Annotated in this window: 46 protein-coding genes, 3 tRNA genes and 3 pseudogenes; 24 read left to right on the forward strand and 28 right to left on the reverse strand. The window is 35.6% G+C overall.

Translation table 11 applies throughout. The annotated features are described in order from the left end of the window. Positions 1–9: 9 nt before the first annotated feature. Positions 10–939, reverse strand: a complete 930-nt coding sequence (locus tag D9R05_RS06780; RefSeq protein ID WP_121666457.1) for an FKBP-type peptidyl-prolyl cis-trans isomerase — start codon at positions 937–939, stop codon at positions 10–12. A gap of 78 nt (positions 940–1,017) precedes the next feature. On the opposite strand from D9R05_RS06780, the gene D9R05_RS06785 reads away from it, so the two are divergent. Together D9R05_RS06785 and D9R05_RS06790 are read left to right on the forward strand one after the other, a co-directional pair. After that, positions 1,018–1,401 carry an RNA-binding S4 domain-containing protein gene (locus tag D9R05_RS06785; RefSeq protein ID WP_121666458.1) on the forward strand — a complete coding sequence of 128 codons (384 nt, stop codon included), beginning with the start codon at positions 1,018–1,020 and terminating at the stop codon, positions 1,399–1,401. A gap of 20 nt (positions 1,402–1,421) precedes the next feature. Next, the gene (locus D9R05_RS06790) at positions 1,422–1,925 is read left to right on the forward strand and encodes a phosphoribosyltransferase family protein (RefSeq protein WP_121666459.1); all 504 of its coding nucleotides are present in this window, start codon (positions 1,422–1,424) and stop codon (positions 1,923–1,925) included. Here the strand turns inward: D9R05_RS06790 and D9R05_RS06795 are convergent. Beyond that, complete coding sequence (locus D9R05_RS06795) at positions 1,917–2,438, reverse strand: shikimate kinase (protein ID WP_121666460.1); 522 nt, start codon at positions 2,436–2,438, stop codon at positions 1,917–1,919. The two genes, D9R05_RS06790 and D9R05_RS06795, sit on opposite strands and share 9 nt — an antisense overlap. A 123-nt stretch (positions 2,439–2,561) precedes the next feature. Here D9R05_RS06795 and D9R05_RS06800 point away from each other — a divergent pair. The 6 genes and pseudogenes from D9R05_RS06800 to D9R05_RS15790 form a co-directional block, all read left to right on the forward strand. Then, a tRNA-Lys gene (locus tag D9R05_RS06800) sits at positions 2,562–2,634 on the forward strand. Positions 2,635–2,665: 31 nt separating this feature from the next. Next, positions 2,666–2,738, forward strand: a tRNA-Lys gene (locus tag D9R05_RS06805). A gap of 33 nt (positions 2,739–2,771) precedes the next feature. Beyond that, positions 2,772–2,855 (forward strand) — tRNA-Leu (locus D9R05_RS06810). A 603-nt stretch (positions 2,856–3,458) separates the two neighbouring features. Beyond that, positions 3,459–4,491: pseudogene (locus tag D9R05_RS15780) on the forward strand (IS256 family transposase); the annotation flags it as partial. A 303-nt stretch (positions 4,492–4,794) separates the two neighbouring features. After that, complete coding sequence (locus D9R05_RS15785; RefSeq protein WP_449405553.1) at positions 4,795–5,166, forward strand: transposase; 372 nt, start codon at positions 4,795–4,797, stop codon at positions 5,164–5,166. A gap of 172 nt (positions 5,167–5,338) precedes the next feature. After that, positions 5,339–6,133 (forward strand): annotated as a pseudogene (locus tag D9R05_RS15790) (transposase); the annotation flags it as partial. A 148-nt stretch (positions 6,134–6,281) separates the two neighbouring features. Here D9R05_RS15790 and D9R05_RS06825 read toward each other — a convergent pair. Together D9R05_RS06825 and D9R05_RS06830 are read right to left on the reverse strand one after the other, a co-directional pair. Further along, positions 6,282–9,668: a T9SS type A sorting domain-containing protein gene (locus D9R05_RS06825; protein WP_121666461.1), complete on the reverse strand. Its 3,387-nt coding sequence runs from the start codon at positions 9,666–9,668 to the stop codon at positions 6,282–6,284. A 195-nt stretch (positions 9,669–9,863) separates the two neighbouring features. Beyond that, positions 9,864–11,786: a M1 family metallopeptidase gene (locus D9R05_RS06830; protein WP_121666462.1), complete on the reverse strand. Its 1,923-nt coding sequence runs from the start codon at positions 11,784–11,786 to the stop codon at positions 9,864–9,866. A 368-nt stretch (positions 11,787–12,154) separates the two neighbouring features. On the opposite strand from D9R05_RS06830, the gene D9R05_RS06835 reads away from it, so the two are divergent. Beyond that, positions 12,155–13,447: an OmpA family protein gene (locus D9R05_RS06835; protein WP_121666463.1), complete on the forward strand. Its 1,293-nt coding sequence runs from the start codon at positions 12,155–12,157 to the stop codon at positions 13,445–13,447. Between the two features lie 122 nt (positions 13,448–13,569). On the opposite strand, the gene wecB is transcribed toward D9R05_RS06835, so the two are convergent. The 4 genes from wecB to D9R05_RS06855 form a co-directional block, all read right to left on the reverse strand. Further along, positions 13,570–14,646, reverse strand: coding sequence for a non-hydrolyzing UDP-N-acetylglucosamine 2-epimerase (gene wecB, locus D9R05_RS06840; protein WP_240462989.1), 1,077 nt, complete (start codon positions 14,644–14,646; stop codon positions 13,570–13,572). A gap of 83 nt (positions 14,647–14,729) precedes the next feature. After that, positions 14,730–15,074: a phosphomannose isomerase type II C-terminal cupin domain gene (locus D9R05_RS06845; protein WP_121666465.1), complete on the reverse strand. Its 345-nt coding sequence runs from the start codon at positions 15,072–15,074 to the stop codon at positions 14,730–14,732. Between the two features lie 3 nt (positions 15,075–15,077). Continuing rightward, the gene (gene wecC, locus D9R05_RS06850; RefSeq protein WP_121666466.1) at positions 15,078–16,322 is read right to left on the reverse strand and encodes a UDP-N-acetyl-D-mannosamine dehydrogenase; all 1,245 of its coding nucleotides are present in this window, start codon (positions 16,320–16,322) and stop codon (positions 15,078–15,080) included. Positions 16,323–16,440: 118 nt separating this feature from the next. Next, on the reverse strand, positions 16,441–16,809 hold the full coding sequence (locus D9R05_RS06855) for a response regulator (protein ID WP_262696566.1): 369 nt from the start codon (positions 16,807–16,809) through the stop codon (positions 16,441–16,443). 69 nt (positions 16,810–16,878) lie between these two features. Here D9R05_RS06855 and D9R05_RS06860 point away from each other — a divergent pair. Continuing rightward, positions 16,879–18,038 (forward strand): annotated as a pseudogene (locus D9R05_RS06860) (IS3 family transposase). Here D9R05_RS06860 and D9R05_RS06865 read toward each other — a convergent pair. The 5 genes from D9R05_RS06865 to D9R05_RS06885 all read right to left on the reverse strand — a co-directional run bounded on the left by D9R05_RS06865 (position 18,017) and on the right by D9R05_RS06885 (position 23,230). Then, positions 18,017–18,346 carry a hypothetical protein gene (locus D9R05_RS06865; protein ID WP_121666468.1) on the reverse strand — a complete coding sequence of 110 codons (330 nt, stop codon included), beginning with the start codon at positions 18,344–18,346 and terminating at the stop codon, positions 18,017–18,019. The pseudogene D9R05_RS06860 and the gene D9R05_RS06865 sit on opposite strands and share 22 nt — an antisense overlap. Positions 18,347–18,582: 236 nt before the next feature. Then, the gene (locus tag D9R05_RS06870) at positions 18,583–20,973 is read right to left on the reverse strand and encodes a GumC family protein (protein ID WP_121666469.1); all 2,391 of its coding nucleotides are present in this window, start codon (positions 20,971–20,973) and stop codon (positions 18,583–18,585) included. 5 nt (positions 20,974–20,978) lie between these two features. Then, complete coding sequence (locus tag D9R05_RS06875) at positions 20,979–21,740, reverse strand: polysaccharide biosynthesis/export family protein (protein WP_121666470.1); 762 nt, start codon at positions 21,738–21,740, stop codon at positions 20,979–20,981. A 77-nt stretch (positions 21,741–21,817) separates the two neighbouring features. Further along, positions 21,818–22,558, reverse strand: coding sequence for a tyrosine-protein phosphatase (locus tag D9R05_RS06880; protein ID WP_121666471.1), 741 nt, complete (start codon positions 22,556–22,558; stop codon positions 21,818–21,820). A gap of 45 nt (positions 22,559–22,603) precedes the next feature. After that, on the reverse strand, positions 22,604–23,230 hold the full coding sequence (locus tag D9R05_RS06885; protein WP_121666472.1) for a hypothetical protein: 627 nt from the start codon (positions 23,228–23,230) through the stop codon (positions 22,604–22,606). A gap of 339 nt (positions 23,231–23,569) precedes the next feature. Between D9R05_RS06885 and D9R05_RS06890 the strand changes: the two genes are divergently transcribed. Continuing rightward, on the forward strand, positions 23,570–25,516 hold the full coding sequence (locus tag D9R05_RS06890; RefSeq protein ID WP_121666473.1) for a UDP-N-acetylglucosamine 4,6-dehydratase family protein: 1,947 nt from the start codon (positions 23,570–23,572) through the stop codon (positions 25,514–25,516). 4 nt (positions 25,517–25,520) lie between these two features. Here D9R05_RS06890 and D9R05_RS06895 read toward each other — a convergent pair whose 3' ends face one another. From D9R05_RS06895 to D9R05_RS06905, 3 genes are all read right to left on the reverse strand, one after another. Further along, positions 25,521–26,423 carry a TIGR01777 family oxidoreductase gene (locus D9R05_RS06895; RefSeq protein ID WP_121666474.1) on the reverse strand — a complete coding sequence of 301 codons (903 nt, stop codon included), beginning with the start codon at positions 26,421–26,423 and terminating at the stop codon, positions 25,521–25,523. Between the two features lie 89 nt (positions 26,424–26,512). Continuing rightward, positions 26,513–27,184 (reverse strand): tRNA (5-methylaminomethyl-2-thiouridine)(34)-methyltransferase MnmD, encoded by a 672-nt coding sequence (gene mnmD, locus D9R05_RS06900; protein WP_121666475.1) that lies wholly within the window; start codon positions 27,182–27,184, stop codon positions 26,513–26,515. A 37-nt stretch (positions 27,185–27,221) separates the two neighbouring features. Beyond that, positions 27,222–27,758 carry a DUF4920 domain-containing protein gene (locus tag D9R05_RS06905; protein ID WP_121666476.1) on the reverse strand — a complete coding sequence of 179 codons (537 nt, stop codon included), beginning with the start codon at positions 27,756–27,758 and terminating at the stop codon, positions 27,222–27,224. Between the two features lie 106 nt (positions 27,759–27,864). Here D9R05_RS06905 and D9R05_RS06910 point away from each other — a divergent pair, with 106 nt between their 5' ends. Then, the gene (locus D9R05_RS06910; RefSeq protein ID WP_121666477.1) at positions 27,865–28,935 is read left to right on the forward strand and encodes a branched-chain amino acid aminotransferase; all 1,071 of its coding nucleotides are present in this window, start codon (positions 27,865–27,867) and stop codon (positions 28,933–28,935) included. A 37-nt stretch (positions 28,936–28,972) separates the two neighbouring features. Here D9R05_RS06910 and D9R05_RS06915 read toward each other — a convergent pair whose 3' ends face one another. Beyond that, complete coding sequence (locus D9R05_RS06915) at positions 28,973–29,359, reverse strand: pyrophosphohydrolase domain-containing protein (protein ID WP_121666478.1); 387 nt, start codon at positions 29,357–29,359, stop codon at positions 28,973–28,975. A gap of 36 nt (positions 29,360–29,395) precedes the next feature. Here D9R05_RS06915 and D9R05_RS06920 point away from each other — a divergent pair, with 36 nt between their 5' ends. The 6 genes from D9R05_RS06920 (at position 29,396) to D9R05_RS06945 (ending at position 33,574) form a co-directional block, all read left to right on the forward strand. Further along, positions 29,396–29,581 carry a hypothetical protein gene (locus tag D9R05_RS06920; RefSeq protein WP_121666479.1) on the forward strand — a complete coding sequence of 62 codons (186 nt, stop codon included), beginning with the start codon at positions 29,396–29,398 and terminating at the stop codon, positions 29,579–29,581. Positions 29,582–29,648: 67 nt separating this feature from the next. Beyond that, the gene (locus D9R05_RS06925; protein ID WP_121666480.1) at positions 29,649–30,401 is read left to right on the forward strand and encodes a cyclase family protein; all 753 of its coding nucleotides are present in this window, start codon (positions 29,649–29,651) and stop codon (positions 30,399–30,401) included. Then, positions 30,398–30,748 carry a DUF4260 domain-containing protein gene (locus tag D9R05_RS06930; protein ID WP_121666481.1) on the forward strand — a complete coding sequence of 117 codons (351 nt, stop codon included), beginning with the start codon at positions 30,398–30,400 and terminating at the stop codon, positions 30,746–30,748. The genes D9R05_RS06925 and D9R05_RS06930 overlap by 4 nt, the downstream gene beginning before the upstream one ends. A gap of 5 nt (positions 30,749–30,753) precedes the next feature. Further along, positions 30,754–31,395 (forward strand): DUF4230 domain-containing protein, encoded by a 642-nt coding sequence (locus D9R05_RS06935; RefSeq protein ID WP_121666482.1) that lies wholly within the window; start codon positions 30,754–30,756, stop codon positions 31,393–31,395. Between the two features lies 1 nt (position 31,396). Continuing rightward, positions 31,397–31,768, forward strand: coding sequence for an MmcQ/YjbR family DNA-binding protein (locus D9R05_RS06940; RefSeq protein ID WP_121666483.1), 372 nt, complete (start codon positions 31,397–31,399; stop codon positions 31,766–31,768). Positions 31,769–31,798: 30 nt separating this feature from the next. Further along, the gene (locus tag D9R05_RS06945) at positions 31,799–33,574 is read left to right on the forward strand and encodes a MutS-related protein (protein WP_121666484.1); all 1,776 of its coding nucleotides are present in this window, start codon (positions 31,799–31,801) and stop codon (positions 33,572–33,574) included. Between the two features lie 2 nt (positions 33,575–33,576). Here D9R05_RS06945 and D9R05_RS06950 read toward each other — a convergent pair whose 3' ends face one another. Then, the gene (locus tag D9R05_RS06950; protein ID WP_121666485.1) at positions 33,577–34,584 is read right to left on the reverse strand and encodes a GLPGLI family protein; all 1,008 of its coding nucleotides are present in this window, start codon (positions 34,582–34,584) and stop codon (positions 33,577–33,579) included. A gap of 228 nt (positions 34,585–34,812) precedes the next feature. On the opposite strand from D9R05_RS06950, the gene mptB reads away from it, so the two are divergent. Continuing rightward, a complete protein-coding gene (gene mptB / locus D9R05_RS06955; protein ID WP_240462963.1) occupies positions 34,813–35,979 on the forward strand; it encodes a polyprenol phosphomannose-dependent alpha 1,6 mannosyltransferase MptB in 1,167 nt (388 codons plus the stop codon). Between the two features lie 44 nt (positions 35,980–36,023). On the opposite strand, the gene D9R05_RS06960 is transcribed toward mptB, so the two are convergent. The 9 genes from D9R05_RS06960 to D9R05_RS07000 form a co-directional block, all read right to left on the reverse strand. After that, complete coding sequence (locus D9R05_RS06960; protein ID WP_121666486.1) at positions 36,024–36,659, reverse strand: lipid-A-disaccharide synthase N-terminal domain-containing protein; 636 nt, start codon at positions 36,657–36,659, stop codon at positions 36,024–36,026. A gap of 63 nt (positions 36,660–36,722) precedes the next feature. Beyond that, positions 36,723–38,252 carry a carbon-nitrogen hydrolase family protein gene (locus D9R05_RS06965; RefSeq protein ID WP_121666487.1) on the reverse strand — a complete coding sequence of 510 codons (1,530 nt, stop codon included), beginning with the start codon at positions 38,250–38,252 and terminating at the stop codon, positions 36,723–36,725. 337 nt (positions 38,253–38,589) lie between these two features. Further along, entirely contained in the window at positions 38,590–39,561 is a 972-nt protein-coding gene (locus D9R05_RS06970; RefSeq protein WP_121666488.1) for a deoxyhypusine synthase family protein, read from the reverse strand. Positions 39,562–39,695: 134 nt separating this feature from the next. Then, positions 39,696–40,571, reverse strand: coding sequence for an agmatinase (gene speB, locus D9R05_RS06975; protein ID WP_121666489.1), 876 nt, complete (start codon positions 40,569–40,571; stop codon positions 39,696–39,698). Beyond that, entirely contained in the window at positions 40,561–41,961 is a 1,401-nt protein-coding gene (locus D9R05_RS06980; protein ID WP_121666490.1) for a type III PLP-dependent enzyme domain-containing protein, read from the reverse strand. Before D9R05_RS06980 ends, speB begins: the two co-directional genes overlap by 11 nt. A 453-nt stretch (positions 41,962–42,414) precedes the next feature. Then, positions 42,415–43,245: a pseudouridine synthase gene (locus D9R05_RS06985; RefSeq protein ID WP_121666491.1), complete on the reverse strand. Its 831-nt coding sequence runs from the start codon at positions 43,243–43,245 to the stop codon at positions 42,415–42,417. Positions 43,246–43,339: 94 nt separating this feature from the next. Then, complete coding sequence (locus tag D9R05_RS06990) at positions 43,340–44,248, reverse strand: geranylgeranylglycerol-phosphate geranylgeranyltransferase (RefSeq protein WP_121666492.1); 909 nt, start codon at positions 44,246–44,248, stop codon at positions 43,340–43,342. Between the two features lie 21 nt (positions 44,249–44,269). After that, a complete protein-coding gene (locus D9R05_RS06995; RefSeq protein ID WP_121666493.1) occupies positions 44,270–45,208 on the reverse strand; it encodes a mevalonate kinase family protein in 939 nt (312 codons plus the stop codon). 10 nt (positions 45,209–45,218) lie between these two features. Beyond that, complete coding sequence (locus D9R05_RS07000; RefSeq protein ID WP_121666494.1) at positions 45,219–46,313, reverse strand: diphosphomevalonate/mevalonate 3,5-bisphosphate decarboxylase family protein; 1,095 nt, start codon at positions 46,311–46,313, stop codon at positions 45,219–45,221. Positions 46,314–46,410: 97 nt separating this feature from the next. Here D9R05_RS07000 and D9R05_RS07005 point away from each other — a divergent pair, with 97 nt between their 5' ends. Together D9R05_RS07005 and D9R05_RS07010 are read left to right on the forward strand one after the other, a co-directional pair. Continuing rightward, complete coding sequence (locus D9R05_RS07005; protein WP_121666495.1) at positions 46,411–46,890, forward strand: TspO/MBR family protein; 480 nt, start codon at positions 46,411–46,413, stop codon at positions 46,888–46,890. 44 nt (positions 46,891–46,934) lie between these two features. Then, the gene (locus D9R05_RS07010) at positions 46,935–47,456 is read left to right on the forward strand and encodes a DUF421 domain-containing protein (RefSeq protein WP_121666496.1); all 522 of its coding nucleotides are present in this window, start codon (positions 46,935–46,937) and stop codon (positions 47,454–47,456) included. 20 nt (positions 47,457–47,476) lie between these two features. Here the strand turns inward: D9R05_RS07010 and D9R05_RS07015 are convergent, their stop codons facing one another. After that, positions 47,477–48,697: a BaiN/RdsA family NAD(P)/FAD-dependent oxidoreductase gene (locus D9R05_RS07015; protein ID WP_121666497.1), complete on the reverse strand. Its 1,221-nt coding sequence runs from the start codon at positions 48,695–48,697 to the stop codon at positions 47,477–47,479. A 934-nt stretch (positions 48,698–49,631) separates the two neighbouring features. On the opposite strand from D9R05_RS07015, the gene D9R05_RS07020 reads away from it, so the two are divergent. The 3 genes from D9R05_RS07020 (at position 49,632) to D9R05_RS07030 (ending at position 56,637) form a co-directional block, all read left to right on the forward strand. Continuing rightward, entirely contained in the window at positions 49,632–51,290 is a 1,659-nt protein-coding gene (locus D9R05_RS07020; RefSeq protein WP_121666498.1) for a tetratricopeptide repeat protein, read from the forward strand. A gap of 391 nt (positions 51,291–51,681) precedes the next feature. Beyond that, the gene (locus D9R05_RS07025; protein ID WP_121666499.1) at positions 51,682–55,626 is read left to right on the forward strand and encodes a choice-of-anchor L domain-containing protein; all 3,945 of its coding nucleotides are present in this window, start codon (positions 51,682–51,684) and stop codon (positions 55,624–55,626) included. A 105-nt stretch (positions 55,627–55,731) separates the two neighbouring features. Next, the gene (locus D9R05_RS07030; RefSeq protein ID WP_121666500.1) at positions 55,732–56,637 is read left to right on the forward strand and encodes a PorP/SprF family type IX secretion system membrane protein; all 906 of its coding nucleotides are present in this window, start codon (positions 55,732–55,734) and stop codon (positions 56,635–56,637) included. Positions 56,638–56,662: the final 25 nt, after the last annotated feature.

Consider the following 56,662-nt stretch of genomic DNA (forward strand, 5'->3'; position numbering starts at 1 on the left):
CTTACGTAACTAATTAACGTCTGGATCTAAATAATCTGGCGTCCCATCATTATTATAGTCTAGAAATGTGATTTCATCAATAGTAATAATTCCATCGCCATTAGCATCATTCACTTCAATCTCTTCAGAAGTTGGAGTTCCATCGCCATCGTCATCAGGATCGCGAAAATCTAATAAATCGTCTCTATTAGAATTATCTTCTGAATTAAAAACCTGATCCCCGTTTAAATCTTCGTAATACGAAGGAATTCCATCTCCATCATGGTCTGCTAAAATACCCTTATATAATTGAAAAGAAAAAATTATCGGCTCATAAGGAGCTATTTGAGTAAGACTTGGTGGTTCTGCAAAATAAGCCAAGCCAGAAGGAATAAAAACAGCTCCCAAACCATAGTCTTCTGAGTAAGTTAAGGTACCATCCTCATTTTCAGTAACGCTTGAAGCTCCTCTAAACTCCATTAAACTTTGTACAAAACCTTTTATTATTCCATCGGAAGGAAAATCAAATTTCACTGGATTAATCGCTTGATCAAATAAAGTTTGATCTAATAATTCTCCTCGATAAGTTAATACTACTTCATCTGCAAAAGTTGGTTGATATTCTGTTGGTGCACCTTCATCTACTTGTAAGTAATATAAAGTATACTCTATCTCATTTTGAGTAATAGTTTTAGATTTTAAAAACTCTGAATCTATAAGCGGCACTACGTCATCCGGAGAATCCTCGGTAATATCTCTAAATTCTATACGATCATAATTTGCATTTCCCACATTAGGAACAACCACATAATAATGTGTTTGCAAGTAATCTAAAATTTCGGCTTGATTTTCTTGATAGACTTCTGCTTCATCTCTAAGACTAACTCCATTGTCATCATCATCTGAACAAGAAAAGAAAATAAAGACACTAAATAAAAAGATTAATTTTGTTAATTTCATTATTGCATATTTTTGAGGGTGCAAGATACAATTTTCTTATATTTTTGTTGAAGCGAATCTATATTAAATAACTAGCTTATGAGAGTTGATAAATTTTTGTGGTGTGTGCGCTATTTCAAAACAAGGAGCATAGCTACAAAAGCTTGCAAGAAAGGACAGGTTAGAATTGCAGATGAAGTAGTAAAACCTTCGCGAGAGGTTTATCCTACTGATGTGATTAAAGTTAGGAAAAACCAGATTAATTATGTGATTGAAGTGTTAGATTTACCCGAGTCTCGTGTCGGCGCCAAATTGGTAAATCTTTATTTAACAGATATTACCCCAAAAGAAAACTTAGAAAAATTAGATTTATTAAAATATTCTAAAGATTATTACCGAAAAAAAGGTACCGGAAGACCAACCAAAAAAGACCGTCGAGATTTAGATGATTGGTTTGAAAATGGACCTGAGGACGAGAAATAAAAACTTTACAAAGAAAAGAAATGAAGAAACCTGAAGCTACATTGATTTTAAACGATCATCAAATTCAACAAAAAATAAGAAGAATTGCTTATCAAATTTACGAGAATAATATTGATGAAAAGGAAATTATAATTGCCGGAATTGCAAAAAATGGTTTCATCCTTGCCGAAAAATTGAAAACATCATTAGAGACAATTTCTCCCATAAAAATAATTTTATGTGAAGTATTAGTGGATAAAAAAAATCCACTATCGCCTATAACAACCTCTATTTCACCAACAGTCTATCAAGATAAATCTATTGTATTGGTAGATGATGTATTAAATTCAGGTACAACACTTATTTATGGAGTTAAGCATTTTTTGGACGTCCCTTTGAAAAAATTTCAAACAGCTGTTTTAGTGGATAGAAGTCACAAAAAATATCCGGTTAAAGCCGACTTTAAGGGAATTTCTCTATCTACCTCTTTAAGTGAAATGGTAGAAGTAAGTTTTAAAAATCCAAACCAAGTAATTTTACAATAGTTTTTTTTCTATTTGCTGGGCAATTTCCTCAACACTTAATAAAGAACTATCTACAATAAGATCACTTTGCATATAATAAAATTGACGTTCAAATAGATGCTTCCTTATATAATCTTCTAAATCATCTATGCTGTTAATATTTTTCAGCAAAGGTCTATTTTCTTGTTCTTTACTCAACCGATTTGTCAACGTGTGTAAATCTACTTTTAAGTAAATTAAATACACTTCTTCGTCATTTTTTAATTGTTCTAAGTTATCTGCATAACATGGAGTACCGCCTCCTAGACTTATCACAACTTTGTTTTTGGACTCTAAAACTGATTTTAACACCTCATTTTCCTTTTTTCTAAAATAAATTTCACTTTTTTCAGAAAAAATTTTCGGAATAGATTTTCCTTCAACAGCTTCAATTTTTTTATCTAGATCTATAAAATCATATCTTAACTTATTGGCTAACAACTCCCCCACATTAGATTTTCCACTTCCCATATAACCGCATAAAACTATTTTCATCAATCTTCTATTTTAGAAATTTCAACTTTTTTTAATCTTTTACAAATTTATAGCATTTTAGACTTGATAAATTAATAATAGATGTTATATTTGCACCCGCATTCGCAAAACGAATGTTGAAGAGATCTGGTAGCTCAGTTGGTAGAGCATCTCCCTTTTAAGGAGAGGGTCCTGGGTTCGAGCCCCAGCCAGATCACTTTTTATTGTTCATTAATATTCTACAAAAAGATCTGGTAGCTCAGTTGGTAGAGCATCTCCCTTTTAAGGAGAGGGTCCTGGGTTCGAGCCCCAGCCAGATCACTTTTCTTTCACATTATTTCCACATAGAACCTAGCCCAGGTGCTGGAACTGGTAGACAGGCATGGTTGAGGGCCATGTGTCCGTTAGGGCGTATGGGTTCGACTCCCATCCTGGGCACTTTTTAGAGGCTTACTATCCTACTCGGAGCTATTCAAAAAACCTTTTATTTTTACTTTCACAAAGAAGCATTAGCTAATAAACAAATACTAATAGATTTATTAACTCTTATTTTAAGAATTAATTTCTTAACGGGTTATGTTATAAAATTGAAACTTTAAAAAATACTATCTAAATGTCTATTATAGAAGTAAAATAATAAAGAATCACCTTATTAAACCAGCAACTTTTCAACCAATAACGATTTATAGGTATCTGATTACATTAAAAAGAACTAAACACCCGCAAAAGGTAAGCTCGCGTATTTCAGAACATTTTATGAATATAAGTTTAGTGTTCTGATGTAATTTATTTTCCAAAAATCTTAAAACAATTTCCAATTTGTGGAAGAGGAATTTATAGACTTATCAGTATTTTTAAAAATCAGTTTGGGTATATGTATATTTAACTCTATTATATATGTAAAGCTGAACCATTAAGCTATTTAAAATATGTTTTTTAATGTAGTGTAATTTATAGTTCATGGCTGTCTCATAAACCATGTAAAATAGAAAATAATAGGGATCGCGACCACTATTATCTTATTGACTAATTTCAAATTTTATACATTATGGAAAAGAAGATTTATTTGGTGATGAATTCTTGAAATAATTCAAAAGTGGTGATAAGCTCAATGGATTTTTAAAGCAACTGCAGAAACGTTGCATTGAGAAAATGCTAGAAGCGGTATTGGATGATCATCTAGGCTACAACAAGAGCCAAAAGTCCGACAATCTCAACACCCGTAATGGTTTTGGTCAAAAAAAGTCCGCACCTTCTTTGAAGAATCCCACATCTAGGTTCCCATGGACCGAAACGCTTCCTTTAACCCAATGATTGTTCCTAAACAGGAAGGGTGTAGAGAAAGTCATTATATCGCTCTAAGCTAAAGAAATGAGCAATAGTGATATCGAAGAACGGATCAGAGAAGTTTATAATTTTGAAGTTCTCATTTATACCATTTTTAGGATTACCGAAAAGGTTACTAGAAAATATCACGGCCTGACAGAACCGTCCATTAGAACGGGTGTATCTTATTCTGTGGATGGACTAGATCATATTCAAAGAACGGAAGAATTCCAAGGTGATCAACAAACAGTCGGGCTTCGTAAGGACGGAAAGAAAGAAGTGTCGGAACTTTGGCAGGATAAAAATGAATCTGTAACCTTTTGTATAAGTGTTCTTACCGATATAAATCCAGAGAGACCGAGAATAACCTGAACGATTTTACGTATACCATCAGAAACATGTTCCAGAAATATAAAACCTAATCTGTGTAATACATCAAATACGTTATGTTTGCAGATATCTAGTGGAAGGTAAAAGAGACTTTTAAGACAGATCTGAAACATACCTACAACACTCCTTGGTAAGCTGTCAAAGCTGCCCTGGATGATTTTGAAGAGCTATGGGAAGGTGAGCATTCTTTTGCCTTAAAAAACTAAAAGGAAAACTGGGAAGATCTGAAAGTATTATTTGAATTCCCTCCGGAATTAAGAAAAACCATTTATACCACGAATCTTATCGAAAAACTCAATGGAAAAAACAGAAAGTACACTAAAAATAAATTATCTTTCCTACAGATGAAGCAGTAATTTAGCTACTAAAAAGTGATCAATACAAATCAGAAACTGGGCTTTATTTTAAATCAGTTCCTTATTATCTATTAAAAACTTAAAAAAGTCCAGCCCTTGTTATTTTAACTTTCCATACTTTGTGAGGTAGTGCCTTTAATTATTTCTCTTGAATTCTGAAATTGATAAGAATCATCTAAGTACAAAAAAAAGAGATTGTCTGAAAAGGCAGCCTCTTGCTATTGGACTATTTTGAGTTTTTTAGTATTTTCTTGTAATGAAAGCTAAAGTCGTAGTTAAGTCTTTTACCTCCAAGTTATGATGATTTGGTGCCTGTAAATCATCCTGTTAGAATCGTCAATACGATTATTGATCAAATCGACATCGCTGACCTGGAGCGAAGTTACAAAGGCGATGGTACTTCCAGTTACCATCCTCGGATGCTGCTCAAGGTGACCATCTATGCCTTCAGAGGCAAACCCTTAAAAGGGAAGTTTAAAAATATCTTCAATCAGGTGGTTCTTTTACTGGTCGACCAGGGCGTATTATCCCTAAAGGAACTTTTTGTGGATGGCACTAAGGTAGAGGCCAATGCCAATCGTTTTACTTTTGTATGGGGCAAATCCATCAAGAACAGTAAAGAGCGTATTAAAGAAACAGCTGCGAGAACTATGGTCTTATATGGAAGAGGCTTATGACCAAGAACAACTGCTTCCCAATGAACCTGATTTTAAGGCTATCGATCTAGATGAAGTAGCCAAAACCATTAATACCATTAATGACGCATTAAAAGATAAGGAGAGCGATAAAAAAGTAAAACAAAAGCTCAACTATGCCAGGAAGAACTGGCCCGGGAACCTGAAGAAATACCAAAAGCAGGAGGCTATACTGGGCAAACGCAACAGCTATAGTAAGACAGACCCCGATGCTATATTTATGCGGATGAAAGATGATTACATGCAAAATGGGCAGTTAAAACCCGGGGATAACCTGCAGGCCTCCACTAATAACCAGTTCATCACCAATTACACCTTAGCCCAAACCACCGCAGATACCACTAGCTTAAAAGACCACTTGCAAGATCATATAGACTCCTACGAACAAGCTCCTCAAAGCCTTACCGCAGATGCCGGCTATGGCAGTGAAGAAAATTATACCGATTTGGAAGAAAAAGAAATTACTACTTATGTGAAATACAACTACTTCCATAAGGAGCAACGCGATAAAAAGCACCAAGAAAACCCATTTCATCCAGACAATCTTTTTTATAACAAGGAAACCGGTACGTATTATTACCCGATGGATCAGGCCATGAAGAAATTAAGAAGTTATGAGAGTGAAACCACTACTGGCTTTAAGCAGCAAATCCATCGGTATCAGACCGCCAACTGCAAGGGATACCCTTTGCGAAAAGCCAAAGGGAACAGGGCTATCGAGCGTAATCACAATCTGATTCGTCTCAAGGAAAAGGCCAGGACTCTACTACTAAGTGAAGAGGGAATAGCGCATCGCAAAAGAAGATGCTGGGATGTAGAAGCCGTCTTTGGAAACATCAAGCAAAACATAGGTTTTAAGCGGTTTATGTTACGGGGAATGGATAAAGTAACTACTGAAATAGGATTAATAGCTATGGAGCACAACTTAAGAAAATTTAGTATTGCATAAAAAGGGGGACTCTTTGCCTTTTTTTATCAGAATGAAGATTCACAAAAAAAAATAAGCGCTTCTTCTTAAAAAACATCTATCAATAAAAAAAGGCCATCTAAATACTTTTTAGACAGCCTTTTTTTAATATAAAATTACTACAGAAATATTATTCAATAATTAATTTATGTGTAGTTGTTGATTGACTTGAAGTCAAACTTAAAATATACATGCCGTTTGCTAATCCGCTTAAGCTGATTTCTTTTTTAGTCTGATTCATTTGTTCTTCAAACACTACTTGTCCGTTTAAAGAAACTACTTTCAATTCAACATCTTCTGCCGAATTCATTCCGGTGTCTATTGTAAATCTACCTTGTGAAGGGTTGGGATAGACTTTCACGCTAGTGATAGAAGTTTCATCATTTACCCCTAATACTCCTCCACGCTCAAAAGCTCCGATATCTCGTGTTCCATCTAGGGTAAAATTACGTTGATCGTTAAAAGTATCATTCGGATTTCCGGAATCGATTCCGTCACTTCCATCCATTAGTTCTATGGTAAAGGTTTCTCCTCCGTTATCTTGTAAAGTCCCTAACATCGGGGTCACACCTACAATATCATTGGCAGACGCTGTAAATACACTCGCATCATCATTACCAACCAAGTTATAATCGCCTGAACTTACAGTTCCAAAAATATCCTGACCAGATACGGCTGTATTTTCCGCTACCAAAGTATTGGTCATCTGGAAATCAGTCATACTTGAAATACCACCCCCGTTAACAGTAGCCGTATTATTTGCAATAGTGACAGCGTTTAAGGTCATTTGATCATTGTTAAAAATGGCACCACCATCGGTAGTTGACGTATTTCCGGCGAAGGTACTTCTTAGCACTGTAGTTGTCCCGGAATCGTTTAACAACCCACCTCCGGTCATGGTAGAAGCTTGATTATTTGAAACGGTTGACGTTTCTATATAAAGGTCTCCGCCATTATTATAAAGTCCACCTCCGCCATTTCCGGCTGCTAAATTATCGTCTACAGTGGTCATTATCACATTCATCATAGAACCGGATTGGTTCCAAAGTGCTCCCCCTTCGGCAGCTGCTTCATTACCCGTAAAAGTAGCTTCGTTAATCGTCACGGTTGTATTCATCCCGGTTACGTGAATAGCTCCACCATTACCGGGTGCCGCAGTTCCTGCAGTTCCGTTTACATCATTATCGGTCATGGTCGAGGTAGTAATCATTAACGTTCCGTCGATTACTTCAATAGCACCACCGGCTCTGTTCGCTGAATTTAAATCAAAATCAGTATCGGTTATCGTTACCATACCATCGGTAGATAATAATCCACCTCCGGATCCGGAAGCTCCTGTGGCCAAGTTACTTGAAATCATTGTTCCATTGATAACATTCAGAGTTCCGCCATTATTAAAAATAGCACCTCCACCATTATCGGCAGCAGCTCCACTTGCCGTATTACTTTCTAATTGCATTCCGTCTACGGTCATTTCGCCAACACTATTCCAAAGCGCTCCGCCTTCTGCAGCAGCCGTATTATTCATAGCCATACCTCCGGTAATCATCGCATCACCATTTCCGGTAATATGCAGCGCACCACCGTTACCCGGCGCAGCACTGGCTGAATTTCCTAAGAAATCCACATTGCTAATCGTAAGCATACTGCCATCAACTGCATTTTCCTCTATAGCACCTCCGGCACGAACCGCAGTATTACTATTAAATTCCACATCACTAACACTAAGGCTTCCCATATCATTAAGGATTCCACCACCGGAACCGGCTGCTCCATCTGCTGTATTATTAGAAATTACAGCAGAATTTTGAACGGTCAACATTCCTTCTGCGTTAAAAATACCGCCGCCGCCTTCATTGGCCATTGCACCACTTGCCGTATTCGCGTCAATTGTGGTTCCGTCAACGGTCATGCTCCCGCTTCCGTTCCAAAGACCACCGCCTTCTAAACTGGCAGTATTTCCACTTACAGTTCCTCCGGTTATCATACTGTCTCCGGGACCGCTGATATGAAGACCACCACCGTTTCCTGGATTTGCAGATACGTCATTATCTAATAAGTCAACATTCGTCATCGTAAGCATACTGCCACTTACCGAATTTTCTTCAATTCCTCCACCGGCGCGCACAGCTGTGTTTCCGCTGATTTCAGAATCATTTATTGTTAGACTTCCTTGGTTATTAAGGATTCCTCCTCCGGAACCTGAAGTTCCGTCTACTATATTATTCGAAATTACAGCAGAGTTTTCAATACTTAATGTTCCCATTTCGTTAAAAATTCCGCCACCGCCTTGATCGGCCATTGCACCACTTGCCGTGTTCGCATCAATGGTGGTCCCATCTACCGTCATGCTTCCGCTTCCATTCCAAAGTCCACCGCCTTCAGCGCTGGCAGTATTTCCACTTACCGTTCCTCCGGTTATCATACTGTCTCCGGGACCGCTGATATGGAGTCCCCCTCCGTTTCCGGGGTTTGCTGCCGCATCATTATCCATTAAATCAACATTCGTCATCGTAAGCATACTACCGCTTACTGAGTTTTCTTCGATTCCGCCGCCGGCACGAACAGCTGTATTTCCGCTAATTTCAGTATCAGTTACGGTTAAACTCCCTTGATTATTTAGGATTCCTCCACCGGAACCTGAAGTTCCATCAGCAATATTATTAGAAATTACAGCAGAATTTTCAATATTCAATGTCCCCATTTCATTAAAAATTCCTCCACCACCTTGAGCTGCCATTGCACCACTTGCAGTGTTTCCGTCAATCGTAGTTCCATCAACCGTCATGCTTCCGCTTCCGTTCCATAAACCACCGCCTTCTGCAGCAGCTACATTATTATTTACGGTTCCACCCGTAATTTCAGCATCTCCGGCTCCGGTAATATGCAAACCACCTCCGTTCCCCGGAGCGGCAGTAGCCGGAGCAACTCCAGCGTTATTGTTGTCTAAGTTCACATTATTTAGTGTAATATTTAATCCGGCACCTGAATTGTCTTCAATTCCGCCTCCTGCTCGATTCGCTACATTGTTAGAAATCTCCGAATCATTTACCAGCAAAGTTCCACCGGCGTCTACATAAATAGCACCACCCGATCCTGAAGCTCCATTAGCCGTATTATCCATTAAATTACTATCACTGATGGTAAGGGTACTGTTTGCTAACTTTATAGCACCGCCATCATCGGCTACTCCATTGATTATATCAACATTATTCATCGTAACCGTACCCGATGTGATGTTAAAAGCTCTTCCGTTACTGTCGGCATCGATAACAATATTAACAAGTGTCCCTCCGTCTATTGTAATTGATTTATCAATTATGAGTTCACTGTTTAAGGTTACTGTAGTAACTAAAGCTCCAAATGTAATCGTTCCACCAGATGGGGTGTCCGTAATTTCTTGTCTCAAGGTTCCGTCAGAACCATCATCTAAGCCACTCGTCACCGTTTGTGCTGTGACGGGCATAAAAAACAACATTGCTAAACTTGTCGCAATGAGATAGGTAAATTTTTTCATAGGTAAATTTTTATTGGTTTATAATCTTGTAGAAAATTACGCAGGCTACCGAACTGTGGTTTTAGATTTAACGGTATTTAACGTCAAATTAACTTGATAATCAGTTTTTTAACAACTCTTAAGAAATTGAATCTATAAATAAAAAAGTCTCTTGTAAATAAGAGACTTTTTAAACTTTATCTTATCAATGAACGATTATTTTTGCTCCCAAGTGTCATTATCAGCCTGTATATCGGGAACTTGTTGTTGTGCATCAAACTGCACTTTTTCCACTTCTTTATCCGTTTTTAAAAGATAATCCCAAGTATCCCCTCGTTGCCATATTTCCACAGGTAATCGCTGGTTTTCGGTACTCCCGTCCGCATAAGTAATTGTCAGATTAACCGGCACAGGGATTTCAGCATTGTTTGCCACGCTAATCACATAACCCTCTTCGTGAGTTACTACCTCTTCTACGGCAATATCGATATTTCCATTCCCATAAAACCATCCTTTCCAAAACCACGCTAAGTTTTCGCCGGCAACATTTTCCATATGATTAAAAAAATCGGTTGGTTGCGGGTGTTTAAACGCCCAAGTATCAATATAAGAAGCAAATGCACGATCAAAACGTTCCTCGCCGATAATGTATTCACGCAACAAAATAAGACCGGTAGCCGGTTTATAATAAGCAGTATAGCCTAAATTTCTTAGATTGGTCACATCGGGATAATTATCTATTCCTTCACGACTTTCTTTTTGCAAATAATCAGTTAAACGGCGCGTCTTATCTAACCGACTAGGGTATTCTCCTTCATTAAAAGCCAAGGTACTGTAATGATTAATAAACGTATTAAAGCCTTCGTCCATCCAAGCGTAACGACGTTCGTTACTTCCTACAATCATCGGAAACCAATTATGACCGAATTCATGGTCAGTAACCCCCCAAAGCGAACTCCCTTTACTTTTCCAGCTGCAAAAGCTTAAACCCGGGTATTCCATTCCACCGATATCGGCAGCTACATTCACTGCACTCTTATACGGGTAAGGAAAATAACGACTCGCATAAAATTCTATTGAAGCTTTGGTATATTCAGTTGAACGTGTCCAAGCTTCTTCCCCATCACTTTCTTTTGGATAAGCCGATTGTGCAATTGCCTTTTCCCCATTCGGAAGGTCTATTTGTGCCGCATCCCAAATAAAAGCCTTGGATGAACCAAAAGCCACATCACGCGAATTTTCCATTTTAAAGTGCCATGTTAAATTCCCTTCTTGTACCGGTCGATTACTTCTTTTCCCTATTTCGTTAGGTCGTACTATATAAACGGTCTCATCGCTTTGTTTAGCTTTTTTTAAACGAGCTTGCTGCTTGTTAGTTAAGACTTCTTCCGGATTTTGCAGCACTCCGGACCCCACTACAATATGATCGTAAGGAACAGTTACTTTATAATCATAGTCACCATAATCCAGGTAAAACTCTCCGGCGCCTAAATAAGGCTCTATATTCCATCCGACTACATCATCGTAAACGGCCATCCTTGGAAACCATTGTGCCATAGCATAAATAGTCCCGTCTTTAACATTTAAGCGTCCCATTCTATCCATGCCTTCCACAGGAACTTTATAACTGAAATTCATGGCTACTTCTACAGCTTCCCCACTCTCCAAACTTTCGGCTAACATAACTTGCATACGGGTATCGGTTATTGTGTACTGTACCTTTTCTCCTTCTACTGTTAATTCAGCTATGGTATAGCCGCCTTCAACATCACCATTGTAGCGATTTCCTTTGATTGGAGTAGTTAAACTTCCTCTGGAATTTTCCGCAAACCGATTTTGTTCCAAGTAAAGCCATAAATAATTTAAAGCTTGCGGACTATTATTAGTATATGTAATATGAATGCTTCCGTTAACAACATGGGTTTCCTCGTTCAGCTTAACTTCAATCGTATAGTCAGCAGCGTTTTGCCAATAGTCTGGTCCGGGCCTACCATCGGCGGTCCGGTATGTATTACCGCGACGATACATGGAATCATCAAATAAGGACTGGTTGTTTTCTTGAACCTTTGGCGTTTGCGCTGCCAAAACCATTGGAAAAAGCGCTAAAAAGACGCTTATACTTTTGCTAAGGAATCTCATATAATCGAATTGTTTTTAATTTTTCCAAAAATAACAAAATGAACTAAAGCAAGAAATGCAGATGTTTAAAATTTCTCGTTTTTAAAAAAATGATTTCACCACAATTCTTTGCGATAAACTTAGAATGCACTTAACAGAAACACAATCAATTCATTAAGATTTTTTATAACAAAAATATAACAGTAAAGCCCGCGTTTTCGCCCTTATCAGTGATTTGTGTCCTATTTGATGTTAATTCATATTAAAAATATCATAAATAAATTATAAATAGTAAAGCACATGGCTTGCTCCGCTTTTAAAAACCGTTATATTTGTCCAATAGATTATTAAGAAAATCAATCAATCTTTATTAGAAAATCTTAGACATTATGAATTTGAAGAAAATTACACTCTTAGCAGCCTGCACCTTATTGGGTGTTTCTGCTGTTTCTGCCCAAGATACGATGGACGATCAAGGGATGGATAACCAGAATGATTTTAACCGCTGGTCGATAGAATTGGAAGCAGGGGTACATAAACCTACAAGAGCTTTTGCTCCTGGATACTACACTAATTCACCAAGCTTTGGACAGGGTGGACTTGGAGTACGTTATATGATTACCAACCGCTTTGGTTTAAAACTGGACGGAGGTTATCAAAGTATTGAAAGTGATGATGAGTCACTTGAGTTCAAGAGCCGTATCATTAGAACTTCTTTACAAGGGGTTGTAAATGCAGGAGACATCATGAACTTTAGAGAGTGGACTAATACCATCAACGTGTTATTTCACGGGGGACTTGGTTATTCAATACTAAAAGCTGAAGAGCCATTTGAGCAAGGAAATGATGAAATGCTTAACCTTATGGCCGGTATTACGCCACAAGTTAAATTAAGCGATCATTTTGTACTTACCGGAGATATCTCTGCAATCGGAAACATTAGACAGTCGTATACCTATGATGGTACTATGCGAAATAATATTCCTGGTGTAGATGGTTTTATGGTGAATGCATCGCTGGGACTTACGGTTTATTTAGGTAGTGCTGAAAAACACGCTGACTGGTACAACCAAGAGAGTAAGCTTGAAGAAGAAGTTGAAACTTTGCAAAATCGTTTAGATGAAATGGAAAACGATATGCAAGATACGGATAAAGATGGAGTACCTAATTACTTAGATCGTGAGCCAAATACGATGAATGGTGTAGCGGTTGACAGTAAAGGTGTTGCAGTGGACAAAAACGGAAACGGTGTACCGGATGAGATTGAAGACTCACTAGATAAGCGCTATGCAAAATCAGGTTCTAACAACACGGTTAAAGGAGCTGATTCAGGAACAATCAGAAAATTAATCGATGAAGGTTATGTGAATGTTTACTTTAAGTTTAACAGTACTGAACCGGAAGCATATTCATTACAATCGGTAAACTACCTTGTGAAGTATATGATGGAGAACGAAAGTGCTGAAGCAGAACTAATCGGTTATGCTGATGAAATCGGTGATCCTACTTACAATAAGAACTTATCGGAGCGTCGTGCTAAAAAGGTACACGATATCTTAATTGCTGCGGGCGTTGACGAAAGTAGATTGAGCTACACCGGAAGCGGAGAAGACAATTCTGTAGATAAGTCATCTAACGGTGCTCGACAGTTAGTAAGAAGAGTAACGTTTAAATTAAAATAATTTAATCTAGATTAAATTATTTTGAAATAAAAAAAAACCGCTTGAGAATTCAAGCGGTTTTTTTATAGCTTATATTTAAATCAACAGAAAACAAGACTTAATGTAAAGTGGTTACTTGCTTACTATGACTGAAGAACATGCTGCTGGATGGCATTTACGATCCGCTCACAAGCTTGCCCGTCACCATAAGGATTATGACGTTTACTCATCTTCTCAAAAGCTTTCGGGTTGGTTAACAAATTCAAACTTTCTCGCACGATGGCCTTACTATCGGTACCGACGAGTAGAACAGTTCCGGCTTCTACCGCCTCCGGCCGTTCCGTCGTATCCCGCATTACCAAGACCGGCTTTCCTAAACTAGGCGCTTCTTCTTGAACCCCTCCACTATCCGTAATAATTAAGGCAGAACGATTCATTAACCAAATAAAATCTTGATAAGCTAAAGGCTCAATAAGTTGTATATTTGGAACTTCACCCAATATACGGTTCACCGGCTCTTGCACCTTAGGGTTTAAGTGTACCGGATAGACAATCATAAGTTCCGGTTTTGTTTGAGCGATAGTTTTCAAGGCTTTACAAATACGTTCAAAACCTTCGCCATGATTTTCGCGTCGATGCCCCGTAACTAAAACCAATTGACGATCATCTAATTCCGATTCAAAATTCGCCGCCCATGCACTGGGTTGCTCATTTATTTTTTTTACACTGCCTAATAACGCATCGATAACCGTATTTCCCGTTACAATAATTGTTTCCTCGGGAATATGTTCTAGCAATAAATTAGCTTTTGCGGTTGTTGTGGGTGCAAAATGAAGATCTGCTATTCGCCCGGTCAACTGTCGGTTCATTTCTTCCGGAAATGGGGAACGCTTATCAAAAGTACGTAAACCCGCTTCTATATGGCAGACTTTTGCACCGGTATAAAAAGCTGCTAAACTTGCCGCCATGCTAGTGGTTGTATCCCCATGAACATACACATAATCCGGCTTAAACTCTTCCAAAACCTCTTTTAACTGCACAATTATTTCAGCTGTTAATCGATGTAAATTTTGATTAGGTTTCATCAAATCCAAGTCAAAATCCGGGGAAATCTCAAAGAATTGCAATACCTGATCTAACATTTCTCGATGTTGTGCCGTTACGCAAACCTTCGTTTCAAAATTTACTGTTTCTGTAAACTTTTTCACCAAGGGCGCCATTTTTATGGCTTCCGGACGTGTTCCAAATATAATAAGGTGCTTTGTTTTCAAAAAAATAAGAGATTATAATTCATACTGCATCATTAATCACGACTGTAATCATCTTGAAGTCGAACAATATCATCTTCCCCAAAATAAGTACCTAATTGCACTTCTATAAACGTACATAACCCGGACTCTTTCGGGTTTTGAATACGGTGTTTTGCTCCTTGTGGAATCTTCACCACCTCTCCAACATGATAATCGGTCACTTCCCCATTAATGGTTACGCGCCCTACTCCCTCGACAATCGTCCATATTTCGGAACGCTTATTATGATACTGATACGATAAACGTTGTTGAGGATTGACCTCTACCCGTTTTACCTTATACGATTTTTCATCTTCTAATACCCAGTATTGACCCCAAGGTCTTTTATCGTGTTCCATATACTAGTTTTTTTTATGTTGATCAATCCCACAAAAATCAAGCAATTTTTGATGCGGTTGCAGACTTAGGGATTTAAATTCATCGTGTGCCACCAAAAAAGCTATAATATCTGCTTGTTCCGCAGCATCTTTATAATGGGTTAATTTAAAGACTTGATGCTCTTCAATATTTGGCTCTACTATATAATACACCTCTTCTTTTGCATCTTGCAAGACTTTCTGTACAATATATTTTGCGGGAGATTCCCGTAAATCATCTATATTAGGTTTAAATGCCAAGCCCATTAAAGCGATTCGTGGACTTTTTCCATAGCTTAATTTAAAGTCATGCTTGGCCTTTTTAATTTGTTCGGCACACCAAAAGGATTTATAATTATTGATTTCTCGTGCTTTTCCAATCAATCGTGATTCCATCGGAAACTCCGAGGTAATAAAATAAGGGTCAACCGCAATGCAATGCCCTCCAACTCCACTTCCGGGCTGTAAGATGTTTACCCGCGGATGCTTGTTCGCTAAACGAATTAACTCCCATACATCAATATCGGCCTTATCGCAAATCAAGGATAATTCATTCGCAAACGCGATTTGAACATCACGCGAAGAATTTTCAGTCAATTTACACATTTCTGCGGTACGTGCATTGGTATCATGCAAGGCACCTTTTACAAATTGTCGATAAAAGGAGATCGCTTTTTGGGTACTTTTTTCATCAACTCCTCCTATCACACGATCATTATGCACCAATTCGTACATCACATTTCCGGGCAACACCCGTTCCGGACAATACGCCGCATGAATTTTTCCTTGAAGCTCCGGACGTTCTTGATAAATAAGCGCCATCATCTTTTCTGTGGTTCCCACGGGAGAAGTAGATTCAATAATATATAAATCATCGGCTTTTAAAAGCGGAATAATGGCTTTTGTAGCCGATTCTACATACGAAATATCCGGCTCATGATTTCCTTTAAAAGGTGTAGGAACCACCACGACATAAGTATTTGCGACTACCGGTTGAAGCGCCGCTTTTAAATAACCTTCGTTCACTGCCGTAGCCACCACTTCATCTAAAGCAGGTTCAACAATATGAATATTACCTTGATTTATGGTATTCACTACAGTTTCATTAACATCGACTCCTAAAACTGTTGTTTTATTTTGAGCGATTAATGCAGAAGTCGGTAAACCGATATAGCCTAAGCCGATACATACTACTTCCGGGTTGCGTTCTTTGATTTCTTGTGCTGCCATATTGAGCGCAAAGATAGGAAGTTTGAATTTTATACTGAGAATCTTTTCTAGAGAAAGTATTCTTTTTTATAGATCATAAAACAAAATTAAAATTTCAGACAGGGGTTCTAATCTATTCTTAAGCCTCCTTATATATTGACTTAACCTTCTCTAAGTCATCTATAGATAGGGGCTTGTGAAATAAGCCAACCACATGATTGTACTTTTTTGCCCGTTCTTCATAAGCCTTTAAGCCATAAGAAGTCACGATAACAATGGAAACTTTATCCAAATTTTCATCTTTACACGCTTCTATAAACTGCCATCCATCCATGACGGGCATATGAAGATCTAATAAAACTAGAAATGTTTCTTGCTCATGATAAACAGCCCTGATATGTTCTAAAGCCTGCCTCCCTTGATAACAAATAACAGGATGTTGATCAATGCGACAACGCTGCAACAGTTTTTTATGCATGAGTGTCACAATAGGCGAATCTTCTACTATTTGGACTTGCTACCTTTACTCGGACATAAAATTTAAGACCGTTTGTTAGAAAACAAATATCTTAGAAACATGAAAAAACGATATTACAGTCCGGAATTAAAGGAACAAGCAGTTCGGTTAAGCTACCAGCGTTCGAACATAAAGTAATTGGCAGACGAACTGGGCATAGAAGTCCAAAGGATATACAAATGGCGCAAAGCAGCCAAAATAGCTAGATTGCCTAAGCCTGAAAAACCAATACCCGATGATATCCTAGAGCTTAAAAGGTTACGCAAAGCCCTTAAAGAAAAGGAGCTTGAACTTGAGATATTAAAAAAGGCCGTGCACATCTTCTCCAAGAGCGATGGGAAGTCTATGGGTTTATAGCCAGCTACAAACATTTATACCCCATCGAGAGGATGTGCAAAGTTTTTAAAGTAAGTAGGAGCAGTTTTTACAGGTGGTACACCGGTGGCCCATCAAAACGGGCCTTGGAATATAGCCTGTTTACAGATTTAATAAAAAAGGAATTTGAACTGAGCAAACAGCGTTATGGCTCCACAAGAATAGCGGAACAACTAAAGCGCAAAGGTTACTGTATATCCAGACGCAGATTGGCTAAAATTATGAAAGCGAACAATTGGATAAGCAAACATAAAAGGAAGTTTAAGGCTACCACAGATTCCAATCACAAATACCCTGTTTTTAGAAATTTACTCAACAGAAACTTTACCCCAGACAGGTTAAATAAAGTTTGGGTTAGCGATATCACTTACATCCACACCAATCAGGGCTGGTTGTATTTGACAACTATTATTGATTTATTTGACAGGCAAGTAATCGGTTGGTCATTAAGTACAAGCCTGCACACCAAGCAAACCATTATTCCTGCATGGAAAATGGCTGTAAGTAAACGTAAGATAAACAGGGGTTTAATATTTCACTCGGATCGAGGAATACAATACGCCTCAAAGGCATTTAGAACATTTATAAAATCTAACCTTCTGGTAACACAATCCATGAGCAGGAAAGGTAATTGTTGGGATAACTCTGTAGCTGAATCCTTCTTTAAAACCTTGAAAATAGAACTTGTTTATGATGAGGATTTTAAAACTATAGAGCAGGCTAAAACCGCTATCTTTGAGTACATAGAAATATGGTACAACAGGAAACGGTTACACTCCTTTTTGGGATATAAAACCCCTTACGAAGTAGAATTAGAATTTTATCAATTTAAAAATGTAGCATAGGTCTCAGAAAAAAGTGTCCGACTTTTTGTTGCAAGTCCACCCTGCGCATCAGACAGCTCCAGTACAAAGCTATTATCGTTAGCAAAAACACCTTGCACCTGATAACTCGCTTGATACGAATTAAAATTGGATGTCGCACAAGCATAAGCTGCGTTTAATGACAAATTGGTAATGCTTTGCGCATAAACCTGCACACCCAACCCATACCAAAAAACCAAGCCCACTAAAACACTGTAGTAAGCAAATGATAGTGTTCTTCGTTCAGTTTGCTGCCTCCTGTAAAAAAAGCATCTATAAAATTCCCCCATACCGATACTTTAAACTTATGTTAACTTATTTTGGTTAAAGTTATTAAAATATCGTTAAAATGCACAATAAATTCGATTAAATGCACGTTACGCTTTCGTTATGACATATAAACAATTGACTTTAAAACACTTACATGAGTACAAACTCAACAGCAAGTCAAAAAACACCATCGCTTAGCAAACAAAAAAAGCTCCGTTTACAACGGAGCTTTTTTTGTACTGATAAAAAACTTTCTTTAAGATTTCCAGAATTTCCATCGGCTTGTCGGTTGCGCTTCCGAATAGCCGTAGCCATAGCCGTAATTATACCCATAGCCGCCTTTTTCTTCCACCCCATTCACCACCAAGGCAATATTTTTTAATTTTTGATGCTCATGCATTTCTTTTACGTGCTCCATCAATTTGACATCGGTATAATTGGCACGGGTTACATACACCGTCATATCCGCAAGTTGGGAGATCAACAAGGTATCGGTGACCAAAATAGTGGGTGCGGTATCCACAATTACATAATCATATTGTGCTTTTACCGCCGCAATTAATTCTTCAAAGCGACCGTTTAATAACAATTCTGCCGGATTAGGCGGGATATTTCCGGATAAAATCATATCCAAGCATTTTACCCCCATCACCTCTTTTAACAGCATATCATCAACTTGAATCTTCGCATCATATAAAAAAGAACTGACGCCGGGTGTATTTTTTCCTTTATTGATATAGGTATGCAACTGCGGATTTCGCAAATCACAGCCTAACAACAAGACCTTCTTATTGGTCGCGGCCAAGGTATTGGCAAGGTTTAAGGAAGTAAAGGTTTTTCCTTCCCCCTTGGTCGAAGAAGTCACATAAATGACTTGTCCTTCATCGCTTTTATGGTCCGGCGACTTAAAATAGGATAAGTTAGTTCGTAAAATACGGAAAGCTTCGGCGACAACCGAGCGATCGGAAGCTTTTAACACACTGGCATGCTGCCGCTCTATCATTGGAATCTCTGCGACCACCGGTATATTTTTCACCAAGCGCTTTACATGATCTTTATTGATGAGCTTGGTATCCAATAAAAACTTTAGGTACAACACCCCAAACGGAAGTAAGAGGCCTAAAATTAAGGCGGCCAACATAATAATCGCCTTTTTGGGGGCTACCGGTTCCGGTTGGGTATAGGCATAATCTACCATTTTTACCGTAGGTGCCGTCGTGGCATACTGCAAGGCAGCTTCTTCTCGCTTTTGTAATAAAAACAAGTAAAGCTTTTCCTTGATATCGCGCTGGCGGATAATGGTGCGAATTTCTTTTTCCTTTTTCGGCAAGGTACTCAACTGACCCGAAGAGGTATTCTCCCGCTCCTGCATATTTTTTAGGGAAATCTCCAGGCTGTTGATGTAGGCATCTACACTGTTTAAAATATTGACCTTAATCCGCTCTAATTTTTCTTCCAAATTAACCACCAGCGGATTTTGCTGCGTGGACGAAATTAAGAATTGATCCCGTTGCAAGACCGTCTCGTTATACGATTCCGTCAAGTTATTTACACTCTCATTTTCAATCCCCAAATTAGCCGGCAACAAGGTAAATTCATCCCCTTTTGTCAAGACCTCTTTAAAATCTTCTGCCACGGCCTTTTGCGTTTCCAATTCAAAGCGACGTGCTTCGGCTTCTCCTTCTTTGGTAAATAATTGGGTGGCATTCGCCTGAATGTCTACCAAATTATTTTCTTCCTTGTAATCTACAATCCCGCTTTCTACCGTATCCAGTTCTTGAAAAAGAAACTCCAAACGTTCGTCGATAAACTCTCCCGTGCGTTCGGAAATTAAGCGCTTATCGTGAATCCCATCCTGATTAAACTGGTAGGTTAAGCGATTGAGAATGGCCTCACTTTTGGCCGGCGTCTGCCCTTGCAAAGACAGGTTTAATATTTCACTCTTTTCCCCCACGGGTGATATTTGAATACTTTTGGAAAGCCCGTCGATTACCTTATTGGTTTCGGTAAAGCTAAACAAATAGGTCGCTTCTTGCAGTGCTGCTTGGTGATTTCCGCTAAAGTCTTCATTAAACTTCAGCTCAAAAGCATAGCCGGCCACCGAGACCCGTTCATTAAAACGGGCCTGTGCTTGCGCCTCGCTCTCCGTTTTAGTAACTTGAAAAGTATCGCCCGCTCCAAAACTAATTTTAAAAAGCTTTGGTTCTGCTTTATGCACCAAAGAGTCCGGCAGATGCCAAAGCACTTTAAAAGGCACCTCCTTCTTCCAAAGTTCGGCATCTTTGATATTCCCTTCTTTATAATAGCGGGTTTGCAGTGATAAATCATTCACCACCGTGCCTAAAATACGGCGGGAGTTGAGGATCTGAATTTCATTTTCCAGATTTACCTTACTCATATCAAACAGCGGACTCGCCCCTTGTAAGCCGGTTAAGTCTAAACCGCTCTCATTTTCCTTTAAGATCTTAATCTCAGTATTGGTGGTATATACTTTCGAAGCATAGCGCAAGTATAAAAAAGCGATGACCAAGGCCAAAAAGACCGTCCCTACAAACCAGGGCCAATACTTCAGGTACTTAAAAATCAACTGTTTTAAATCTTCGCCTTGCTCTTCTCCGGCTTGATAACTCTCCTGTTGCTCTACCATATTCTTTATCTAAAAATTAGGACTGCTGCGCTCAGCATGATGGATGCCAATGACAATAAGGAGCCTAAACTCCCCACAAAACCTGCGGAACGCACTTTCGGGTTGTTCGGTTCTACATAGACAATATCATTCGGCTTTAAGTAATAAAACTCGGTATTCAGCCAATCGGACTGCGTTAAATCGATTCGACGCGTTTCTTGTTTGCCTTCGGTTTGCCGAATAATCAAGACCGTCTCCCGTTTTCCGTTAATGGTGAGGTCGCCCGCCATGCCCAAAGCTTGCGGTAAAGACACCACTTCTTCGGTGGTTGTATAGGTTCCGGGAGCTTTTACCTCCCCCATGATCGTAAATTTATTATTTACCAAACGTACCCGTACTGACGGGTCTTTGATATAAGCTTCTAATTTTTGCTGCAGCAAGTCCTGTACTTCTTGGGTGTTCTTTCCCAACACCTGGACTTTCCCGAGTTGCGGATACGTAATGCTGCCGTCTTTCCCAACCAAATAGCCTTCCAGTTTTAAAATATCAATCTGTCGAGTAGTTGCCTGCGTTTGCATTTTATCGAACTTAAAGGGCAAGGTGGTTTCTTCTTCCAACGCAGAAACATCGATTTTTAAAATATCGTTGACTTGAATATCTGGGTGCTGGTATAAGGAATCTACCGCGGCTAATTGAGCCTCATCGATATCCTGAAAATAAAGCACTTCTTTTTTGGTTGCACAGCTGGCTAAACTGGCAATTAGAATGAGTAGTAATATCTTTTTCATAGGTTTGCAAATATAAACAAGTTTTTTAGGATCGCGCGGCTTTTTTATTTTTTTACCACAAGCGCTAAACCGTTGATTTACACCCCGAAAACTTCTTTATTTTCTTGAAACAAGGGGCGTAATAAACGACTGTATTTTTCTTTTAGAGTTATTTTACCTATTTTTTCTAAGTGTTTTACATGATGGGCATCGGTTCCTACAAAACGATAGCTCCCGTCTTTTAATAAGCGAAAAGCTTTTTGCTGTACGTGCGCTCCATAATGTTGACTCAAAGACAACAAATTTAATTGAAATTGACAGCCCAAGTCCAACAGGTTTTTAAAAGCACCGGGCTCCTTGATAAAGTTATAGCGTTCGGGGTGGGCCAAGACCGGCGTATAGCCCTTATGCTTTACCTGAAAAATAAGCTGTTCCAAATTCAAAGGCGCTTGTAAATAGGACATTTCCACCAAGAGGTGTTTATGATCTAAGCTGCATAAAATATCTTGCTGTACCAAGCGTTCAAATTGCTGTTCTAACATATACTCTGCTCCGGCTCCAATAAGCTGCACTTCCAATCCTTCCTGTTGTATTGCTTTTTGGACTTTCGCCAGTGCTTCCGCTATGGTCTTGGGCGTATTGGGGTAGTTTCCTTCCATGACATGCGGGCTCGCAATGACCTGCCGTATTCCCAAGTGCTGATAGGCTTTGAGCATGGCGATACTTTCTTCTAGGCTCTTCGCCCCATCATCGATGCCCGGCAACAGGTGATTATGCATATCAACCATTCCCGGCAGGAGTTCACTTAATTCGCTTTTGGACGAAAATAAAAAATTCATGCACTGTTTTTTTTTACAAAACTAGGCTAAAAAGTTGATATTCCCTTAATACCAATCGGCATGATGGTACTCTTTACCCAAATAGATTTGAATCCCGATACTCGCACTGAGCATCCCACCGGTTTCGCCGGATTCTCCGGCTTGCAAAGAAAGGCCGTTATATCCGTAATGTTGCTTAAAATTGGTCGTAAAGCTAAGGTCCCCGACCAAACTAAACCGATTGCTTAATTTTATTTGTGGCGTTAAACCGACAAGAAAGTTACCGATATGCTCTACAGAACCTCCTTGAAGCGGTGTTGCCGTACCGGCTCCTATTCCGCTATGCACCAATAAGCCGATGCTTTTACGCCATTGATGCGGAAAGCCTACTACATTTCCTAAATTGACGACCGCTTCCAGCCCCAAGCGATGCATACTCAGCCCCGCCGTTTGATCCCCAAAACGATCATACCCGTAGCCTCCGCGTAATCCGAAATTTCGATTCAACATATAACGCGCACCCAAACCTACTTGCGGCAAGCCTACAAACTCACTTTTATCGACCGTTGCCGGACGCAAGGGCAAGGTTCCCCCTAGATTCACTTCTACTGAAAATTGATTGTATTTTTTTTCTTGTGCCGTAAGCGTCTGTACCAACACCACACAAAGGAAAAAGGATAAAATACATCCCAACCTGCTTTTTTTCGATAAAGAGCAATAATTCAAGATAAAAGGTTTTAAAGTTCGTGACCAAAGATAGGATATTCCCTTTAGCTGTTAAAATAATTATAAAAAAAGGAAGCCCTATCCATGGAAACTTGTATTCATTTTCCGCTATAGAACAACTATAGCCTCCAAATCCCCTTTGCTTTCAAAGATTTAGTCCTGCATATAAGAACATATCCCCCAAAACTTAAAAAAACGCAAAAGCGAGGAATTTTTAAAGTATGGGAATTATTATTTTAAAAAAACTAGTATCTTTGCGGTGTACCCCCGTATATAATAAATTACCTGAATTCTTATAGAACGCGTATGTCATTTAAGAAAAAGAAGCTTGGTAGTTTGCTGATTAACCTTGCCAAACCACTTGTTAAAAACTATGTTCCCAGGAAATATATTTTCCTGATCGATTTGGTGCTTAGTTTTCTCGCCGCCCAATGCGCCTTTTTTTTAATCTCCAGTACCGAAGGGAATTACCAACTCCTTGATCTTTCCAGCGGAATGTGGCTGATGGTTTTGGTACAGGCCTGCTGCTTTTTACTCTTTAAATCCTATTCCGGCTTGGTCCGCTACTCCAGTTTCCGCGATGCAATTAAACAACTTCGGGTGACTATGGTTTCCGTCTTCAGTTTACTGCTTATTAACCGGATCTACTTCTGGATTAGCGGCGAAAAATTGATTGCAGAAGCCGGGATTGTCATTTTTGGCTTTATTGCCTTTTCGTTTTTATTCTTCTTTCGGGTAGTCATTAAGAAGACCTATCAGGTGATGAACCGAAAAGAGCAACGGCAAACCGCCTATATTCTGGGGATAGAACGGGAGGATATTGCTATGGCAGAAGGGATCATTTCAGAGAACGCAAGTAATTATAAGGTGATCGGTTTTATTTGTAATGATGCAAAAAGTCACCAAACCCGTATTTTTAATTTACCTATTTATAATACCCAACAACTCCAAAAAAGTTCCACCATCGGAGATGCGGTTATTGTCAGTGATAGCAGACTGCAGTATTTACGCGAGCATCGACCTCAACTCCTCAGTAAACTCTTAGATCTGCAACTAAAGATTTACAAACTCCCTAATTTAGAAGACTGGGAAGGACAAAACAGTGCCGCGAATTTACAAGCCATTAAAATTGAAGACCTTTTACAGCGTTCCCCCATTCAATTGGATCGCAATAAATTACACGATCGCTACCATAACAAAACCATATTGGTTACCGGGGCTGCCGGATCAATCGGAAGTGAAATTGTTCGACAATTAATTCCTTTTACCCCCAAGTCTATTTTATTGTTAGATCAAGCAGAAACCCCTTTGCACGAATTGGTGGTAGAACTTGACAAAGAGCACCCTCAACTTCGCTATGAAAAGATCATTTGTAATGTTCGGAGTAAGAAACGCCTGCGACAAGTTTTTAATCATTTTCAACCGCAAGTCGTATTTCACGGTGCAGCCTATAAGCATGTGCCGATGATGGAATCGAATCCCTTGGAAGCCTTAAGTGTTAATTTTCAAGGTACGCGAAATGTAGCCGATTTAGCCTTGGAGTTTAGCATTGAACGTTTTGTGTTTGTCTCTACCGATAAGGCGGTTAATCCCACGAATATTATGGGAGCTTCTAAACGCTCTGCCGAACTGTATATACAGTCGCTGGTGCACAGCAAACAACATCAAACCAGTTTTATCACCACCCGTTTTGGAAATGTATTGGGTTCGAACGGTTCGGTGATCCCGCATTTTAAAAAGCAAATTGCCCAAGGCGGTCCTTTAACAGTGACTCACCCCGAAATTACACGTTATTTTATGACCATTGACGAAGCTTGTCAACTGGTATTGGAAGCCGGCGCGATGGGGAATGGCGGTGAAATCTACGTGTTCGATATGGGCTCCCCGATAAAAATTATTGATTTAGCGAAACACATGATCCGTTTAAGCGGGCTGGTTCCTAATAAAGACATCGCCATCGAGTTTAGCGGATTACGCCCGGGAGAAAAACTATATGAAGAGCTACTCGCTGATAAGGAATCGACTCTACCGACCCACCACGAAAAAATTATGATTGCCCAAGCCACCCATAATTTTAATACCACACAAATCGTGTTACTGTCAAATTTACTAAAGAGCGTTAAAACTTACGAAGCCAAAGACGCGGTATTGAGCTTAAAAAAGCTGGTCCCCGAGTTTCAACCGGCTGACTTAGCCACTCAACTCGCCAATAGCAATACCCCTTCCGATAAAAAAACGAAGCGTGTTTCTTAAGCTGTTATAGTAAGTTCTCTAGTGCCAAATTCACATGAGTAAATCGGAACATAAAGCCAGTGGTTTCTATTTTTTTATTACTTACCAATTGGCTATCAAGTACAATTTTAGACATTTTACCTAACAATATTTTTAAAATAAAACTTGGTACATTTGGTAAAAATAAGGGTCTCTCTAATTTTTCTGCAATTATTTTTGTCATTTTTTCATTTGACACCGGATTAGCCGCCACTGCATTGTAGGTTCCTTCTAAATCGTTTTGCAATGTGTGAAGAAATATCCCCGCTAAATCTTCTATATGAATCCAAGACTGCCATTGCTTACCACTTCCCAATGGGGAGCCAATGTAATTTTTTATCGGTTTGGTTAATTTAGGGAGTGCTCCTCCTTTTTCTGAAAGTACTATACCAATTCGGATTTTGGTAACATCGATTCCTAAATCTGAAAATTTATTAGCTTGTTTTTCCCATTTGGATACAACTTCTCCTAAAAAATTATCTGCTATTTCTTGACTATCCTCATCATATAATTTTTGTAGTGAACTCGGGTAGACCCCAATTGCACTTGCAGAAATTAATTGTGTAATCTGGTGATCTTTTTTTTCAAGTAGATTGAATAAAGTTTGAAGTGAATCAATCCTGCTATTCAAAATTTTTCTTTTGTTTTTTTGAGTCCAACGCTGAGCTATACTTGCCCCGGCTAAATTAATTATCTTATCAACTCCGCTTAAGCAAGTTTCATCAATTTCACCATTATTCGGATTCCAATAAAAACCCTTATGTTTTTTATCGGTTGTAATTTTTGATTTATTTCTTGTTAGGTAATGAACTTCTACTCCTTCCTCTTCGCATTGTTTTACAATTTCTGAACCAACCAACCCAGTAGCACCGGTAATTAAAACCTTCATCTTTTTTTATTTAAATTAAGCATTAAAAAGAATAGGCTAATAAGGTTTAATACAGGTTTAACAAGCTTTTCAGAAGAAATGTTAACAGATTACTTTTGAGCTCTCAACATTTCACGTTTTCCTGGCGGACCGGGTAGTTTTTCAACTAGAAAACCAACTGTTTTCATTGCTCTTTTTACACTTCCTTTTGCAGAATATGTCACTAAAATACCATTCGGTTTTAAGGCTTCATACATTTTTCGGAAAATCTCTACCGTCCATAAATCTGGTTGAACGCGTGCGCCAAAAGCATCAAAATAAATTAGGTTAAATGAGTTCTTTTTTTGGATATCTTCAAAAAAAGCACATTCTTTTTTTAAGGTAAAGTTACTTGAGATTTCTATAATATTTTCCCAAGAAACTGTGTGTATTTTTTGAAAAAGTCCTTGTGAAGAAGCTTCAGAAAACTGAGAAGTATAATTCAGTTTTTGTAACTCCTCTAACGAAACAGGATAAGCTTCTATGCCAGTATATTGAATTGCTAAACTCTTTTTTTCGGCTTCTAAAGCAGTAATTAACGCATTTAAACCCGTACCAAAACCGATTTCTAAAATCGATACAGAACGGGTTTTGTATTGTTCAATAAAATAGTGTAATCCGGTTTTTATAAAAACGTGTTGAGCTTCTTGAATAGCACCATGTTTTGAATGATATTGCTCATCCCACTCCGGAATATGAATTGTTGAAGAACCATCTGCTGTTGTAATAATTTCGCGTTTCATGGCATCAGGTTAGAGTTTTAATTCTTCAACAAGAAAATTATTTCTCTTCAGGCGTTTCCATTAATACTCCTTCAGCCATAAATGCATATTCTATTTTTGGCTCTGTAATTGCCGCAATTTCTTCTTCACTTTTTCCGGCATCTTTTGCAAAATGTTTCAACTCGTCAACTGGAGTTTCACTTAAATATGCTTTTCCTTTTACGATAGCTTCTCTATTTTCTGAATCTAAAGGCATAAAAAAGCTGTAATCTTTAAACTTTACAAAAGAACGGATTGAATCATCTAATTTTAGCGTCATCCAGCATCCTTTTTTCTTACAAACTTTATCTACTTCAGATTTAAACTTAACCGAGATTGTATCGCCAAGTTTCATATTCTCGAATTCTGCTTTCATCTCTGATGCAGATAACATATTTTTTTTATCGATTTTTTCACCTAGACTTTCAAATCCTTCAACTTGATTCATAGCTACTTCTGGGCTATTTTCTTCATCGGGGGTACTTTTCTCGGTTTTTTCGTTATTTTTACAAGCACATAATGCTAGTACTGAAAGTATGATTAGTATTTTTTTCATCTTATTTTAATCTTAAATTTGGACGTAATATTACAAAATTAAAAAATACATTAATCATTCAACTATAATTATTTTAATACTTTTGTAAAAATTTAAATAATCACGAATGAATCCTGAAAATACAAGCTTAGAGATTACTAAAGCAACTTCATCGGCTATTGGCGAAGTTGATTTTGATAATTTGACTTTTGGAAAATATTATGCTGACCATATGATGGTTTGCGATTACAAAGACGGAAAATGGCAAACTCCTAAAATAATGCCTTATGGTCCTATGGAAATGCAACCTTCAGCAAAAGTTTTTCATTACGGACAAGCTGTTTTTGAAGGAATGAAAGCTTTTAAAGACGATGACGGGAAAGTTTGGTTATTTAGACCTGAGCAAAACTTTGAACGTATTAATAAATCTTCAAAAAGAATGGCTATTCCAGAATTTCCGAAGGAATATTTTTTTGAGGCACTTAAAACACTTTTAAAATTTGACAGTAAATGGATTAAAAGTGGCGACGGAAATTCACTTTACATTAGACCTTTTGTGATTGCTACAGAAGCAGGAGTTTCTGCCTCTCCTTCTAATGCTTACCGATTTATGATTATTTGTTGTCCTGCAAAAGCCTATTATTCTTCTCCGGTAAAAGTTACCATTGCGCAAGAATATAGCCGTTCTGCAGATGGCGGTGTGGGTTATGCAAAAGCGGCAGGAAATTATGGAGCACAATTTTACCCAACAAATTTAGCTAAAGAAAAAGGATACCAACAGGTAATTTGGACCGATGCCAACTCTCACGAATATTTAGAGGAAGCGGGAACTATGAATGTATTCTTCAGAATTAATGATAAATTAATTACTGCTCCTATTAGCGATAGAATTCTTGACGGAATTACAAGAAAAAGCATTATTGCACTTGCAGAAAAAGAAGGTGTAGAAGTTGAAGTAAGACGTATAAAAGTAGCTGAAATTTTAGAAGCTGCAAAAAATAACGAACTTAAAGAAATGTTTGGGGCAGGAACTGCTGCTACAGTTGCTCAAATATCTGGATTTGAATTTGACGGCACGTACCACGAATTACCTCAAGTAGAAAATCCTTACAGCGTACATTTTAAGAAAGCCTTGCAAGATATACAGTACAATAGAGCCGAAGATCCTTTTGGCTGGCGATATGCTGTTGATATATAAATTTAAAAAAGCGGGTTAAAAAATTAACCCGCTTTTTTTATGTCTTTAAAATTTTATTGATATCTGGTTTAAAATAATTGGGCCCTTTTAAAACTTTGCCGTCTTCTCGGTAAATTGGCTTACCGTCTGCTCCTAGTTTACTCATATTACTTTCTTGTATTTCTTCAAAAACTTCTTTAATTTTATGTTGCATACCGTGTTCTATAATTGTTCCGCAAAGAATGTAAAGCATATCACCAAGAGCATCGGCAACTTCAACTAAATCATTATTATTAGCAGCTTCTAAATATTCTTCGTTCTCCTCTTTCATTAAATTAAAACGCAATAGGTTTTTTGCTTCTCCTAAATCTGCTTCAGGTGCCTCTTTTATTCCTAAACCAAATGCATCATGAAATTGTTTTACGGCTTCAATTCTTTTCTTCATAATAAATAGATTAATTTTGCTTAAAAATAATCAAAAATGTTTACTGACGGACAACTTATATTTGCCGGTTTTTTTGTGGTGGTTTTTATTGCTATTATGATTTTTAGTTACCGAAAAGACCTTAAACTACATAAAAAATATTACCGCGGAAGTCTATTTATTCTTATTGGCTTCATAATTTTTATTGCCTTATTATTTGTTTTAAAAACCTATTTGCATTAAAAAAAACCGTGTCATTTTTTATATAAATTATTTATCTTACCGAAAACTTTAAAATTTAAACTTTTTTATGAAAACTACCATTCAATTGGAACAAGAAGAACTTCTTGTCGATCTTTCTAAACCAATAGACATTTCAATTACGCTTCGCGGAAACGAAAACAATCCAATTGCATGGTACGTAGATCAACCCAAAATAGAACCGGTAATAGAGGGAAAATGGATTGCAAAAGTTTCTGAAGGTTCTTCGGTAAATTTCAATAATATTGCTTTCAATCCACATGCGCACACCACACACACAGAAAGTTACGGTCATATTTCTGAAGAGTTTTACAGCATCAATAAAGCTTTAAAGCAATTTTTCTTCGCCGCAAAAGTGGTTTCATTAGTACCGGAAACCTTAGGAGAAGATTTTGTGTTTTCAAAAAAACAATTAGAAAAATCACTTCAAAAAAATGAAGTTGAGGCGCTTATAATTAGAACCTTACCTAATACTAAAAAGAAGAAAAAAAGAAAATATAGCCACACCAATTGGCCATATTTATTAGAGGAAACTGCAACTTATATTCGTGAATGTGGCATAAAACACCTTTTAATAGATTTACCTTCGGTAGACAAGGAAAAAGATGATGGAGAATTATTGGCGCATCGTGCTTTTTGGAATTATCCAGAAAACCCACGAAAGGATGCCACTATTACAGAACTAATTTATGTACCCAATAAAGTAAAAGACGGAAAGTATTTACTTAATTTACAAATAGCTTCCTTTAAAAATGATGCAGCTCCAAGCAAGCCGGTACTATACAAAATAATTGATTCATGAAAAAAGCAATAAAACTGGAAGAATTAGGCATGTTTGTGCTCGGTATTTTCCTATTTTCATTACTAGATATTTCTTGGTGGTGGTTTTTGGCTTTATTTTTTTCGCCAGATATAGGGATGTTAGGTTATTTAATCAATAACAAAATTGGCGCTATCACCTATAATATTTTTCACCATAAATTTTTAGGCCTAATTTTTTATCTTGTAGGAGTTTCTTTTACTTCAGAAATTTTGCAATTTATAGGCATTATAATTTTTTCACACGCAAGTTTCGACAGGATTTTTGGGTACGGATTAAAATACAACAAGGGCTTTAAATTTACTCATCTTGGCGAAATAGGAAATTAACAATTATGGAATTACTTTTTTTAGGCTTATTTTTTGGTGCACTTTTAGCTTATTTTATTTTCTATCGACTGTCTAGGAATCGAAAAAAAGAAAAAGAGCAAAACCAATCTGTGGTTTTAATGGAAAAAATTAGAGCCGTTTGTAAATTCATAACTGTTGAAGGTGACTTTTCTGAAATTTATCATTATCAAAATGTAAAAGATAAATGGATCAATCTTTTTCTCGGCAGTAAAAAAGCACTTATTTTAATTGAAGCAAAAGCTCACGTCGGATTTGATTTAACCAAACTACAAATGAATGCCGATGTTGACCAAAAAACCATTTTCCTTAGCAATTTTCCGCAGCCTGAATTATTAACTATCGAAACAGATTTTAAATATTACGATAAAAAAGAAGGTTGGGCAAACCCGTTTACCACATCAGATTTAACCGATATTAATCGTGAAGCAAAGCAATATATTGTAGAAAAAATTCCGAATAGTGGCTTACTGAATGAAGCTTCTAATCAGGCTTTAGAAACCGTTCTACTCATAGAAAAATTAGTAGAAACCATCAATTGGAAATTAGATTATTCAGCATTAGAAATCAATACTAATCAGCAAAAAATTTCTGATGAAAATGTAAAGCAACAACTCAAAAATTCTTAAAATGAATATTGAAGAATTACGCGATTTTTGCCTTCAGAAAAAAGGAATAACCGAAGAATTCCCATTCAACGAAACTACTTTAGTTTTTAAAGTTATGGGAAAAATGTTTTTGCTCGTTGCATTAGATAGATGGGAAACCGGTCAACAGGAAATCAATATGAAATGCGATCCTGAAAAAGCCATCCAACTACGCGAAGAATTTCCCGATGATATTTATGTAGGTCCCTATATGAATAAAAAACATTGGAATACCGTAAAAGTAAATACTGTTTTACCTGATAAAAAAATAAAACATTTCATCAATCACAGTTACGAATTAGTGGTCGCAAAATTGACTAAAAAGCAAAAAGAGGAATTGAAAAATCTCGATTAAAAATTATTTATTTTTCCGGAAACAATTTATATGACTTCACCCCAACAAACCTACCAACAAAAACTTACTAAATTTCAACAGCAATTTTCGCAGGTAAAGAAAAAATTGTTTGCTTCTAGCATGTTGCGTTTAGCTTTATTTCTGCTTTTGGCGTTTTTAGTGTATTTCTTTTTTTTGAATACAAAATTAGTAGTTGGTGTTATTTTAGGCGGAATTGCACTTTTTATTTTTCTGGTTTCCAGACATAGTAAACTTCAACTGGAAAAGAAAAAAATTGAAGCACTTTTAAAAATTAACAAAACCGAATTAGCGGTTTTAGATCGTAATTTTCATCAGTTAGATAATGGCGAAGAATTTAAAAATCCGCAACACGAATTTAGTCAAGATATCGATCTATTTGGCGAACGTTCCTTTTTTCAATACCTCAACAGAACTGCTTTAAAAAGCGGAAAACAAAAACTCGCCAATCTTCTTACGGAAAATAGCATCCAGAAAATTGAAGCTAAACAAAAAGCAGTCAAAGAATTAGCGCAAAAAATTGATTTCCGTCAAGAATTTTCGGCAATTGCCAGCATCGTAAAAACCGAAACTTCTTCAAACGTTATCATTGACTGGCTTGCGAGTTACAAAAAATTTGTGCCTAACATTTTTCGTTGGCTTCCCACTGTTTTTTCTATAATTTCTATCGCGCTTATCGCGGCTTATTTTTTAGTCGATATTTCTGGATATTTTGTGATGGGCTGGTTTTTTCTTGGTTTGGCCATAAGTGGTTCAAAAGTTAAAAAAGTGAATCAACTTTCTATCCACGTAAGTCAGATTCAGGAAACTTTTCAGCAATATCATCAATTGCTAAATTTACTGGAAAAAGAAAAATTTGAAACGGAATTACTGCAACATCAGCAAGAAAGAATTTTAAAAGAAGGCGAAAAAGCTTCTCAATTACTACAAAAATTCGCCAAAATAATTGATGCGCTCGACCAGCGAAATAATATGATTTTCGGAATTTTTGGCAACGGATTTTTACTCTGGGATTTGCAACAAAGCTATAAATTGGAACAATGGATTGCGCAACACAAAACTAAAGTTGAAAATTGGTTTGCGGTGATTGAATTTATAGATGCCTATAATTCGTTGGGGAATTTCTCATTCAATCATCAACACTACAGTTTCCCGGAAATCACTTCCAATAAACATGTAATTAAAGCTGAAGACGCCGTTCATCCGCTTATTAATCCGAAAGACGCAGTACGCAATTCGTTCACTATAAATAATGAAGAATTTTTTATCATTACCGGTGCAAATATGGCGGGAAAAAGTACGTTTTTAAGAACCGTTTCGCTTCAAATCGTGATGAGCAATGTCGGACTTCCGGTTTGTGCAAAAGCTGCTGAATATTCGCCTATAAAGTTAATTACCAGTATGCGAACGGTAGATTCGCTAGCCGATGAAGCTTCGTATTTTTATTCTGAATTAAGCCGCTTAAAATTTATTGTTGAAAAAATTAAAACCGATCGCTATTTTATCATATTAGATGAAATTTTAAAGGGAACCAACAGTACCGATAAAGCCATTGGTTCTCGTAAATTTATTGAAAAGTTAGTCCGCTCACATTCTACCGGAATTATCGCCACACACGATTTAAGTTTATGCGAAGTTGCCAAAGATTTCCCAGAAGTAAAAAACCATTATTTTGATGCTGAAATAATTAACGACGAGCTTCATTTTGACTATAAATTTAAAGACGGAATTTGCCAAAATATGAACGCTTCTTTCTTACTCCGAAAGATGGAAATTGTGGATGATTAAAGTTATTTATCACGATTATCTAATTCAATATCTTCTATAGATTTCTTAACAAATTCTTGTTTTTTAAATTCATCTGAAACAGGCGTATCACCAGGAAAAGACTCCCATTCGAATTGGATTTCAGGAGAAAAATTTCTGCGTTTTTCTATATCTTCTTTAGAAAGAATTTCATCTTCAAGCATATAAATTTTACCTTTAGTATTAAATTTTTTAGAAATATCCCACATCTTTTTTCCCACAGCTAAAGAAGGCTGGTCTTGATAATAAACATGTTCTTTTATTGTTCTGGTAATTTTTGCTTTGGGTTTTTCTATATCCTGTTTAAAATTATTCTTCTCGCAAGGATAGCATATTTTTTGAGCAATTATTCCTTTATTTAATTTAGGATCGTAGCTTTCTAAAATTACGCCAGGCAAACCGAATAATTTCCAAGGACCGTAAGAATATGGAATTTCTTTAGTGAACCAAATGATATACTTTCTTCCTCGAAAATAAGCTACAGCTTTTTGAACTTTGTAGCCTAAAATCTCTTTATGTTCTTCATAAATTGTCCAGTAAATTTTTATCCAATTATCTTTTACGACATATGCATCGGTAATGGCTTTTGGCATTTTAAAATAAACTTCTTTCGTATTAAAATTTCTATAGAACAACCTTCCATCTTTATCTGTAGCATTTGCAGAAAAACCAGAACTTATCTGAGCTCCTTTTTGCATGGTCATTGTTTTTTCCGAAATATTTTCGGGTAATTTTAAACCTAAATTATAGAGACTTTCATAACTATTAAAATATAAATGATAAGGACTTTTAGATATTTCTGAAGTTTTCCTTTTTTCCTTTTTATATTTACTAACGGATACTTTATTAAATTTAGAAGAGGTATTGGTTTCTACAAGATAAATCGACCCGTATTTTTTATATTCTATAATTCCGCTGACGGTATCTTGTTGAGCGTTGCAAAATATCACGAAAAAAAGTCCGAAGAAAAGGAGTATTTTTGAATGACTCATAATACAAAAAACAATTAACAACGTTTAAATATAATTAATTTGAATTTAAAGCACAATAAGAACTCTTTTCTATTTAATTTCATTTTAATATTTATAACGATATTATTTTATAGCTTGTTCGCTTATGATCTAGAGCGAAGCAATTTTTTAAAACTCCTTTTTCTTTATTCCGGATTGTTTTTAGGAAGCTTTTTATTGATTGAAAAAAACAAAAACCGTTTTTGGTTCTTGGCAGGTTTCGCACTAATTTTTCGGTTGGTTTTTATTGGAAGTTTACCTAATTTATCACAAGATTTTTACCGCTTTATTTGGGATGGAAGATTAATAGCCGAAGGAATAAATCCGTTTTTATCGACCCCAAAAAAATTATTGGAAGAAAATTTTTCAGCCATTGCTCAAACACGAATTTTGATAGATGGAATGGGATCGCTAAATGCGAGCAATTATTCCAATTATCCGCCCGTTAGTCAATTTGTATATGGAATTGCGGGATTTTTTGCTAAAAAATCTATTCTTGGAAGTGTCGTTATTATGAGACTAATTTTAATAGCAGCAGATTTCGGAACACTTTACTTCGGAAAAAAGCTGCTTAAAAAATTACAACTTCCCTCCCATCGTATTTTTTGGTTTATTCTGAATCCATTTGTCATTTTAGAATTCACCGGAAACTTACATTTTGAAGGACTCATGGTTTTCTTTTTACTTTCAGGTATTTATTTTTTAGTACAAAAAAAATGGATGTTTTCGGCTATCTTGATTGGTTTCTCTATTTCGGTTAAACTGTTACCGCTTTTAATATTACCGCTTTTTTTCAATTATTTTAGAAAGAAATTTAAATTGGGATTTGTAAAGTTACTCGGTTTTTACATGTTAATTTTCACCACCGTATTTTTGACGTTTATTCCTTTTTTATCTGAAAATCTTATCCAAAATTATAGTGATTCTGTGGGGTTATGGTTTTCGAAATTTGAATTTAATGCGAGTGTGTATTACATCATTCGGTGGATTGGCTTTCAAACTGTAGGATGGAATATTATTGGAACTGTTGGAAAAATTTTACCGATCATAATTTTCCTGGGAATTTTAGGACTTACTTTTTTTAGAAAAAACTACCCTGAAAAAAAACTGTTGCAAAATATGCTTTTTGCGTTTTGTCTATATTTTTTACTTTCAACAACTGTTCATCCGTGGTATTTAGCAACCCCACTACTATTATCTATTTTTACTAAGTTCAGATTTCTATTGCTTTGGTCATTTCTAATTGTATTGAGCTATTCAGCTTATAATACTCAGGAATTTCAAGAAAACATGTACCTATTAGCATTAGAATATCTTCTTGTTGTAGGATTTTTTACTTATGAATTATACTATAAAAGACGAAAAATGATTAGTTAGATTATTTTATGGAATAGTCTCAAATACATATATTCAACTTAAAATTACTGTTCTTTCTCTTTAATTCCTATATAAATATTTCGGATATAAATAACAGAACCGCCGGCGTGCGAGGCAAACAACACAGGGTCTTCTCTGGTAATAGCGTAATAAATTAAAATAACAGATCCCGCTAAACTGATATTCCAAAAAGTGACCGGTAATTTTGATTGATGTTTGCGTTCTGAATAAATCCACTGATAAATAAATCGACCTGTATACAAAATCTGACCAAACACACCAATCAACATTAGCCAAGTAGCAATACCCTCTTCTCCCTGCTGAGAAAATAAAAGGTTAAAATCTTGAGGTGACCAAAATATAGCATACAAGGCGGCAAAAACAGGAAAACCTATGACTATAGCCTTCAGTAAAACATGGGTAGATTTCCATTTATTTTGTAATTGAAGATTTCTTATAAACACATAATAAATAATGGCTTGCCCTAACATGATTGAAAAATCTTTACGCAAATAGCCATAAATAAAAAAGATAATCGCAGCAATTAAACTCAATCGCCAAAAAATAACCGGTGTTTTTAATTGATGTGCCTTTTCTGATTTAAACCACTGAATAATAATACGTGAAGCAAAAATTATTTGTGCTGTAAACCCAATGGCATAAATCATCCAATCGCTCATGAAACCTTATTTTTAGCGCAAGAAAAGAAATCTTTTACTGATTCTACTCTTTTTTTGAAAAGCTTATGATTTATGTACTTTTTTTAAACTATATACATCTTCGCGACGATCTTTTAAGTTTCTTACACTACCAAATGAATGTAACTCGCGAAGCAAATCGATATCAACATCAGTTACTAAAATCATTTCTGTATTTGGTGTAGCTTCAGCTTTTATTCCGTTAGAAGGAAAGGCAAAATCACAAGGCGTAAAAACCGCAGATTGCGCGTATTGAATATCCATATTATGAACTTTAGGAATATTACCAACACTTCCGGCAATAGCAACATAACATTCATTTTCTACTGCTCTGGCTTGCGCACATAAACGAACACGAGAATAGCCATTTTGGGTATCCGTTAGAAAGGGAACAAATAAAATATCCATTCCCTCGTCGGCTAATAATCTTGAAAGTTCCGGGAATTCTACATCATAGCAAATGAGAATTCCTATTTTCCCACAATCAGTATCAAAAGTTTTTATTTCGTGACCGGTCTGCATTCCCCAAACTCTAGCTTCATCAGGCGTTACGTGAACTTTTTCATAACGCTCTAAGCTTCCATCACGTTTGCAGAGATAACCTACATTATACAGTTTCCCATCAATCATCTCGGGCATACTTCCGGAAATAATATTGATGTTATACGAAATGGAAAGCTCTTTTAGACGTTCAATAACAGGTGCTGTAAATTTAGCTAATTCACGAATCGCATCCGGTTCTGACAAATGATTAAATTCTGCCATCAAGGGAGCGTTAAAAAACTCCGGAAAAAGTGCAAAATCTGAACGATAACCCGCAACAGTATCTACAAAATATTCGGCTTGTTGCATGAGATCTTCCATTCCCTTATAGGTACGCATTTGCCATTGAATTAAACCAAGGCGAACTACACTTTTATTTGCTGAAGGTTTTTTGGTGGGCTTGGTATAATATACATTGTCCCATTCCATTAAAACGGCATATTCTCTTGAGGCCTCATCACCTTCTAAATAACCACTCAAAATTCTTACCGGATGAAAATCGTTAGACAACTGAAAATTCAATACCGGATCGTGAATTTCTTTCGTTTTTACTTTATAGATGTATTGTTTTGGAGTTAATTCTTTTGAGAATTTGTGGTAATTAGGGATTCTTCCTCCAAAAACAATTCCCTTTAAGTTTAAGTTTTCACAAACCTCCTTTCGGTAATCATATAATCGTCTTCCTAAACGCAACCCGCGATAGTCCGGTTTTATAAACACATCAATTCCGTAGAGTGTATCACCATTTTCATTATGGACTTTAAAATTCTCATCACCTACAATATCTTGGTACGTATGATTATCGTCAATCTCATCAAAATCAACAATCATAGAAAGCGCACAACCGGCAATATCGCCATTTACTTTAATTACAATTTGTCCTTCCGGAAAAAGTGAAATTAATTTATCAATCTCATCTAATTTCCAATAAGAATTTGGTAATCCTCCATAGGCAGAAACCGTGGCTTCTTTCAATTCTTCAAAATCTTCTATTGTAAGATATTTGAGTTCAATATTTTCAATTTTATCCATAGCTGTTTTTTAGTCCTAAGTTAGCAAATAATAAGTCTGTTTTGTTATAAATTTTAGTTGGGCAAATTGCGCTGAAAAAGCGCAACCGGGCTATCCGCTAAATCTTTTTTTGTCTAACGCCCAAAAAAGTATACCGCTGCTATCCCTTATGCAGAAAGAAAAAACAAAAAAAGTATTTATTTGAAAAAGCAGGCTGTCTAAAAGTTAATTTTCCTTAACTAGAACTCGATTCAGCTTCTCATAATGCTTAATGAAGCAATTAGATGAGATTCTGAAATAAATTCAGAATGTCAATTTCACACTTTTTAGACAACCTCTTTAGAAGGTGATTTTTTTTTTACATATCTAATAAATACGCAAAAATTAAAGGTGCAACAATTGTAGCGTCACTTTCAATAATGAATTTTGGTGTATCAATATCCAATTTTCCCCACGTAATTTTTTCATTTGGAACCGCTCCTGAATAAGAACCGTAACTAGTAGTAGAGTCTGAAATTTGACAGAAATAATTCCAAAATGGCGTATCAGTGCGTTCCATATCTTGGTACAACATTGGTACAACACAAATAGGAAAATCTCCTGCAATTCCCCCACCGATTTGGAAAAAACCGATTCCGTTTTTAGAATTATCCGTATACCAATCGGCTAAGAAAGTCATATATTCTATACCCGATTTCATCGTAGTTGCTTTTAGCTCACCTTTCATTACGTAGCTTGCAAAAATATTTCCCATCGTACTGTCTTCCCAACCGGGCACCACAATCGGTAAGTTTTTTTCCGCGGCGGCATACATCCAAGAATCTTTTAAATCAATCTCATAATATTCTTCTAAAACACCGCTTAGCAATAATTTGTACATAAATTCATGTGGGAAATAACGTTCATCATTTGCTTCAGCGTCTTTCCAAATTTTTACGATATGTTTTTGCAGTCTGCGAAATGCTTCTTCTTCAGGAATACACGTGTCTGTAACTCGATTTAGACCTTTTTCAAGTAACTCCCATTCTTCCTTTGGCGTTAGATCTCGGTAATTCGGTACGCGTTTGTAGTGCGAATGCGCCACCAAATTCATAATATCCTCTTCTAAATTGGCACCGGTACAAGAAATTATATGTACTTTATTTTGACGAATCATTTCAGCGAAAATCTTACCTAGTTCTGCTGTACTCATTGCGCCGGCTAAAGAAACAAGCATTTTTGAGCCGCCTTCAAGTTGCTTTTCGTAGGCTTTTGCCGCATCGACTACTGAAGCTGCATTAAAATGTAAATAGTATTTTTCGATAAATGATGAAATTGCTCCTTTATTCATGGTAATTTTATATTAGTACTTATTTGTCATGCTGAACTTGCTTCAGCATCTCATTCAGCACTGATATTTATAAATCTTTTGATAAGACCCTGAAACAAGTTTAGGGTGACGTTATTTTTTAATTCAATTTAATTTTATTCATCGCTTTTTTCATCATAGTTCTCATACTTAAACTTATAACTCAACATTTTGTAATATAATTTTGCTGCTAAAAAATCTGAGGATTTTTCGTTTTTATTTGGGCATAATTCTACGATGTCAAAACCTACTACATTCTTTTTCTTGAAAATCATTTTCAAGAAATCTAGGGTTTCGTACCAAAATAATCCACCGGGTTCCGGAGTTCCGGTTGAAGGTAAAATAGAAGGATCAAACGCATCTAAATCAATGGTTAAAAAAACGTTTGGTGTCATTTGACCAATAGCATCGTCCATCCAATCATCATATAAATCGTGAGCAAAATATACTTGATTTTCATCCATATACTCTAGCTCTTCGGCGTCCATAGAACGAATTCCTACTTGTAATAAGTTGGTAGTTTTACTGGCTTCGTGAACGGCGCAAGCGTGATTACAACTAGAACCGTCATATTCTTTTCGTAGATCGGCGTGCGCATCGATTTGTACCACGGTTAAATCCTCAAAAGATTCTTGAAAAGCTCGAATGGTTCCTATAGAAATAGAATGTTCTCCTCCAAAAATAGTGACAAATTTTTCTTGTTTGATATAATTTTTAGTGGTTTTATAAACAGTCTCTACCATTTTTTCGGGCGAAGAATTTTCTGTTACGGGCGGCGCTAGGTAAATTCCTTTTTTATAAACTTCAGAGCGCGTTTCAATATCATAAAGCTCCATATTTTCTGAAGCTTCTAAAAATGCCTCAGGACCTTTATCTGCTCCTTTTTGCCATGTACTCGTTCCGTCATAAGGAACAGGGATCAATACTACTTTTGCTTCATCTAAACGCGCATATTTATCAGGAATACCGGCGTAATTTTTTTTAGTTGTCATCGTAACCTAGAATTTTAAGTAAGTCTTCACTCTTTTGTTGTTTACTAAATAATGTTGTGGAAAGTTTTCCGTCTTTATCTTTTTGAATTAAAATATGCTTAGGTGATGGAATTAGACAATGTTGCAAACCGCCAAAGCCACCAATAGTTTCTTGATAAGCACCTGTATTAAAAAACCCGATATAAAGCGGTTTTTCTTTTTTAAATTTTGGTAAATAAATAGCGTTCATATTTTGTTCGCTATTGTAATAATCGTCACTATCGCAGGTTAAACCGCCTAGCAAAACGCGTTCGTATTCATCATTCCAACGGTTTACGGCTAGCATGATAAAACGCTTATTGATTGCCCAAGTATCGGGTAAAGTTGTAATGAATGAAGAATTGATCATATTCCATTTCTCGCGATCGTTTTGCTGCTTTTGATAAAGCACTTCATAAATCGCACCACCACTTTCGCCTACGGTAAAGCTGCCGAATTCCGTAAAAATATGCGGTACGGGGACTTCGGATTCCGCGCAAGCGATATTAATTTGATTGATGATTTCATTAATCATATATTGATAATCGTAATCAAATTGAAGTGAGTTTTTTATTGGGAAACCACCGCCAATATTTAAACTGTCCAAACTCGGACAAATTTTCTTTAACCGAATGTAAACTTTTAGACACTTTAATAACTCATTCCAATAATAAGCGTTATCACGAATACCGGTATTGATAAAAAAGTGAAGCATTTTTAATTCTACTTGATCATTATTTTTAATTTGATCTTCGTAAAATGGAACAATATTTTTATAACCAATTCCTAAACGGGAGGTATAAAATTCAAATTTAGGTTCTTCCTCGGAAGCAATTCTAATTCCGATTTTAAAATCGCCTTTTATTTCGTCGGTCAGTAAATTTATTTCTTCATAATTATCAATAATCGGAATGCAGTTTTGATGTCCGTTGTTAATTAATCTCCCAATATTGGTAATGTATTGCTCCCGCTTAAAACCGTTGCAAATTACGTAGGTGTTTTTATTAATCTTGCCCTTTTTCTTTAAGCGTTCTACAATATCAATATCAAAAGCAGACGAGGTTTCAATATGAATATCGTTAGAAAGAGCTTCATCTAGCACGTGCTGAAAATGTGAGCTTTTAGTACAATAACAATAATTGTAATTGCCTTTATAATCATGTTTTTCAATTGCGCCAGCAAACCACTTTTTGGCTTTTTGAATGTTATCTGAAATTTTTGGAAGATAGGTGAATTTTAACGGAGCACCGTATTGTTCTACAAGTGCCATTAAATCAATATCATGAAATTGCAGATTATCTTCCTTTAATTTAAATTCTTCTTGCGGAAAATAATAGGTTTGATCTATAAGATCAATATATTTTGTATTCATTAAATGGTATCATAAATAATTTGATTACTAAAGATATAAAAAGATTGCAAAAGCCTTATTAAATTAACGCAAAATCTGTGTAACGCTTATTGAATAAAAGCTCGGAATTGACAAGAGGTAAATAGGTATAGAATGATACCTATGCAACCGAAAAAATTCGATAAATAGCTTATGCTTTAAGAATTCTGGAATTTGATTTGAATCCAACATAGTTGATTTATAAGTGTCTTGCGCTCTAAACACTAGATGCTTTATTTGACAACTGCTTTGCAGCAATAAGGCTCTCATTTCCAAAATCTTAAAAAAGAAAATAATATTCAATTAATAATTTAAATTTTGAACAAATAAATACTATTTATCGTTCTTATGAAATAGCCTAAATGTTAAATTTTCGCATAAAAAAACACAGCTTTTTTGGCTGTGTTTTTTATTTTTCTATAGAAATAATACTTTCTACAACATCCCCAAATTAATAACTTCTTGTTTACTTAGATGTCTAAATCTTCCTTTGGGTAAATCTTTTTTAGTTAATCCACCAAAAACAACACGATCCAATTTCACAATATCATACCCCATCTTTTTAAACAAACGCTGAACAACGTGAGGTTTAGTACTTTTTAACTCTAAGCCTATTTGACGTTTTGGGTGATTTTCGACATAACTAATATCGTCTACAATTACTTTACCGTCCTCTAACAAAACACCGTGCTCACGAATTTTCTCTAGATCTTCTTGCGCAAGATTTCTATTTAATTCTACATGATAAATTTGTCTGATTAATTTTTTAGTGCTTCCTAGATTTTTAGACAACGTACCATCGTTTGTAAATAATAAAAGACCTGTTGTACTTGTTTCTAGCTTTCCAACGGGATCTAATTTAGATTTTGAAGCATTGGCAATTAAATCCATAACGGTTCTATTATTTTTTTCTAAACTACCGGTTACGTAGAACCCGCTTGGTTTATTTAATAAAACGTATTCTTTTTTCTCCGGGTTTATTCGGCGGCCGTCAAATTTAACTTCATCAGTTAATTTTACTTTGTAACCCATTTCTGTAACTACTTCGCCATTTACGCGAACATTCCCTGCTGAAATGTAAATATCGGCATCACGTCTTGAGCAAATTCCAGAGTTTGCTATATATTTATTTAGACGCATCCCCGCTTCAGGGTCTTTAACTTGTTTGTCTACAGCAGCTTTTTTTGCGGCTTTTGGCTGTTGTTTCGCGGAAGATTTCCCTTTATTCTTCATATTTCCTTTCCCTTTATTCCGTGGATTTGCCATAATGTATTTTTTTGCAAAGGTACATTTTTAATAAATGAATTACCTATAGTGCGTATGGAATATTTAATCTACAGATCTTAAAATCAAATATTCTTTAAATAATTCGTTTAATAACCACATCAATATCAATCAATAAAATACTAAATACGCCCAATACTATTACAAGTTTTAAAAGATTGTGTAGAAGCGTATATTGAAGTTTTGATTGTGATTTCCAAAGGAAAATTAAAAACGTAACCAGCAGTATAAAACTCAAAATAAAATAATAATACATATAGCCTAACTGAAAATCATTCAGCAGTAAAATAACTGTCGGAATCAAGGTTAGCAGCACTAAAAGTGAAGCGATTTTCTTAGTGAATTTCACCCCATAAACTACTGGAATAGTATGATAATTCTGTGTAAAATCGCCTTTTAAATTCTCTAAATCTTTTACCAATTCTCGAATAGAAATAATCAAGAATAAAAAAGTAGCGTGTATAAAAATTACTGCATTAAAATTATGGTAATAAATAAACACTGCAAAAAATGGGGTAACCGCTAAAATAGAAGCTGTTAAATTTCCTACAAAAGGATATTTCTTTAGCTTATGCGAGTAAAACCATAGAAAAAATATAAATACCGAAAAAAAAAGTACGGCTTTAAAAGAGATGTAACTTGCTAAAATTACTGCCAAGAAATTTAAACTGAAGTAAACCGCCAACTTTGTTTTCTGACTTACATAATTATCGATCAAGGTTTTATGAGGTCGATTGATTAAATCTTTTTCGGCATCGTAAAAATTATTGATCAAATACCCCGATGCAATTGCTAAAGTTGAAGCTAGCACAATAACAAATAAATTTGGATCTAATAAAACCTGCGGAAGCGATTTTTCTGGTGCTAAAATAAAAATAGATGTCAGGTATTGCGCAATGGCAATTACCAAGATGTTGTAACCTCTAACAACAGAGAACAAACTCGCGAGTTTTAAAAAAAACAGTTTGTTCCTTCTTGATAGCATCAGAATAGGTATTCTAAGGTTTTAGAAATTATAAACCACTTCTAATTTATAATTTTTAAGGGCTTTTTGTGCTTTTTCTAGATCTTCTGTAAAACCTAAAATATATCCACCTCCACCGGAACCGCAAAGTTTTAGATAATAAGCATTCGTGTCGATTCCCTCTTTCCACAATTTATGAAATTGCTTCGGGATCATTGGTTTAAAATTATCGAGCACCACGTGAGAAAGTTCTTTAATATTCCCAAATAGCGATTTTACATCGCCTTTTAAGAAATCTTCCACACAAGCATCGGTTCGTTTTACAAACTTATCTTTTAACATTTTTCTGAAGCCTTCCTGTTTCATATTTTCCATAAAAATATTAACCATCGGTGCAGTTTCTCCAACCGTACCGCTGTCTAATAAAAATACAGCTCCTTTTCCACTTTTAGTTTGCGAAGGAATTCCTGCGGCTTCAATATTGTCTTTAGAGTTAATAAGGATTGGCAAACTCAAATAACTATTTAACGGGTCTAATCCAGAAGACTTTCCATGGAAAAAAGATTCCATTTCTCCGAAAATAGCTTTTAATTTCAATAATTTCTCACGGTTTAAATTCTCTAAAACCGTAATTTTATCAGTAGCATATTTATCATAAATAGCGGCAACTAAGGCTCCACTACTTCCAACTCCGTAACCTTGCGGAATACTGCTATCAAAATACATTCCTGCCTCTATATCCTGTTGTAAACTTTTTAAATCAAAAGTAACTAAATCGGGCTGTTGCTTTTCCAATTCAGCTAAATAATCTGCAAAACGTTGTAAGTTTACATTAGATTGGCGTTGTTTTTCGGTATGAGCTTTATCTACTTTTAAAGCACCATTGTAAAAATTATAAGGAATTGATAAGCCTTTAGAGTCTTTGATAATTCCGTATTCACCGAATAACAAAATCTTGGAATAAAAGAGTGGTCCTTTCATAATTACTGATTTAGGATTGACTTACAAGTTGTTTTGCTCCGTAGCCAACCTCATCACAAATATACTGTTCATTTTGACAATGTGCAACCAACTGAGTCTTAATGAAATCTAAAACTTTAGTTTTCTCTTTTTCAGGATATAATAAATGTACATTAGCGCCGGCATCCAGGGTAAAGCAAAGTTTTACGCCCATTTTTTCTCTAAAATCCCAAACTTTATGAATTATCGCTAAAGTATTAGGCTTCATTAACACAAAATATGGATGGCTGGTCATCATCATGGCATGCAATGTAAGCGCTTCGCTTTCTACCAACTCTATAAAATCTTCTAGATTTCCACTTTCTAAAATTGCGATTAATTTTTCGATATTATCTTGTGCCTGCTCAAAACGTTGTATTGCAAATGGATGATTATGCATTAAATTATGCCCCACAGAACTACTAACTTTTTTTTCGCCTTTATCAACTAACAAAATGGTGTCTTGATAAGTTTTAAAAACTTTATGGATTTCGGTTGTGCATAAAGTTCCGAAAAGATTGCTGCTACTTTTTATAGCATCATGCTTTCCCCAAAGCACCAAAGGTCCTTGAATACTTCTTGCTGCACTTCCTGAACCAAGTCTAGCTAAGAAAGATGCTTTTTTATAGAAAAAATCCTCGGTCATTTTTTTATCCACTTCTTTTTCCATGGTTAAAAGGCACAAAGCAAGCGCACTCATACCACTGGCAGAAGATGCAATTCCGCTACTATGCGGAAAAGAATTATGTGTAAAAATTTTAAAATGATAATTTTTTAAAAAAGGAAGATATTGTTCTATCCGCTCAAAAAAAGTGATGATTTTTGGTTCGAATGCTTCGGTACGCTCCTTATCTAAAAATACTTCAACGGAAAAAGTTGTATTTTTTGCTGCTTTTTTTTCAAACTCCAAAGTTGTTGTAGTTAAACAATTGTTCAACGTAAAACTTAACGAAGTGTTTTTTGGTAATTGCTTATTATATTTTCCCCAATATTTCACCAAAGCAATATTACTGGGCGATTGCCAAGTTATTTCACCTTCAGTTTTAGGGCTTATAGCCTGCTGCGGAATAAAATTTTCTGCCGTCATTTTTAAAATTTGTACAAATATAATGCAATCTGCTGGAGGGCAAGTTGTAGAAATTAATAAAATAAATTACCTTAGATTTTCATAATCACCAAGTTTTATGAGCCAGAAAACAGCCTTATATAAAATTACCGGGACCGTTTTTATAGGTTTACTCATTGGTTTTTTCTGTATGATTGCCATTACAGAAAGTGCTGGAAACTGGCTAAAAATAATCAATAAACCCGATTTTTTCTTGTCTATAAAATTTTATGCACTTGCCTGGGGACTTAGTTTCTGCTTGCTAGGGCTCTCTGCTGGAATTGTCTGGAGTAAAGGGTTTTATCATAGCTGGGTGAAAACAGCTTTATATCATTTCGGGTTTCTAATTCTCCTCAATGCTTTATGGTTTATTCTTTTTTTAGAGCTCAAACTTTTGTTAATTGCACTTTTATTTATCTCCGGCTTATTTATTTTTCTTTTATTTACCATTAAATGGTTTAAAGTCACCAACAATTGGAGCGCCTATTTATTATTTCCTTATGTTTTTTGGGTGGCTTATAATGTTATATTAACTTTTGAGATCTGGCGCTTAAATTAAGTTGAATTCAATAGCATCACTTTTTATATCTTAAAAATTTACCTATGGAAAAATGGTTTGAAGCATCCGGAACTTCGTTAGCTGCAATTATAATTAGTGCTATTGCAACTTATATTATTATCATTCTTTTTACAAGAATTGTTGGTAAACGGAGTTTCTCTAAAATGTCTAGTCTAGACTTTGCCATAACTATTGCTATCGGTTCGATAATAGCTTCTACTATTATTCTGAAAAACGTGAGTTTGCTGCAAGGTTTTACAGGACTATTTATAGTTTACGCGATTCAGTTTTTCGCTTCCAAATTACGTCGATTTAGCTTTTTTCAAAAAATAATGGATAATGATGCTTTATTATTGATGGACGGTCCTAATATTATAAAGGAAAATTTAAAAAAAGCGAACGTAACCGAATGTGATTTAAAAGCAAAATTAAGAGAGGCCAACGTATTAAACGTTAAGCAAGTTCGCGCAGTGGTTTTTGAAGCTACCGGAGATATTTCAGTTTTACATACCGCTGATCCTTCGGATGAATTGGAAAATTGGCTTATTGAAGAAGTAAAACGTTAATTAAGGAATATTTTTTTTAATTAATATTTTTCAGCGATTGCTGATGCCACTAAAAAACCACCTGTCCAAGCGTTTTGAAAATTAAATCCGCCGGTAATTGCGTCTATATTCAATATTTCTCCCGCAAAATAGAGATTATCGTTAACTTTACTTTCAAATGTTTTAAAGTTGACTTCCTTTAGGTTAATTCCGCCGGCAGTTACAAATTCTTCCTTAAAAGTGCTTTTTCCGTTTATTAAAAATGTTGCTTGCGTTAAGGCCAGTGCAATTTGTTGGATTTGTTTTTTTGAAAGCTCTGCCCAAATCTGATTTTCAGGAATTCCTGCTTTTATAATAAGTCGGCGCCAAAGTCGTTTGGGTAAATCTAATTGTGCATACGTTGTGAGTTGTTGCTTAGGAAATTCATTTTTTAAAACTTTTAATTCCTCTACAGCCTCTTCTTGTGTTTTATATCCTAAAAAATTTACTTCTAAAGTGAATTTATAGTTGCAATCGTTCAATATTCGTGCTCCCCAAGCCGATAATTTTAAAATTCCCGGACCGCTTAAGCCCCAATGCGTAATTAGAAGCGGACCCTCACTTTCTAGTTTTTCACCTTTAATTTTAAGGGAAGCAAAAGTTGAAATTCCTGCTAAATCTTGTAAGCGTTCATCTTTTGTATTAAAGGTGAACAAAGAGGGAACCGGTGGAATAATTTGATGCCCTAATCCCTCTAAAAGCTTCCATATTTTAGGATTGCTTCCAGAAGCCATCACAATTGTTTTAGCTAAAAACTCACCTTGATTAGTAGATACTTCCCAGGTATTCTCTTTTTTTTCAACAGTTTGAACCGCATGCTTTTTTAGCACATCGATCCCTAAGCGATTTGCTTCCGATAAAAAACAGTTAATTATGGTTTCTGAAGAATCGGTTACCGGAAACATTCTCCCATCTTCTTCGGTTTTCAATTCAATGCCACGTTGCTGAAACCACTCAATGGTATCACCGGTCATAAATTGGTGAAATGGACCGCGCAGTTCTTTTTCTCCTCGTGGATAATTTTTAACCAAATCTTGCGGAATAAATTCAGCATGAGTAACATTACAGCGTCCGCCGCCTGAAATTCTAACTTTTGAGAGTACTTCTTTTCCACGTTCTACAATAGCTAGTTGAAGTTCTGGTTTTTTTTCAGCTAGATTTATTGCCGTAAAAAATCCGGCAGCTCCTCCTCCAACAATAAGTACATCGTAGTTTTTTTTCATTCGACAAAAGTAAGAAAGCTGGTGAACTGAAAAAATCTTCACATTAAAAACATCACTGGTTTATAAAGAAGAAGACCACGACGCTTACAGAAACAATAGTAGAAAATATCACTAACTATATATAAGAAAAATAATCTACCAACTAAAATATTTTCACCACGGAGTAATCCTTATTGGAAATTGCTTCAGAATACACGTAATTTATTTTAAACTTGATATACAGAATTCAAAGAATTTAACCTCCTCCTTTGTTAAGAAATAGCCTTTAAGATAAATTTTCTTATTTGTTTCATAATATCACTAAACTAATTGAAATCCTATACAGAAGCTGAGTTCAAATCAATTTTTTAAAAAACAACTTTAACAAAAAAACAGCAGATAGTTTATAGTTATAATACATAGCTTTTTTTCAACGCAATATCCTTTATCCAGAAATCAATTAGCTTTTCACTTACATATTTTTGCATATAGACTTCATAGTTGTTTGATTTCAAATGATATACTGTCCACAGTAAAAAAAATTTCAAATTCATTTAGACAAAAGGCTAACTTCTACCGAATAGTGTTGAACATATTGGCAAATACTCATTTTCTTCTATTGTAACCACTGCATCCGATCTTTATCATTATATGATACCCGAAAGCTTTCTCAAAAGACATCTTTCACTAACATTCCTCAAGTACTAAACAAAAAAGTTAAGGCTAACAAGCTGTGAAACATTAAACTTTAGCTTACATATTTAATAGAGTAAAAGTTGGTCTTTTGTTATTTCTATTAATACTTCCAATATTCTTTTGTAATTTGCAACGAAGCTGTCTATCATCGACAGCTTACTGTTAAAACAAATTACTGATTATCAATATAGCATATAGATTTCCTCTACTAAAGCATAAGTACAACAGGATATATTTAAACTTATATATAAAACTTTTAATGAAATCAAAATTTATAAAGACCATCTTATTTTTCTTATTAGGAATATTACTTCACGCGCAAGAAGCTGAAAAGCAATATAAGTCTCTTATGAATGAAGCCTCCTTGGCTTTAAGTACTGAAAATTATCCCTATGCGATAGAAAACTTTGGTAAGGCAGAACTTATCGCTAAAAAAAATAATTGGTCAGATAAATTAGTAGTCATAAAAAATAATTTAGGCATTATCACCTATGAGGAACTCTCCAATTATGGAGAAGCTTTGGGTTATTTTCAAGAAGCCATGGAAATAATCAAAAAAAATCCATCTTTTAGAAAAGAAAAAATCAGTGTTTTGAATAATATTGGCGCATTATATGGGCACAAAGGAGATTATCAAGAATCCATTAAATATTATAAAGAGGCATATAACCTAGTTAAAAAAGGTAGTTTGGAATCTAAAAATTATTTACAAAAAATATTGGGTGTTAACATAGCGAGTTTTTATGATATAAGTGGAGATCATGAAAGGTCAAAAATTATGTTAGAGGAAGTAAAAACTATAGAAACCGACACTTATGCAATGCAGCTTTGGAAAGCTACTTACGCTGAAAATCTTTTTTTAAGAGGTTATATAAAAGAAGCTCAAGAATTAGCTGAAAACCTACTAAATAGCAAGCAGTATAACAAAGAAGAAACTTGTCAAGTCTGCATTTTAGAGTTACTTTCAAAAATTTATGAAAAAAATAATGAAATTGATAAGGCTATTTTATATACCGATAAGGCTTTAATTTACAATCCAGGATGGAAACCGAAAATAGACCGTTATAAGCGTTTAGCTAATTTATACATAGTCAAAAGTGACCTAGCAAAAGCTATCAAATATAAAGATTCTGTAATTCTGGCAAAAGATTCTCTTGAACATCGTATCAATAAGCAGCTCTTTCAAACTTATAAAGTTAAATTTGACCTTCAGAATTATCAAAATAAATTAATTCTCAATAAGAAAAAACAACAAGCACAACTTACTTTGTTTTGGGTAATAATAGCCGCCATCTTAATTTTATTTTTCTTCCTTTACCGTTGGCAAAAAAATAGAATTATAAAGCAGAGACAAGAAAAGAAACTTTTAGAGAATGATCAGAAAATTATGTCTTTGCAATTAGAAAAGGAAAAAAAAGAACATATGCTTTTGGAAAATGAGGTTGGTATTCTCAAGCAGAAAGCTAAGCTAAAACAGGAATCTTTAAAAAATAGGATAGCTGAAAAAAACAGAAAACTTTCAGCAAAAGCTCTTTACCTTTCTAATCGAAATGAACTCATCGAAGAAATTATTGAATCTCTTGCGATTTTACCAGACATAGCAAAAAATAAAACGATTGTTAATAATATGAAAGTTCTAAAGCAACATTTAAAAATGGATTCTGAGTGGGATGAATTTATTATTCATTTTGAAAAGGTGAATCCAAACTTTTTAAAATATTTAAAATCTAATCACCCTACACTTTCCACTAATGATTTGAGGTTTTTGTGCTACATATATATGAATTTAAATCTTAAAGAAATCGGTATCATTTTTAACATTACTTATAATGCCGCAAGAATTCGAAAAAAGCGAATTTTAGAAAAAATGGGGCTTTCAAAAAAGGAGTCTTTATACTCTTATTTATTGAAAATTTAAAAGAAGTATAGCCCTGTTTTTACAAAAAAACATAAACATTTGATAATCAACAATATATATTACATAAATCGACAGCACCTTACTAATCTCTTTCCTCTACGACCGCTTTTTTTTCTTTGACGACCGCTTTTTTTTTGTAATCTTTTATTTAAAAATCAACATTTTATTACAAATTTGGAAAGTATTTTTTTTAAATTATCAAAAATCCTAATCTATTTTATGCAAAAAAACATTTCATTTTCTTTATTCTTAAATGGATTTTTTTCACAACATTTAAAAATAAAAATCGACTCAGGATAAATTCATACTTGCTTAAGCAGAGTCGCATATATTTTACAAAAATAGTAGAATAGGATAAATTAAATTTTTATAACAATTAAATATTTAAAATATGAAAAAAACATTACTATTAATCACAATACTTTTAGGATATTTTAATATGTGGGCACAAGATCCACCTATTATGGTAGATTGCGAAGAAAGTCCTGTGAATACGATTATATGTTACGGTTTTTTGGAAACTGTTACATATACTTTTGAAAGTTCAGATGGCTCAAATTTAAACCTAATTGTTAATTCTGGATATATTACCACCTTTGGGGGGGACTTTGTTGTAACGGATTCGGATGGCACAGTCCTATATAGTGATACCGGAAACGGTGGAGATCTTACAGGAGTTAGTGTTCAATCAATAGGAGATCAAATAACAGTCACTTATACATCCAGTTATTACCCCTGTAATACGAGTGGTTTTACAGAAATTGATGTAAGTGTTTCGTGTGCGTCATGTATTAATCCCGTGGTTTCTACTGAAGTTGTCAGTAATTGTGACAATAATAACGAAGGTTTTTTTGCGGAAATTAATATTACAGATTTAGGATCATCGGAATCGTTAATAATAAACGACAATCAAGGAAGTGCGAGTCAGTCTGTTGATTCCCCTGATACTTTTACGTTTGGTCCTTATCCGAATGACACTATGGTTGATATAACCGTAGCAAATGAGAATGATGAAAATTGTTTTGTAACTCAAAGTGTTATACAGGAATTTTGCCCTCCTATTAATAATGATTGTGAAGATGCTACTCAAGTAACAGTAAATGATAGTATTGAATGTATTGAATCTTCACCAGGAACCTTGGCAGGAGCAACTCCTTCAGGATTTTCTGACTCTTGTGTAGAAGAAACAACAAATGATATTTGGTTTAAATTTACAGCCACAGCGGAAGATTTATCTATTTCTTTTCTAGGAATTTCCCAATATAGTTCAATATATCACGCAGTATATGAAGGTGATGATTGCAATGATTTATCATTATTGTACTGCGCTGATAATTTTCAAGAAAGTGCAAGTTTAGCAGAAGATTTAACTATCGGAAATACTTATTACATTAGAGTTTTTTCTACCAATCAAAATTTAACTACTTCATTTGACCTCTGTATAACTACTCCTGAACCCAGAATTAATATTAACACTAATAATTACACTGTTGAGGAATTGGTAACCGATGTTTTATTTAATAATCCCTGTACTCAAATTTCAAATATTACCTATTCAACTGGAACAAATTATGAGGATGTAAATGGTATCGGATATTTTAATTATAACAATTCAAATTTCCCTATAGAATCGGGAATAATATTGAGCTCAGGCAATGTAGCGAACGCTTCTGGTCCAGAGTCTGATATTCAGGCTGGGGGTAGTTATGCGTGGCCTGGAGATGAAGATTTAGATAACGCTTTAGATTCTGGAGGAGAATCATACAATGCTAGTATTATTGAGTTTGATTTCATCCCGTTTATAAATGACATTAGTTTTGACTTTTTGTTTGCTTCCGACGAATACGCTGTACTTCCATGTGGTACGACATTTACAGACGGTTTTGTGTTTCTGTTAAGTGACGAAGATGGGAATACTGAAAATTTAGCGGTAGTTCCAGAAACTACGATTCCTATATCATCTAATACTATTTTTGATGAACAGTATTCTCCTGGCTGCGAATCCCAGAATGAAGAGTATTTTGGAACCTATTATGGTATTAATGGAGTTAATCCATTTGATTCTCCTATTAATTTTAAAGGCAATACAGTGGTTATGACAGCAGAGGCAAATGTAATTCCAGGACAACAATATCATATAAAATTGGTAGTGGCAGATAAAGGAGACACTGGACATAACTCAGCTGTATTTATAGCCGCTGGAAGTTTTGATTTAGGAGCTATCGATTTAGGAGATGACATTACTACTAATTCTGGAAATGCAAGTTGTAATGGCGAAACTGTAATATTAGATACAGGTGTTGACAATCCAGAAGATGCAACTATTGAATGGTATCAAGAAGGTGAATTGATCGCTGGTGAAAATGATCCTACATTAGAAGTTACTGAGGAAGGAAATTATACCGTAGCAGTTGTTTATATTGGAGCTTGTGGCTTAACAGATTCAATTAATGTAGAGTTTTTCGATAATCCGGAGGTTAATTTGGGTGACGATCTAACACTTTGTGAAGGAAATAGTTTAAATATAGATGCTACTCCAACAAATGTTACGGATTTAGATAATATTATTTACAGTTGGACTTTGGATGGAACTCAAATAGACGGAGAAACAAACTCTACCTTAGAGGTGAATCAGGCTGGGACATATACAGTAGAAGTTTCAGCGAATGGTTGTCTAATCACAGATGAGGTTGTTGTAGATTTAATTGATTATGAAGTTAATCTTCCACAAACTCCGATTTGTATATCAATAGGAGACCCAAATAGTTTTGAACTTTCATCTGAAATTACAGGTATTTCTTCTTCAGAGTTACCAAACGTAAACTATGAATGGAGTTTTGAAGGAACTGTTATAACCGATGAAACCAATCCTTCTTTAATAATTACAGAAGAAGGGCTTTATACAGTTACAACATCATATATGAATTGCAATAGAACAGCTACTTTTGAAGCTATATTTGGACATTCTCCAATCATAAGTTTGGGTGAAGATCAAATTGTTTGTCCAAATTCAACGGTAACATTAGACGCAACACCTACCAATAATTCTGAGTTTGATTCATTGACATATAAATGGTTTCAGGATGGTACAGAATTAACTGGAGAGACTACTGCAACTTATAATGCGACTGCACCTGGAACTTATACCGTTGAAGTTATAGGTACTATGTTAGATGCAAATGGCAATTCTTTTTCTTGTGATACAGGAAACGATAGTATTACAATCAATAATAACAATACATTCACAGTATCATTAGGATCAGACCAGGATTTATGTAATGAGTCTAGTTATACGATAGAGAGTGTAGTAACAGGGGAGGATGCAAGTAATGCGAGTTATGTATGGGAAGATTCCAATGGTGTTATATCCGGTGAGACCTCTTCTAGTTTAGTGGTAACAGAAGATGGAGATTATATGGTAACTGTAGAGATTGATGGATGTACAGCAATGGCTAGTGTTAATGTAGTATTAAATGAATCTCCTTCACTTTCTTCATTGGAGGAGGAAATAGTTACGTGTAGTCTTTCAGACGCTATACTAGATGCAACACCTTCTAACTTTACGGTAGCAGAGACTACTTATAGTTGGACTTATGAAGGGAGTTCGATAGCAGAGACGGGCGCTATAGTAAATGCTTCCGATTATGGTTATGGTAGTTATGAGGTAACTGCTTATGCAGATTCCCCAGATTGTTCTACAACAATATCGATAGATGTTATAGAGCGTGATGATATAGGAGTAAGCCTTAGTTCAGATCAATCTTCAGCTATGGATTTACAATACTGTAGTGATTTATCAGATGAAGTACCTAGTTATGAGCTTGTCTTGACAGCAGAGCTGAGCAATGTAGAGGCAAGTGAGGTAGATTTTGTTTGGTATGAGAATGGGAATGTACTTTCGGGAGAAACAGGAAGTAGTTATACGGTAGTTTATGATGCAGAAGGCGATTACAATGATACTTATGAGGTAGAGATTGTTTTAGGAGGATGTTCTGCTTTTGGTGCGATTGATACAGATGTATCTATAACGCCTTATGAGAACGGCTGTGTGATTACTGAAGGTTTATCTCCGAATAGTAGTCCAGGTCAGAATGATTGTATGGATTTAAGCTTTTTGGATGATCGAACAGGAATTCGTAGTTTAAAGGTTTATAACCGTCATGGTCGATTAGTGTATGATCAATCAAATTATGTAAATAGTTTCTGTGGTCAAGATCAAGATGGCGAAGACTTGCAAACGGGTACGTATTACTACGTGCTAGAGTTTTCATCAGAAGATCCTGTCTTTGGTAATGTTAAGAAAGGCTGGGTTTATATCAACCGAGAAGTAAACTAGTTTAGAATATAGATAATCAGCCTCCTCTTTTTACTTATAATCGAGTTAAAAAGAGGAGGTAATTTTAGAATAAAACCAACAACCCAAATAATAAAAAAACATAACATGAAAAAACTATACATAGCATTATGTGCCATTTTTCTTTTGAGTAGTTATGATCTTTCGGCACAACAAGATCCACAATACACACAGTATATGTATAATATGAGCGTAGTTAATCCGGCTTATGCAGGCTCTAAGGAGAGTTTGTCTATCGGTTTGCTTTATCGTGATCAATGGTCAGGATTTGAAGGCGCTCCTCGGACCTATACATTTTTTGCCCATTCTTCTGTAGGAGAGAAGACCGGTTTAGGTCTTTCGGCAATCTCTGATGAGAATGGTCCTGTAAAAGAGACCAATGTGTACGGTGATTTTTCTTATACCTTGTCTTTAGGCGGAGATCATAAATTAGCCTTTGGGGTAAAAGCAGGAGCTACTTTTCACGATGTAGGTTTAATACCTTTGAGCCTTCAGAATGAGTTTGATGTAGCTTTTAGTGAAAATATTAATGAGACTTACTTAAATTTTGGAGCCGGTTTTTTGTATTATACTGATAAATACTACATCGGTGTGTCGGTTCCTAACTTTTTAAATTCGAAACATTTAGATATAGATGGTAGAGAATTTGGAACAGAAGAGCAACACTATTTTGCTACTGCAGGATATGTGTTTGAATTGAGTGAGAATTTAAAATTTAAGCCTTCGACTTTGGTAAAGGCATCTTTTGAATCCCCTATGTCTTTTGATGTAAATGCTAACTTTTTGTTTTACGAGCGATTTGAGATCGGAGCATCTTATCGTTTAGATGATGCGGTAAGTGGTTTAGTGAGTGTTCGAGCGACAGATTGGTTGCAGTTAGGTTTTGCTTACGATTATACGATATCAGATATAGAGGAACCTTCTTATGAAGCTTTTGTATTGTTTGATGTGTTCTTTAGTAAGAAGTCTTATCGTTCACCAAGATATTTCTAAACCAAATCTAATTTTAAGAGAAAAT

It is taken from the genome of Mesonia aquimarina, assembly GCF_003667275.1.
In the GTDB taxonomy this organism is placed as follows: Bacteria; Bacteroidota; Bacteroidia; order Flavobacteriales; family Flavobacteriaceae; genus Mesonia; species Mesonia aquimarina.

Coding starts and splice junctions, on each gene's coding strand:
- D9R05_RS06780 (WP_121666457.1), bottom strand. CDS start 939: ATGAAATTAACAAAATTAATCTTTTTATTTAGTGTCTTTATTTTCTTT.
- D9R05_RS06785 (WP_121666458.1), top strand. CDS start 1,018: ATGAGAGTTGATAAATTTTTGTGGTGTGTGCGCTATTTCAAAACAAGG.
- D9R05_RS06790 (WP_121666459.1), top strand. CDS start 1,422: ATGAAGAAACCTGAAGCTACATTGATTTTAAACGATCATCAAATTCAA.
- D9R05_RS06795 (WP_121666460.1), bottom strand. CDS start 2,438: ATGAAAATAGTTTTATGCGGTTATATGGGAAGTGGAAAATCTAATGTG.
- D9R05_RS06825 (WP_121666461.1), bottom strand. CDS start 9,668: ATGAAAAAATTTACCTATCTCATTGCGACAAGTTTAGCAATGTTGTTT.
- D9R05_RS06830 (WP_121666462.1), bottom strand. CDS start 11,786: ATGAGATTCCTTAGCAAAAGTATAAGCGTCTTTTTAGCGCTTTTTCCA.
- D9R05_RS06835 (WP_121666463.1), top strand. CDS start 12,155: ATGAATTTGAAGAAAATTACACTCTTAGCAGCCTGCACCTTATTGGGT.
- wecB (WP_240462989.1), bottom strand. CDS start 14,646: ATGGCGCCCTTGGTGAAAAAGTTTACAGAAACAGTAAATTTTGAAACG.
- D9R05_RS06845 (WP_121666465.1), bottom strand. CDS start 15,074: ATGGAACACGATAAAAGACCTTGGGGTCAATACTGGGTATTAGAAGAT.
- wecC (WP_121666466.1), bottom strand. CDS start 16,322: ATGGCAGCACAAGAAATCAAAGAACGCAACCCGGAAGTAGTATGTATC.
- D9R05_RS06865 (WP_121666468.1), bottom strand. CDS start 18,346: ATGGGGGAATTTTATAGATGCTTTTTTTACAGGAGGCAGCAAACTGAA.
- D9R05_RS06870 (WP_121666469.1), bottom strand. CDS start 20,973: ATGGTAGAGCAACAGGAGAGTTATCAAGCCGGAGAAGAGCAAGGCGAA.
- D9R05_RS06875 (WP_121666470.1), bottom strand. CDS start 21,740: ATGAAAAAGATATTACTACTCATTCTAATTGCCAGTTTAGCCAGCTGT.
- D9R05_RS06880 (WP_121666471.1), bottom strand. CDS start 22,558: ATGAATTTTTTATTTTCGTCCAAAAGCGAATTAAGTGAACTCCTGCCG.
- D9R05_RS06890 (WP_121666473.1), top strand. CDS start 23,570: ATGTCATTTAAGAAAAAGAAGCTTGGTAGTTTGCTGATTAACCTTGCC.
- D9R05_RS06895 (WP_121666474.1), bottom strand. CDS start 26,423: ATGAAGGTTTTAATTACCGGTGCTACTGGGTTGGTTGGTTCAGAAATT.
- mnmD (WP_121666475.1), bottom strand. CDS start 27,184: ATGAAACGCGAAATTATTACAACAGCAGATGGTTCTTCAACAATTCAT.
- D9R05_RS06905 (WP_121666476.1), bottom strand. CDS start 27,758: ATGAAAAAAATACTAATCATACTTTCAGTACTAGCATTATGTGCTTGT.
- D9R05_RS06910 (WP_121666477.1), top strand. CDS start 27,865: ATGAATCCTGAAAATACAAGCTTAGAGATTACTAAAGCAACTTCATCG.
- D9R05_RS06915 (WP_121666478.1), bottom strand. CDS start 29,359: ATGAAGAAAAGAATTGAAGCCGTAAAACAATTTCATGATGCATTTGGT.
- D9R05_RS06920 (WP_121666479.1), top strand. CDS start 29,396: ATGTTTACTGACGGACAACTTATATTTGCCGGTTTTTTTGTGGTGGTT.
- D9R05_RS06925 (WP_121666480.1), top strand. CDS start 29,649: ATGAAAACTACCATTCAATTGGAACAAGAAGAACTTCTTGTCGATCTT.
- D9R05_RS06930 (WP_121666481.1), top strand. CDS start 30,398: ATGAAAAAAGCAATAAAACTGGAAGAATTAGGCATGTTTGTGCTCGGT.
- D9R05_RS06935 (WP_121666482.1), top strand. CDS start 30,754: ATGGAATTACTTTTTTTAGGCTTATTTTTTGGTGCACTTTTAGCTTAT.
- D9R05_RS06940 (WP_121666483.1), top strand. CDS start 31,397: ATGAATATTGAAGAATTACGCGATTTTTGCCTTCAGAAAAAAGGAATA.
- D9R05_RS06945 (WP_121666484.1), top strand. CDS start 31,799: ATGACTTCACCCCAACAAACCTACCAACAAAAACTTACTAAATTTCAA.
- D9R05_RS06950 (WP_121666485.1), bottom strand. CDS start 34,584: ATGAGTCATTCAAAAATACTCCTTTTCTTCGGACTTTTTTTCGTGATA.
- D9R05_RS06960 (WP_121666486.1), bottom strand. CDS start 36,659: ATGAGCGATTGGATGATTTATGCCATTGGGTTTACAGCACAAATAATT.
- D9R05_RS06965 (WP_121666487.1), bottom strand. CDS start 38,252: ATGGATAAAATTGAAAATATTGAACTCAAATATCTTACAATAGAAGAT.
- D9R05_RS06970 (WP_121666488.1), bottom strand. CDS start 39,561: ATGAATAAAGGAGCAATTTCATCATTTATCGAAAAATACTATTTACAT.
- speB (WP_121666489.1), bottom strand. CDS start 40,571: ATGACAACTAAAAAAAATTACGCCGGTATTCCTGATAAATATGCGCGT.
- D9R05_RS06980 (WP_121666490.1), bottom strand. CDS start 41,961: ATGAATACAAAATATATTGATCTTATAGATCAAACCTATTATTTTCCG.
- D9R05_RS06985 (WP_121666491.1), bottom strand. CDS start 43,245: ATGGCAAATCCACGGAATAAAGGGAAAGGAAATATGAAGAATAAAGGG.
- D9R05_RS06990 (WP_121666492.1), bottom strand. CDS start 44,248: ATGCTATCAAGAAGGAACAAACTGTTTTTTTTAAAACTCGCGAGTTTG.
- D9R05_RS06995 (WP_121666493.1), bottom strand. CDS start 45,208: ATGAAAGGACCACTCTTTTATTCCAAGATTTTGTTATTCGGTGAATAC.
- D9R05_RS07000 (WP_121666494.1), bottom strand. CDS start 46,313: ATGACGGCAGAAAATTTTATTCCGCAGCAGGCTATAAGCCCTAAAACT.
- D9R05_RS07005 (WP_121666495.1), top strand. CDS start 46,411: ATGAGCCAGAAAACAGCCTTATATAAAATTACCGGGACCGTTTTTATA.
- D9R05_RS07010 (WP_121666496.1), top strand. CDS start 46,935: ATGGAAAAATGGTTTGAAGCATCCGGAACTTCGTTAGCTGCAATTATA.
- D9R05_RS07015 (WP_121666497.1), bottom strand. CDS start 48,697: ATGAAAAAAAACTACGATGTACTTATTGTTGGAGGAGGAGCTGCCGGA.
- D9R05_RS07020 (WP_121666498.1), top strand. CDS start 49,632: ATGAAATCAAAATTTATAAAGACCATCTTATTTTTCTTATTAGGAATA.
- D9R05_RS07025 (WP_121666499.1), top strand. CDS start 51,682: ATGAAAAAAACATTACTATTAATCACAATACTTTTAGGATATTTTAAT.
- D9R05_RS07030 (WP_121666500.1), top strand. CDS start 55,732: ATGAAAAAACTATACATAGCATTATGTGCCATTTTTCTTTTGAGTAGT.